Annotated in this window: 58 protein-coding genes (2 of these 58 only partly in view); 55 read left to right on the top strand and 3 right to left on the bottom strand. The window is 60.3% G+C overall.

Annotation, left to right across the window (positions count from 1 at the left end; genetic code table 11):
• From CKW21_RS20510 to flhB, 35 genes are all read left to right on the top strand, one after another.
• On the top strand, positions 1-1,489 hold the 3' portion of the coding sequence (locus CKW21_RS20510; RefSeq protein WP_095195738.1) for a sigma-54-dependent transcriptional regulator. It extends 71 nt beyond the left edge of the window; 1,489 of the gene's 1,560 nt are visible here — the last part of the coding sequence; its start codon lies off the left edge, out of view; the stop codon is at positions 1,487-1,489.
• 310 nt (positions 1,490-1,799) lie between these two features.
• Positions 1,800-2,540 (top strand): flagellar basal body rod protein FlgF, encoded by a 741-nt coding sequence (locus CKW21_RS20505; protein WP_095195737.1) that lies wholly within the window; start codon positions 1,800-1,802, stop codon positions 2,538-2,540.
• A gap of 45 nt (positions 2,541-2,585) precedes the next feature.
• The gene (flgG, locus tag CKW21_RS20500; RefSeq protein ID WP_008055493.1) at positions 2,586-3,371 is read left to right on the top strand and encodes a flagellar basal-body rod protein FlgG; all 786 of its coding nucleotides are present in this window, start codon (positions 2,586-2,588) and stop codon (positions 3,369-3,371) included.
• Positions 3,372-3,423: 52 nt separating this feature from the next.
• Positions 3,424-4,119, top strand: coding sequence for a flagellar basal body L-ring protein FlgH (gene flgH / locus CKW21_RS20495; protein WP_095195736.1), 696 nt, complete (start codon positions 3,424-3,426; stop codon positions 4,117-4,119).
• Positions 4,120-4,137: 18 nt separating this feature from the next.
• Positions 4,138-5,247, top strand: coding sequence for a flagellar basal body P-ring protein FlgI (locus CKW21_RS20490; RefSeq protein WP_095195735.1), 1,110 nt, complete (start codon positions 4,138-4,140; stop codon positions 5,245-5,247).
• 11 nt (positions 5,248-5,258) lie between these two features.
• On the top strand, positions 5,259-6,551 hold the full coding sequence (flgJ, locus tag CKW21_RS20485) for a flagellar assembly peptidoglycan hydrolase FlgJ (RefSeq protein WP_095195734.1): 1,293 nt from the start codon (positions 5,259-5,261) through the stop codon (positions 6,549-6,551).
• A gap of 23 nt (positions 6,552-6,574) precedes the next feature.
• Entirely contained in the window at positions 6,575-8,584 is a 2,010-nt protein-coding gene (gene flgK / locus CKW21_RS20480) for a flagellar hook-associated protein FlgK (RefSeq protein ID WP_095195733.1), read from the top strand.
• Positions 8,585-8,597: 13 nt separating this feature from the next.
• Positions 8,598-10,190 (top strand): flagellar hook-associated protein 3, encoded by a 1,593-nt coding sequence (locus CKW21_RS20475; protein WP_095195732.1) that lies wholly within the window; start codon positions 8,598-8,600, stop codon positions 10,188-10,190.
• A gap of 313 nt (positions 10,191-10,503) precedes the next feature.
• Entirely contained in the window at positions 10,504-11,433 is a 930-nt protein-coding gene (locus CKW21_RS20470; RefSeq protein ID WP_095195731.1) for a ketoacyl-ACP synthase III, read from the top strand.
• A gap of 243 nt (positions 11,434-11,676) precedes the next feature.
• Entirely contained in the window at positions 11,677-13,122 is a 1,446-nt protein-coding gene (locus CKW21_RS20465) for a flagellin (protein ID WP_095195730.1), read from the top strand.
• Between the two features lie 74 nt (positions 13,123-13,196).
• A complete protein-coding gene (locus tag CKW21_RS20460) occupies positions 13,197-13,547 on the top strand; it encodes a flagellar protein FlaG (protein ID WP_095195729.1) in 351 nt (116 codons plus the stop codon).
• A gap of 81 nt (positions 13,548-13,628) precedes the next feature.
• Positions 13,629-15,014, top strand: a complete 1,386-nt coding sequence (gene fliD, locus CKW21_RS20455) for a flagellar filament capping protein FliD (protein WP_095195728.1) — start codon at positions 13,629-13,631, stop codon at positions 15,012-15,014.
• Positions 15,015-15,169: 155 nt separating this feature from the next.
• The gene (gene fliS / locus CKW21_RS20450; protein WP_095195727.1) at positions 15,170-15,565 is read left to right on the top strand and encodes a flagellar export chaperone FliS; all 396 of its coding nucleotides are present in this window, start codon (positions 15,170-15,172) and stop codon (positions 15,563-15,565) included.
• Positions 15,566-15,582: 17 nt separating this feature from the next.
• Positions 15,583-15,879, top strand: a complete 297-nt coding sequence (gene fliT, locus CKW21_RS20445) for a flagellar protein FliT (RefSeq protein ID WP_095195815.1) — start codon at positions 15,583-15,585, stop codon at positions 15,877-15,879.
• Between the two features lie 172 nt (positions 15,880-16,051).
• Entirely contained in the window at positions 16,052-17,527 is a 1,476-nt protein-coding gene (locus CKW21_RS20440) for a sigma-54 dependent transcriptional regulator (RefSeq protein WP_077045767.1), read from the top strand.
• 128 nt (positions 17,528-17,655) lie between these two features.
• Positions 17,656-18,861 carry an ATP-binding protein gene (locus tag CKW21_RS20435; RefSeq protein ID WP_218274052.1) on the top strand — a complete coding sequence of 402 codons (1,206 nt, stop codon included), beginning with the start codon at positions 17,656-17,658 and terminating at the stop codon, positions 18,859-18,861.
• 5 nt (positions 18,862-18,866) lie between these two features.
• Complete coding sequence (fleR, locus tag CKW21_RS20430; protein ID WP_095195725.1) at positions 18,867-20,258, top strand: sigma-54-dependent response regulator transcription factor FleR; 1,392 nt, start codon at positions 18,867-18,869, stop codon at positions 20,256-20,258.
• A 272-nt stretch (positions 20,259-20,530) separates the two neighbouring features.
• Complete coding sequence (gene fliE / locus CKW21_RS20425; RefSeq protein WP_075948896.1) at positions 20,531-20,860, top strand: flagellar hook-basal body complex protein FliE; 330 nt, start codon at positions 20,531-20,533, stop codon at positions 20,858-20,860.
• Positions 20,861-20,875: 15 nt separating this feature from the next.
• Entirely contained in the window at positions 20,876-22,663 is a 1,788-nt protein-coding gene (fliF, locus tag CKW21_RS20420; RefSeq protein WP_095195724.1) for a flagellar basal-body MS-ring/collar protein FliF, read from the top strand.
• Positions 22,656-23,675, top strand: a complete 1,020-nt coding sequence (fliG, locus tag CKW21_RS20415) for a flagellar motor switch protein FliG (protein ID WP_095195723.1) — start codon at positions 22,656-22,658, stop codon at positions 23,673-23,675. The genes fliF and fliG overlap by 8 nt, the downstream gene beginning before the upstream one ends.
• Before the next feature lie 4 nt (positions 23,676-23,679).
• Positions 23,680-24,465 carry a flagellar assembly protein FliH gene (gene fliH, locus CKW21_RS20410; protein WP_095195722.1) on the top strand — a complete coding sequence of 262 codons (786 nt, stop codon included), beginning with the start codon at positions 23,680-23,682 and terminating at the stop codon, positions 24,463-24,465.
• Positions 24,455-25,813, top strand: coding sequence for a flagellar protein export ATPase FliI (fliI, locus tag CKW21_RS20405; protein WP_095195721.1), 1,359 nt, complete (start codon positions 24,455-24,457; stop codon positions 25,811-25,813). The genes fliH and fliI overlap by 11 nt, the downstream gene beginning before the upstream one ends.
• Before the next feature lie 6 nt (positions 25,814-25,819).
• Complete coding sequence (fliJ, locus tag CKW21_RS20400) at positions 25,820-26,269, top strand: flagellar export protein FliJ (protein ID WP_095195720.1); 450 nt, start codon at positions 25,820-25,822, stop codon at positions 26,267-26,269.
• Between the two features lie 207 nt (positions 26,270-26,476).
• Positions 26,477-26,776 (top strand): STAS domain-containing protein, encoded by a 300-nt coding sequence (locus CKW21_RS20395; RefSeq protein ID WP_095195719.1) that lies wholly within the window; start codon positions 26,477-26,479, stop codon positions 26,774-26,776.
• Between the two features lie 5 nt (positions 26,777-26,781).
• The gene (locus tag CKW21_RS20390) at positions 26,782-28,488 is read left to right on the top strand and encodes a fused response regulator/phosphatase (RefSeq protein ID WP_095195814.1); all 1,707 of its coding nucleotides are present in this window, start codon (positions 26,782-26,784) and stop codon (positions 28,486-28,488) included.
• 30 nt (positions 28,489-28,518) lie between these two features.
• Positions 28,519-28,887, top strand: coding sequence for an Hpt domain-containing protein (locus CKW21_RS20385; RefSeq protein ID WP_095195718.1), 369 nt, complete (start codon positions 28,519-28,521; stop codon positions 28,885-28,887).
• 83 nt (positions 28,888-28,970) lie between these two features.
• Positions 28,971-30,332: a flagellar hook-length control protein FliK gene (locus CKW21_RS20380; protein ID WP_095195717.1), complete on the top strand. Its 1,362-nt coding sequence runs from the start codon at positions 28,971-28,973 to the stop codon at positions 30,330-30,332.
• A 234-nt stretch (positions 30,333-30,566) separates the two neighbouring features.
• Positions 30,567-31,067 (top strand): flagellar basal body-associated protein FliL, encoded by a 501-nt coding sequence (gene fliL / locus CKW21_RS20375; protein ID WP_095195716.1) that lies wholly within the window; start codon positions 30,567-30,569, stop codon positions 31,065-31,067.
• Positions 31,068-31,076: 9 nt separating this feature from the next.
• A complete protein-coding gene (gene fliM / locus CKW21_RS20370) occupies positions 31,077-32,045 on the top strand; it encodes a flagellar motor switch protein FliM (protein WP_056853014.1) in 969 nt (322 codons plus the stop codon).
• A gap of 66 nt (positions 32,046-32,111) precedes the next feature.
• Complete coding sequence (fliN, locus tag CKW21_RS20365) at positions 32,112-32,570, top strand: flagellar motor switch protein FliN (RefSeq protein ID WP_095195715.1); 459 nt, start codon at positions 32,112-32,114, stop codon at positions 32,568-32,570.
• A complete protein-coding gene (fliO, locus tag CKW21_RS20360) occupies positions 32,571-33,020 on the top strand; it encodes a flagellar biosynthetic protein FliO (RefSeq protein ID WP_095195714.1) in 450 nt (149 codons plus the stop codon).
• On the top strand, positions 33,020-33,778 hold the full coding sequence (gene fliP / locus CKW21_RS20355) for a flagellar type III secretion system pore protein FliP (protein ID WP_095195713.1): 759 nt from the start codon (positions 33,020-33,022) through the stop codon (positions 33,776-33,778). The genes fliO and fliP overlap by 1 nt, the downstream gene beginning before the upstream one ends.
• A complete protein-coding gene (gene fliQ / locus CKW21_RS20350) occupies positions 33,775-34,044 on the top strand; it encodes a flagellar biosynthesis protein FliQ (protein WP_095195712.1) in 270 nt (89 codons plus the stop codon). Before fliP ends, fliQ begins: the two co-directional genes overlap by 4 nt.
• Before the next feature lie 3 nt (positions 34,045-34,047).
• Positions 34,048-34,833, top strand: coding sequence for a flagellar biosynthetic protein FliR (gene fliR / locus CKW21_RS20345; protein WP_095195711.1), 786 nt, complete (start codon positions 34,048-34,050; stop codon positions 34,831-34,833).
• Positions 34,834-34,836: 3 nt separating this feature from the next.
• A complete protein-coding gene (gene flhB, locus CKW21_RS20340) occupies positions 34,837-35,976 on the top strand; it encodes a flagellar biosynthesis protein FlhB (protein ID WP_095195710.1) in 1,140 nt (379 codons plus the stop codon).
• A 128-nt stretch (positions 35,977-36,104) separates the two neighbouring features.
• Here flhB and CKW21_RS20335 read toward each other — a convergent pair whose 3' ends face one another.
• Positions 36,105-37,076 (bottom strand): RHS repeat-associated core domain-containing protein, encoded by a 972-nt coding sequence (locus CKW21_RS20335; protein ID WP_095195709.1) that lies wholly within the window; start codon positions 37,074-37,076, stop codon positions 36,105-36,107.
• A 537-nt stretch (positions 37,077-37,613) separates the two neighbouring features.
• On the opposite strand from CKW21_RS20335, the gene flhA reads away from it, so the two are divergent.
• The 14 genes from flhA (at position 37,614) to CKW21_RS20265 (ending at position 52,125) form a co-directional block, all read left to right on the top strand.
• Positions 37,614-39,743 carry a flagellar biosynthesis protein FlhA gene (gene flhA, locus CKW21_RS20330; protein WP_095195708.1) on the top strand — a complete coding sequence of 710 codons (2,130 nt, stop codon included), beginning with the start codon at positions 37,614-37,616 and terminating at the stop codon, positions 39,741-39,743.
• An 11-nt stretch (positions 39,744-39,754) separates the two neighbouring features.
• Entirely contained in the window at positions 39,755-41,080 is a 1,326-nt protein-coding gene (flhF, locus tag CKW21_RS20325; protein WP_095195707.1) for a flagellar biosynthesis protein FlhF, read from the top strand.
• A 116-nt stretch (positions 41,081-41,196) separates the two neighbouring features.
• Complete coding sequence (gene fleN, locus CKW21_RS20320) at positions 41,197-42,027, top strand: flagellar synthesis regulator FleN (RefSeq protein WP_008001746.1); 831 nt, start codon at positions 41,197-41,199, stop codon at positions 42,025-42,027.
• Positions 42,024-42,764: an RNA polymerase sigma factor FliA gene (gene fliA / locus CKW21_RS20315; RefSeq protein ID WP_007894214.1), complete on the top strand. Its 741-nt coding sequence runs from the start codon at positions 42,024-42,026 to the stop codon at positions 42,762-42,764. Before fleN ends, fliA begins: the two co-directional genes overlap by 4 nt.
• Positions 42,765-42,930: 166 nt before the next feature.
• On the top strand, positions 42,931-43,302 hold the full coding sequence (locus CKW21_RS20310) for a chemotaxis response regulator CheY (protein ID WP_008006721.1): 372 nt from the start codon (positions 42,931-42,933) through the stop codon (positions 43,300-43,302).
• A 19-nt stretch (positions 43,303-43,321) separates the two neighbouring features.
• On the top strand, positions 43,322-44,110 hold the full coding sequence (locus CKW21_RS20305) for a protein phosphatase CheZ (protein WP_095195706.1): 789 nt from the start codon (positions 43,322-43,324) through the stop codon (positions 44,108-44,110).
• Positions 44,111-44,181: 71 nt separating this feature from the next.
• On the top strand, positions 44,182-46,449 hold the full coding sequence (locus tag CKW21_RS20300; RefSeq protein ID WP_095195705.1) for a chemotaxis protein CheA: 2,268 nt from the start codon (positions 44,182-44,184) through the stop codon (positions 46,447-46,449).
• A 50-nt stretch (positions 46,450-46,499) separates the two neighbouring features.
• Entirely contained in the window at positions 46,500-47,630 is a 1,131-nt protein-coding gene (locus tag CKW21_RS20295; RefSeq protein WP_095195704.1) for a chemotaxis response regulator protein-glutamate methylesterase, read from the top strand.
• On the top strand, positions 47,630-48,370 hold the full coding sequence (locus CKW21_RS20290) for a flagellar motor protein (RefSeq protein ID WP_095195703.1): 741 nt from the start codon (positions 47,630-47,632) through the stop codon (positions 48,368-48,370). Before CKW21_RS20295 ends, CKW21_RS20290 begins: the two co-directional genes overlap by 1 nt.
• A gap of 12 nt (positions 48,371-48,382) precedes the next feature.
• Complete coding sequence (gene motD, locus CKW21_RS20285; RefSeq protein ID WP_095195702.1) at positions 48,383-49,273, top strand: flagellar motor protein MotD; 891 nt, start codon at positions 48,383-48,385, stop codon at positions 49,271-49,273.
• A gap of 40 nt (positions 49,274-49,313) precedes the next feature.
• The gene (locus CKW21_RS20280; protein WP_095195701.1) at positions 49,314-50,102 is read left to right on the top strand and encodes a ParA family protein; all 789 of its coding nucleotides are present in this window, start codon (positions 49,314-49,316) and stop codon (positions 50,100-50,102) included.
• 126 nt (positions 50,103-50,228) lie between these two features.
• Entirely contained in the window at positions 50,229-51,161 is a 933-nt protein-coding gene (locus tag CKW21_RS20275) for a CheW domain-containing protein (RefSeq protein ID WP_095195700.1), read from the top strand.
• 85 nt (positions 51,162-51,246) lie between these two features.
• Positions 51,247-51,732 carry a chemotaxis protein CheW gene (locus tag CKW21_RS20270; RefSeq protein ID WP_007980742.1) on the top strand — a complete coding sequence of 162 codons (486 nt, stop codon included), beginning with the start codon at positions 51,247-51,249 and terminating at the stop codon, positions 51,730-51,732.
• Positions 51,733-52,125, top strand: coding sequence for a DUF2802 domain-containing protein (locus CKW21_RS20265; RefSeq protein WP_095195699.1), 393 nt, complete (start codon positions 51,733-51,735; stop codon positions 52,123-52,125).
• Positions 52,126-52,258: 133 nt separating this feature from the next.
• Here the strand turns inward: CKW21_RS20265 and CKW21_RS20260 are convergent, their stop codons facing one another.
• Both CKW21_RS20260 and CKW21_RS20255 read right to left on the bottom strand, forming a co-directional pair.
• Positions 52,259-52,588 (bottom strand): EscU/YscU/HrcU family type III secretion system export apparatus switch protein, encoded by a 330-nt coding sequence (locus tag CKW21_RS20260; RefSeq protein ID WP_095195698.1) that lies wholly within the window; start codon positions 52,586-52,588, stop codon positions 52,259-52,261.
• Positions 52,585-54,159 (bottom strand): flagellar hook-length control protein FliK, encoded by a 1,575-nt coding sequence (locus CKW21_RS20255; protein WP_095195697.1) that lies wholly within the window; start codon positions 54,157-54,159, stop codon positions 52,585-52,587. Before CKW21_RS20255 ends, CKW21_RS20260 begins: the two co-directional genes overlap by 4 nt.
• Positions 54,160-54,357: 198 nt before the next feature.
• On the opposite strand from CKW21_RS20255, the gene ccmA reads away from it, so the two are divergent.
• The 6 genes from ccmA to CKW21_RS20225 all read left to right on the top strand — a co-directional run.
• Positions 54,358-54,993 (top strand): cytochrome c biogenesis heme-transporting ATPase CcmA, encoded by a 636-nt coding sequence (ccmA, locus tag CKW21_RS20250; protein WP_095195696.1) that lies wholly within the window; start codon positions 54,358-54,360, stop codon positions 54,991-54,993.
• Positions 54,990-55,658 carry a heme exporter protein CcmB gene (gene ccmB, locus CKW21_RS20245; RefSeq protein WP_007983326.1) on the top strand — a complete coding sequence of 223 codons (669 nt, stop codon included), beginning with the start codon at positions 54,990-54,992 and terminating at the stop codon, positions 55,656-55,658. The genes ccmA and ccmB overlap by 4 nt, the downstream gene beginning before the upstream one ends.
• Positions 55,659-55,754: 96 nt before the next feature.
• Positions 55,755-56,510 (top strand): heme ABC transporter permease, encoded by a 756-nt coding sequence (locus CKW21_RS20240; protein WP_095195695.1) that lies wholly within the window; start codon positions 55,755-55,757, stop codon positions 56,508-56,510.
• A complete protein-coding gene (gene ccmD / locus CKW21_RS20235; RefSeq protein WP_057398391.1) occupies positions 56,507-56,683 on the top strand; it encodes a heme exporter protein CcmD in 177 nt (58 codons plus the stop codon). The genes CKW21_RS20240 and ccmD overlap by 4 nt, the downstream gene beginning before the upstream one ends.
• Complete coding sequence (gene ccmE / locus CKW21_RS20230; protein ID WP_095195694.1) at positions 56,680-57,135, top strand: cytochrome c maturation protein CcmE; 456 nt, start codon at positions 56,680-56,682, stop codon at positions 57,133-57,135. The genes ccmD and ccmE overlap by 4 nt, the downstream gene beginning before the upstream one ends.
• 2 nt (positions 57,136-57,137) lie before the next feature.
• A protein-coding gene (locus tag CKW21_RS20225; RefSeq protein WP_095195813.1) for a heme lyase CcmF/NrfE family subunit crosses the window boundary here: on the top strand, positions 57,138-57,386 show its beginning. Its footprint extends 1,755 nt past the window's final position; 249 of the gene's 2,004 nt are visible here — the first part of the coding sequence; its start codon is at positions 57,138-57,140; its stop codon lies beyond the right edge, outside the window.

The following is a 57,386-nucleotide window of genomic DNA, read 5'->3' as shown; positions in this document are numbered from 1 at the left end:
CGGCATCAACGTCGCCCGCGGTGAGGTGGGCGGTGAGCACGGCAATGCGATCTACCTGCACTGTCCGAACCTGATCAACATTCAATTCCAGGCATTGCGTCCGAAATTCGAGGCGATTGCCGGAGTCTTCGGTGTCAAGCGTGTAGGCCTGATGCCCAGCGAGCGTCGGCACATGGAACTCAATGCGTTGCTGGGGGCCCTGGAGTTTCCGGTGCTGTCGATCGACATGGGCGGTTCCATCGTTGCCGCCAACCGGGCGGCGGCGCAGCTGCTGGGTGTGCGCGTCGATGAAGTGCCGGGGATTCCGTTGTCGCGGTATGCCGAAGACTTTGATTTGCCGGAACTGGTGCGCGCCAATAAATCACGGATCAACGGACTGCGGGTCAAGGTCAAGGGTGACGTGTTTCTGGCCGACATCGCGCCGCTGCAATCGGAACATGACGACAGCGAAGCCATGGCCGGTGCCGTGCTGACGCTGCATCGCGCCGACCGGGTTGGGGAGCGCATCTACAACGTGCGCAAGCAGGAGTTGCGCGGTTTCGACAGCATCTTTCAGAGCTCGAAAGTGATGGCGGCGGTGGTGCGGGAAGCCCGGCGCATGGCCCCGCTCGACGCGCCACTATTAATAGAAGGGGAAACCGGGACCGGCAAAGAGTTGTTGGCGCGCGCCTGCCATTTGGCCAGCCCGCGCGGGCAATCGCCGTTGATGGCGCTCAACTGCGCCGGCCTGCCGGAATCCATGGCCGAGACCGAACTGTTCGGCTACGGCCCCGGTGCCTTCGAAGGGGCGCGGGCCGAAGGCAAGCTCGGGCTGCTGGAACTGACGGCGGGCGGTACGCTGTTTCTCGACGGTGTCGGAGAAATGAGTCCTCGCTTGCAGGTGAAGTTGCTGCGCTTCCTGCAGGATGGCTGCTTCCGGCGTGTCGGCAGCGATGAAGAGGTTTATCTCGATGTGCGGGTGATCTGCGCGACCCAGGTCGATCTGTCCGAGTTGTGCGCCCGCGGTGAGTTTCGTCAGGACCTGTATCACCGGTTGAACGTGTTGTCGCTGCACATCCCGCCGCTGCGTGAATGCCTCGACGGTTTACCGCCGCTGGTGGAACACTTCCTCGACCAGGCCAGCCGACAGATCGGTTGCCCCTTGCCCAAACTGGCCCCGGCGGCCATGGATCGGCTTACGCATTACCATTGGCCGGGCAATGTCCGGCAGTTGGAAAACGTGCTGTTCCAGGCGGTTTCCCTGTGCGACGGCGGGACGGTCAAGGCTGAGCACATTCGGTTGCCGGACTATGGCGTGCGTCAGCCGCTGGGTGATTTTTCCCTGGAAGGCGGGCTGGACGAGATTGTCGGGCGCTTTGAGAAAGCGGTGCTGGAGCGGTTGTATTCCGAGCATCCGAGCAGTCGGCAATTGGGTAAGCGGCTGGGGGTTTCCCATACCACCATCGCCAACAAGTTGCGCGAGTATGAGGTCGGTAAGACCGAGTCATAACCGATAGTTGTTTCGCCTGTGATGGCCTCTTCGCGAGCAGGCTCGCTCCCACATTTGAATCGATAACCCTGTGGGAGCGAGCCTGCTCGCGAAGGCGGAGTTGGCCACTGCCCAAGGCCAAGCCTTGCCACCTTCCGGCATGCCACCGCCGGTTTTTCGTCTCTGACACATTCCTCCTGATCCCCTCAAATTCCCTCAAGTCCTTTGTTTGCCGGGCCTCGCGCTGCAAAAAACAAGTTGGTCTGCAAATTGCTTATGGCTCATCAGTACAGCAGTGGGCGGCAAACGTCCGGCAGGCAGAGGATAGATTGTGGACAAGTACCTTTATGTGGCAATGACCGGCGCCAGCCAGAATGCACTGGCGCAAAAGGCTCATGCCAACAACCTGGCGAACATCTCTACCAACGGCTTCCAGAAAGACCTGGAGCAGGCGCGTTCGATGCCGGTGTTCGGTGACAGCTTTCCGGCGCGTGCCTTTGCGATGTCCGAACGCCCGGCCACCGACTTCTCTCCGGGTGCCTTGGTGGAAACCGGCCGCGACCTCGATGTCGCCGTGCAAGGCAACGGCTGGCTGGCGGTGCAGAACCCTGACGGCGGTGAAAGCTACGTGCGCACCGGCAGCCTGGTGGTTGACGCCCTGGGGGTTTTGCGCGCCGGCAATGGCATGCCGGTGATCGGCAATGGCGGTCCGATTGCCGTGCCGCCCGAGCAGCAGATCGAAGTAGGCGAGGACGGCACCATCAGCATTCGTGCGATGGGGGAAGGTCCCCGCGTCATGGCGGAAGTCGACCGCATCAAGCTGGTCAACCCGGACATCAAGAACATGACCAAGGGCCTGGACGGTTCGATCCACACCAAGGATGGCGCGCCTGCGCAAGCCGATGCCAACGTCAAACTGGTGTCGGGTTTCCTTGAGTCGAGCAACGTCAATGCCGTGGACGAGATGACCTCGGTGCTGGCCTTGTCCAAGCAGTTCGAGCTGCACATCAAGATGATGAACACCGCCAAAGAAGACGACCAGGCCATGGCTCGGGTCTTGCAGATCAGCTAATTATCAGAACGTCGCGCCGTAAAACAGGCGCACGAGGAGAATCGAATGCTTCCGGCTCTATGGGTTGCCAAAACCGGTCTGTCCGCCCAGGACACCAACCTGACCACCATTTCCAACAACCTGGCCAACGTGTCGACCACGGGTTTCAAACGTGACCGCGCCGAGTTCCAGGACCTGCTCTACCAGATCAAGCGTCAGCCAGGCGCCCAGTCGACCCAGGACAGCGAACTGCCGTCGGGTCTGCAACTGGGTACCGGTGTGCGCATCGTCGGCACCCAGAAAAACTTCAACGCCGGTAGCCTGCAAACCACCGAGCAGCCGCTGGACATGGCCATCGACGGTCGCGGTTTCTTCCAGATCCTGCAACCGGACGGCACCACGTCCTACACCCGCGACGGTACGTTCCACCTGGACTCCAACGGCCAGATCGTCAACGCCAGCGGCTTCGCCCTGGAGCCGGCGATTGTCATTCCGAACGACGCCCAGACCTTCACCGTGGGTAAAGACGGCACCGTGTCCATCACCGTGGCCGGCAACCCGGCTTCCCAGGTGATCGGCAACCTGCAAACCGCCGACTTCATCAACCCGGCCGGCTTGCAAGCGGTGGGTAACAACCTGTTCCTGGAAACCGCTGCCAGTGGTGCGCCACAAGTCGGCACACCGGGCCTGGCGGGTTTCGGTACCACGCTGCAGAACACCCTGGAAACCTCCAACGTCAGTACCGTTGAGGAGATGGTCAACATGATCACCACTCAGCGCGCGTACGAGATGAACTCCAAGGTGATCTCCACCGCCGACCAGATGCTCTCGTTCGTAACGCAGAATCTGTAATCAAGTCTATGAGGCGGCCATGAGGTCGCCTGCAACACCGTGAGGTAGGGTCATGAAACGCTTCGTCTCTGTTCTGGCACTGAGTGGGATCACCGCGCTCGCAGGCTGCGTACCTGTGACGCCCAAGCCCAATGACCCTTACTACGCCCCGGTGTTGCCGCGCACGCCGCTGCCGGCTGCGGCGAACAACGGCTCGATCTATCAGGCCGGGTTCGAACAGAATCTTTACACAGACCGCAAGGCGTTCCGGGTCGGTGACATCATCACCATCACCCTGAACGAGAAGACCCAGGCCAGCAAAAACGCCAACTCGCAAATCGACAAGACCAGCAAGACCGGCATCGGCCTGACCTCGCTGTTCGGTAGCAGCGCCACCACCAACAACCCGTTCGGTAGCAACGACCTGAGCCTGAGTGCCAGTTATGAAGGCGACCGCGCGACCAAGGGTGACAGCAAGGCCGGGCAGGGCAACAGCCTGACCGGTTCGATCACCGTGACCGTCGCCGATGTCTTGCCCAACGGCATCATTGCCGTGCGCGGCGAGAAGTGGCTGACGCTCAATACCGGTGATGAGCTGGTACGGATTGCCGGCCTGGTTCGCGCCGATGACATCGCCACCGACAACACCGTGTCGTCGACCCGCGTCGCCGATGCACGCATCACCTATTCGGGCACCGGTTCGTTTGCCGATGCGAGTCAGCCAGGCTGGTTCGACCGTTTCTTTCTCAGCCCGCTGTTCCCTTTCTAGGTGGCTTTCCAGTTGAGCATGTTGAACTTCAGAAGTCTCATCGTTGCTGCCCTGATGATGTCGGCAGCCTTCAACGTTCAAGCCGAGCGCCTGAAGGACATCGCCAGCATTTCCGGCGTGCGCTCCAACCAATTGATCGGTTACGGCCTGGTGGTCGGGCTTAACGGCACCGGCGACCAGACGACCCAGACGCCATTCACCCTGCAGACCTTCAACAACATGCTCTCGCAGTTCGGCATCAAGGTGCCGCCGGGTTCGGGCAACGTGCAGTTGAAGAACGTCGCCGCGGTGTCGATCAGTGCCGATCTGCCGCCGTTCGCCAAGCCGGGGCAGCAGGTCGACATTACCGTTTCGTCCATCGGTAACTCCAAGAGCCTGCGCGGCGGTACGTTGTTGTTGACGCCGCTCAAGGGTATCGACGGCAACGTCTACGCCGTGGCTCAGGGCAACCTGGTGGTCGGCGGTTTCGATGCCGAAGGCCGCGACGGTTCGAAGATCACTGTCAACGTTCCGTCGGCCGGTCGCATCCCTGGCGGTGCGTCGGTCGAGCGGGCGGTGCCGAGCGGTTTCAACCAGGGCAACAGCCTGACCCTGAACCTCAACCGTTCCGACTTCACCACGGCCAAGCGCATCGTCGACAAGATCAATGACATGCTCGGCCCTGGCGTGGCCCAGGCCATCGACGGCGGTTCGATTCGTGTCACCGCGCCACTGGACCCGAGCCAGCGTGTCGACTACCTGTCGATCCTCGAAAACCTCGAGATCGATCCGGGCCAGGCGGTGGCGAAAGTCATCATCAACTCCCGTACCGGCACCATCGTGATCGGGCAGAACGTCAAGGTTTCCCCAGCCGCTGTCACCCACGGCAGCCTGACCGTGACCATCACCGAAGACCCGATCGTCAGCCAGCCCGGCCCGTTGTCCAATGGTCAGACGGCGGTCGTGCCGCGCTCGCGGGTCAACGCCCAGCAGGAAGCCAAGCCGATGTTCAAGTTCGGCCCGGGCACCACCCTCGACGAAATCGTCCGTGCGGTGAACCAGGTCGGCGCGGCGCCGGGTGACTTGATGGCCATCCTCGAAGCCTTGAAACAGGCCGGCGCCTTGCAAGCCGACCTGATCGTGATCTGAGGACGGCGACCATGGACATGTACAAGAGCGGTCGTGTGAGCAGTAGCGATTCGGGCGCCTTTTCCGACCTGAACCGCCTGAATCAGCTCAAGGTCGGCGACAAGAACAGTGACGCGAACATGCGCAAGGTCGCGCAGGAATTCGAATCGCTGTTCCTCGGCGAGATGCTCAAGTCCATGCGCTCGGCCACCGAAGCGCTGGGCAAGGACAATCCGATGAACACCGCGGAGGCCAAGCAATACCAGGAAATGTACGACCAGCAATTGGCCGTTTCCATGTCCCGTGAAGGCGGTGGTATCGGGTTGGCGGACGTGCTGATGCGCCAGATGTCGAAGAACAAACCGCTGGCGCCGGGCGAAGCGGCAACGCTGTCCGCCGCCAAGCAAGAGGCCGCCAAGGCCGCCGCGCAAACGCCGGTGGCCGCCGGTACGGTGGCGATCAACGGGCCGTTGTCGCGGGTCAATGGCGAACGTCCGTTGTGGGCTTCGCGTTCGGTCAGTGCGCCGAGCGGCGAGGGCGCGCATCGCAATGACATGGCACTGATCAATCAGCGTCGCCTGGCTTTGCCGCCGAAACTGGCCGATCGCTTGCTGGCAGGCCTGGTGCCTTCCGCCACGACGACTGCCGCCGCGACTGTCGCGACAGCCAGCAAAACTCAATTGCCAGAGCGCGCCACGCCTACCGGTGCGGGTCCGCTGTTCAACGGCGACTGGCTGGCGAATGCACAAGCCTCTGCCAACGGCGGCCTGCAGATTCATGGACGCGCCATTGCCCAGATTCCTTTGGCGCCGGCGAAGAAAGCTTTCAGCTCCGCCGACGCATTCGTCAACACCATGCTGCCGATGGCCAAGGAAGCCGCCGACCGCATCGGCGTCGATCCGCGTTACCTGGTGGCTCAGGCCGCACTGGAAACCGGTTGGGGCAAATCGGTCATGCGCGCCCAGGATGGCAGCAGCAGTCACAACCTGTTCGGCATCAAGACAGGCAGCAGCTGGAAGGGCGATTCGGCGCGGGCGATCACCAGCGAGTTCAGGAATGGCGAGATGGTCAAGGAGACGGCCGAGTTCCGTTCCTACGCCTCTTACAAAGACAGCTTCCACGACCTCGTGACGTTGTTGCAATCCAACAATCGCTATCAAGATGTCGTGAAGTCGGCCGATAACCCGGAACAGTTTGTACGTGAGCTGCAAAAGGCCGGTTACGCAACCGACCCGAACTACGCAAGCAAGATTTCGCAGATAGCCCGGCAAATGACGAGCTACCAGAACTACGCCGCGGCGGGCGCTTCCACGACGCCTCTATAGACACAAGGTATAAGGTCTGAACCATGAGTTTACTCAACATCGGAATGTCGGGTTTGGCCGCTAGCCACGCATCGTTGGTGACTACCGGTAATAACATTTCCAACGTCGATACCGTCGGGTACTCGCGCCAGCAAACTGTGCAGAACAGCAAAAGTTCTATTCAGTACGGCAATGTGTTCATCGGCACCGGCACCACGCTGGCCGATGTGCGTCGGGTGTACAACAGCTACCTCGATGCACAGTTGCAGACCACGACTTCGCTCAACAGTGATGCGCAGGCCTATCTCGGCCAGGCCACCCAGGTCGACAAGCTGTTGTCCGACAGCGGCACCGGCGTGACCAAGTCATTGCAGGCGTTTTTCACGTCCTTGCAAACCCTGGCCGGCAACTCCAATGACAATGCCGCGCGTCAGGCGTTGCTGACCAATGCCCAGGGCTTGAGCAGCCGCTTCAATGCCATCTCCCAGCAATTGACGCAGCAAAACACCTACATCAACGATCAGTTGGGTTCGATGGCCGACCAGGTCAACAAACTGGCGTCCACCGTTGCTGCGTACAACAAGAAAATCGCCGAAGTCAGCGGTTCGGGCGGTACGCCCAACGAGCTGCTGGACCAGCGCAACGAAACCGTGCGCCAGCTCAACGAGCTGATCGGCACGCAGGTCACCGAAACCGAAGGCCGGCTCGATATCTATCTGGGCAGTGGCCAGCCGCTGGTGGTCGGCGATGTCGTCAATAAATTGCGCGTGGCCCCGGACGCCACCGACCCGACCCGTTCCTCGATCATCATGGATCGCAACGGTTCGTCGGTCGACATCACCAGCGTGATGAGCGGCGGCGAGATGGGCGGCTTGATACGTTATCGCAATGAAGTGCTGACACCGGCGGTCAATGGCCTGGGGCGCATCGCCATGGTCGTGGCCGATCAGGTCAACAAACAGTTGGGCCAGGGCCTGGACCAGAACGGCAATTTCGGCGCGGCACTGTTTAATAACATCAACAGCCTGGCCGCCATCAGCCAGCGCAGTATTGCCAGCGCCAATAACAACCCGGCGTCCGGCAACCTGAACGTGACCATCAAGGACACCAGCAAGCTGGCGGCCAGCGATTATCAGGTGACCTTCACCAGCGCCACGGGCTACAGCGTGCGTCGCCTGTCGGATAACACCGACATGGGCAGTTTCACCCTGGGCGCGACGCCGGAACCGGTCATCGACGGTTTCACTTTGAGCCTGAACGCCGGTCCGGTCGCCGCCGGCGACACGTTCAAGATCACCCCGACCCGCAGTTCTGCCGCGGACATGGCCACGGTCATGACTGACACCAAGACCCTGGCCACGGCGGCGCCGTTGACCTCGACCAAGGCCTCGGGCAATGACGGCACCGGTGCTGTCAGTCAGCCGACCCTCAGCACCCTTCTGGATATCTACGATCCGGTCCAGCGTCTTGAAGTGCAAACGGCAGTCAAGGCTGCGATGCCGGTCCGGATGCTGATGACCAGTGCCACTGCCTATGAAGTATTCGATGCCAAAGGCACCAGTCTTGGCACCGGCAGCATCGTGCCTGGGCAGAACAACGATCTGAATATTGCGGTGCCTTACACCGATGCCGGCGGCAACGCCAAGACTTTCAATGTGGCGATGACTGTCAGCGGCAGCCCGGCGGCGGGTGACAGCTTCAACATCGGCATGACGTCGGCCAGCAGTACCGACAACCGCAACGCCCAGGCACTGCTCGGGCTGCAATCGAAGGCCACGGTCGGCGCCAGTGCCACCAGCCCGGGCGTGAGTTTTACCGACGCGTACGGTGGCCTGGTCACGACCGTGGGTTCCTTGACCAGGCAGGGGCAGCTGGATGCCACGGCCACGGACACCATCATGACCGGTGCACGAAACGCCCGTGACTCGCTGTCGGGTGTCGACCTCGATGAAGAGGCGGGCAACCTGACCAAGTACCAGCAGTACTACACGGCCTCTTCGCAGATCATCAAGACTGCGCAGGAAATTTTCAGCACTCTGATCAATGCCCTTTAAGGAGCCGTAGAACATGCGCATTTCTACAGCACAGTATTACGCGACCACGGCTGCCAACTATTCTCGCAACCTCAACAATGTGATGAAGACCGCCGAGCAGGCCAGCAGCAACCTTAAGCTCACGACGGCCGCGGATGATCCGGTCGGAGCCGCACGGCTGCTGCAACTGGAACAGCAAAAAGCCATGTTGGGCCAGTACACCAGCAACATCAACGCGTTGAACACGGCTCAGGCGCAGGAAGAAAGCGTGCTGGACAGCATCAACAACGTGCTGCAGAAAGTCAGCGAGTTGGCAGTGCGCGCCGGTGGCGGTTCGTTGAACGACGATGACCGTAAATCCATTGCGGCGGAGCTCAAGCAATCCGAAGAACAATTGCTGACCTTGATGAACAGCAAGGACGCCAACGGCAAGTACATCTTCTCCGGTGCCAGCAACAACACCCAGCCTTTTGTGCGCAACAGCGACGGCACCTACAGTTATCAGGGTGACCAGACCCAACTGGAGTTGAAGATCGGTGACTCGATGTCGCTGGGCTTGAACGATACCGGTTGGGAGGTATTCCAGCAGGCAATCAACGCGGCCCGCAGTTCGACCACCATGACTGCGCCGGCGGTGGATGACGGGCGTGTGGCCTTGTCGCCCGGGCTGGTCAACTCCGGTCCGGCCTTCGATGCGAGCTTCCGCCAGGGCCAGCCTTACACCCTGTCGTTCACCAGCAGCACCCAGTATGTGATCACTGATGCGCTGGGCAATGACGTGACGGCTGAATCGACGCAGTCCGGCAAGTTCGACCCGAATGCCAAGGGCGGTTCCGATATCAACTTCCGTGGCGTGACGTTCAAGCTGGATATCACCTTCCAGCCGGGCGACAACCCAGCTGACTCCGCCAGTGCCGACGCGGTGATCGCCGGTCACAGCTTCCAGCTCACGGCCAAGCCCGACAGCTTCGTCAGCAACCGCGCCCCGAGCAACACCTCGACGGCGATCATCAGCCAGACGGCGGTGACCAACGCCGCCGACTACCAGAGCTTTTTCCCCGAAGGCGGAGCGGTTCTGAAGTTCACCGGTCCCGGTACTTTCGAACTCTACGCCCGTCCATTGACCAGCGGCAGCACGCCGGTAACCACCGGGACCGTGGTGGCTGGCGTGGCGACAGCGGCGGGTGTCAGCTTTACCCTCGGTGGCACGCCCCCGACTCCGGCGGCAGGTGATCAGTTCGACATCGCGGTCAACACCCACCAGACCCAGAACGTGCTCGACACCATCAGCCAGCTGCGTACGGCGCTCGACGCGCCGACCCAGGGCAATCCCGCTGCCCAACGTTTTCTGGAAGACACGGTCGCTTCGTCCATTGCCAACCTGAACAACTCCAAGAACCAGGTCGACCTGGCGCGTGGTGCGATCGGTGCCCGGGGCAATGTGATGGACATGCAGCGAGATCAGAATACGAGTACCGGCTTGATCAACGAATCGACATCGAGTGGTATCAGGGATATCGACCCGGCGGAAGTGCTGACGCGCCTGACACTGCAGCAGACCATGCTGCAGGCCGCGCAACTGGCGTTCGCCAAGGTTTCCCAGTTGAGCCTGTTCAACAAGCTTTGAGTCGGTCTTGACCGCTCGCGGCCAGTCCCTGTAATAGGGGGCTGGCTTTTTTTTGCCTTTTTTTTGAATGAAGTGAAGCCGGGCGGGGGGCGATCCTGGCCACAAAATCAAATAAAGCACCGATCTCTGAGTGACCCGTCAGTCAAAACGCGCATCTTCACTGTATCCTGTCTGCGGGCGGTGAAGGTGGGAGGGTTGTTCAAGGTGATACCTTGAGTCCCGACGTTGCTTCTTCTGGGGGCCTGGCCCCGACTGTAGACGCCCTCGATTCAGCGAGCGGCGATGTTCAGCTGTTTATTATTGGGAAGCCATAATGATTGGCATAAAAAATATAGCGAGTTACGTGCCGACAGCCGGGGTTGATAACTACGCCCAGGGTGCAAAGTTCGACAAGGACGAAACCTTCATCCTTGGCAAGATCGGTTCGGCATTTTTGCCGCGCATGGATGCCGATCAGGAAACTTCCGACCTGTGTGTCGAAGCAGCCAATGCGCTGTTCGCCGCCAGTCCCGAACTCAAGCGTGAAGCCATCGACTGCCTGATCGTCGTCACCCAGAACGGTGATGAAGAAGGTTTGCCGCACACCGCCGCAATCGTTCAGGACAAGCTGGGTCTGCCGACCCATGTCGCCGCTTTCGATATTTCCCTGGGCTGCTCCGGTTATGTCTACGGCATCTACGCGATCAAAGGCTTCATGGAAGCGGCGGGGCTGAAAAACGGCCTGCTGATCACCGCCGATCCTTATTCGAAGATCGTCGACCCGGAAGACCGCAACACCACCATGCTGTTCGGCGATGCCGCGACCGCAACCTGGATGGGTGAAGACCCGATCTGGCAACTGGGCAAATCGAAGTTCGGCACCGACGGTTCCGGCGCGCCGCACCTGAAGGTCACCGACGGGGTGTTCTTCATGAACGGCCGCCAGGTGTTCAACTTTGCCTTGCTCAAAGTCCCGGCGCATTTGCATGAGCTGCTGGACGAATCGCACTTGCAGGCCAGCGATATCGACGCCTTCTGCATTCACCAGGGCAGCGCGGCCATTGTCGATGCCGTGGCGCGCCGCTTCGAAGAAGGTGAGCCGGAGAAGTTCGTCAAGGACATGCTCGAAACCGGTAACACGGTCTCGTCGAGTATCCCGCTGCTGTTGCAGAACCATGTGTTCGATTCGAAGTGGACACGTGTGGCCATCAGTGGCTTCGGTGTAGGCCTGTCGTGGGGATCGGCGATTCTTTATCGCGGCTGATCGAATCCTTGCAATAAAAAACGCCCGGAAACGCAAGCTTCCGGGCGTTTTGCGTTTTCTGGCGCCGATTTTCTGGCTCCAAGGCCTTGAAAATAAAGGGCTGGCACCCTGCCACTAAAAAAATCAAAAAAAGCCCTCAAGCAAACCAGTGCCACGACGATAACTATTACGTAGGTTCTCTAGGCCACACCCGACGGATGTCAGGGCCGGAAGCCGCAGTATCCATCCAACGAGGATTTCGTCATGGCTTTAACTGTAAACACTAACATTGCATCTTTGAGCGTTCAGAAGAACCTGACCCGCTCGTCCGACGCCCTGCAAACTTCGATGCAACGTCTGTCTTCCGGCCTGCGTATCAACAGCGCTAAAGACGATGCGGCCGGCCTGCAAATTTCCAACCGTCTGACCAGCCAGATCAACGGCCTGCAGACTGCCATCAAGAACGCCGGTGACGGTATCTCCATCGCGCAAACTGCTGAAGGCGCGATGCAAGAATCCACCAACATCCTGCAGAAAATGCGTACCCTGGCTCTGGCTTCCGCGAACGGCTCGCCAAGCGCTGAAGACCGTAAGTCGAACAACGCTGAATACGCAGCTCTGACTTCCGAGCTGACCCGTATCGCTACCACCACTACTTTCGGTGGTCGTAACCTGCTGGACGGTTCTTTCGGTACTACCGCTTTCCAAGTCGGCGCCAACGCCAACCAGACCATCAACATGACTCTGGGCGACGTATCGGCTAACAACATCGGTTCCCAGCAGCTGAAATCCGTGGCCATCGCGCCAAGCGCAGCCGGTGTGACTGGTGGTGCAATCGCAATCACCGGTGGCGGCCAAACCGCTACTATCACTACCGTTACCGGTCAGTCGGCCAAAGCTACCGCTGCTCAGATGAACGGCGCTATCGGCGGCCTGTCGGCTACTGCCAGCACTGAAGTGAAATTCGGCGTCAACACCGCAGCCATCACCGGTGCTGCTCCAGGCACCGCGAACTTCTCCATCCAGGTAGGTTCGGGTACTGCGGTCAACCTGGTTGGTGTAACCGACACCGCTGGTCTGGCTGACCAACTGAAGTCCAACGCTGCCAAACTGGGCATCAGCGTTAACTTCAACGCCACTACCAACAACCTGGAAATCAAATCCGACACCGGTGAGAACATCATCTTCGCCGGCGCTGACGCCAGTGCACAGGCTGGTATCACTGTTGCTGCAAAAGATGGTGCTGGTAACTTCGGTGCCGGTGTTGCCGCTACCGCCGCTGCTCTGCAAGTGACGGGTGCTGTTTCCCTGAACTCCACCAACAGCTACTCGCTGAACGGCGCTGGTGCTACCGGTCTGTTCGTGGCTGCCGGTACTACCGTCAGCTCGGCCAAAACCGTTGTCAGCAACACTGACGTGACCACTGCTACCAACGCGCAAAACGCTGTTGACGTGATCACCCAGGCCATTGCCAACATCGACTCCCAGCGTGCTGACCTCGGTGCGGTACAAAACCGTTTCGACAGCACCGTGTCGAACCTGCGCAGCATCTCGGACAACTCCACTGCTGCTCGTGGCGTGATCCAGGACGTTGACTTCGCGGCCGAAACTGCTCAGCTGACCAAGCAACAAACCCTGCAACAGGCTTCCACCGCGATCCTGTCCCAGGCCAACCAGCTGCCATCGGCTGTACTGAAGCTGCTGGGTTAATCCTGCGCTTTGATGACTGACGGAAGGGCGCGTTTACGCGCCCTTTTGTCTTTTTCATGATGAGGAGATCAGGCATGGACATGAGCGTCAAGTTGAACCAGTCCTATCCCGCCGTTGCCCCTCAGGGCGCGACGCCGAATGTCACTGACAAGCAGGAGCAGTCCAGGGCCGAAGTCGTATCGGTCTCGAAATCCGAGCCCAAGCGCGACGACCTGGAAAAAGCTGTCACCGATATTCAGGAGTTTGTCCAGGCTGCGCAGCGCAATCTGGATTTTTCGATTGATGATTCCACCGGCCGGGTCGTGGTCAAGGTCATTGCCACCGATACCGGTGACGTGATTCGCCAGATCCCTTCGGAAACCGCGTTGAAACTGGCGCAAAGCCTGTCGGACGCCAGTAGTTTGTTGTTTGACGACAAAGTCTGAACTGGCATGAATTTTGTTGCTGTCACCGATTAAGACGCACTTAGTCAAGAAGTCGGCAGCCACTGGATAAGGAGAGAGATGATGGCGGGTACAACGGTTAGCGGTATTGGTTCGAACATCGATACCCAGTCGATCGTGAAGTCTTTGGTCGATTCCGAAAGGGCGCCGAAACAGACGCAGATCAACAACCAGACGCTGAAAGCAACCACCTCGCTGTCGTCTATCGGCAAAATCCAGGCGGCGCTGGATGCCTTCCGTGGTGCGCTGGATAACATGAAGACAGCCTCCAGTTTCAGTGGCCTGAGCGGCTCGTCCTCTGACGAAAAAGTCGCCACCGTGACCACTGGAGCCGGCGCGGCTGCAGGCAGTTTTTCGTTGCTGGTCACCCAGTTGGCGACCGCGTCGAAAATCTCGACCAAGGTCTTTGCCGGTGGCGCTTCTTCGGTGGTCAACGCGGGTTCCGTACCCAGCACGCTGACCATCAAGCAGGGCTCCGACACCTTTGACGTCAGCGTTCCTGCGGGGGCGACCTTGCAGCAGGTGCGGGACTCGATCAACTCTCAGTATGCCAATAAGGGGTTGAGTGCCAACATCCTGACCGATGCCAATGGTTCTCGGATGGTGCTGACCTCGACCACCACCGGCGTCGGTTCGGATCTGACCCTGTCCGGTAGCTCCGGCCTGGAAACCGGCACCTCGGTCCTCGCTACGCCACAGAATGCCAAGTACACCCTCGATGGCGTGGTGATGGAATCCAAGTCCAACACCATTGCTGATGCGGTCAGCGGCATTACCGTCAAGCTGACAGGGGTTTCTCCCGTGCCGTCTGGTGGTGGTGCGGCAACGCCGGCAACCATTACCGTTTCTGCGAACAGTTCGACACTGAAGTCGTCGGTAAAGGGCTTTGTCGATACGTACAACGCCCTGATCAAAGCGGCCAACACCGAGACCCAGGTGACCACCAATGCCAATGGTACGGTGACGTCGGGTGCCCTCACTGGGGATGCCTCGCTGCGTTCCCTGCTGTCGGCGGTGCGCACCGAGCTGAACGCGATGGGTGGAACCGGTCAGATGAAGTCGCTTGCTCAATTCGGCGTCAAGACCGACCAGAAGACCGGGTTGCTGTCGATCGACGACAAGTTGTTCGACGCCGCAGCGCAGACCAATGCCGCCGACATCAATGGCATTTTCAGCGGTGATACCGGCTTGCTGGCGCGCATGAAAAAAGCCACGGACAGCTTTGCCCTGAGCAAGACCGGCGTGTTTGCTGCGCGCTCGGCCAGCCTGACCGATAGCCTGAACGACCTGAAGAAGCAGCAGGATTCCCTCGATGCGCGGATGGTCAGCCTGCAAGCGAGCCTGACCGCCAAGTACACCGCCATGGACTCCCTGGTGGCCAAGCTGCGGGCGCAGAGCGACAGCATCATGACCACGCTCAATGCGTTGAACAATCCGAAGTCCGACTGATCCGGATCAGGCATAAAAAAACCCAGGCAGTCTGTCATGACAGTGCCTGGGTTTTTTCATGGGTGGCGGGTCTGCGTTAAAGTTATGTGTCGACCAGTCGACATAAAGATCAGAGCACTCCTAATTCCAGCTGTTGTCTGTCACGAGGTAGAAACATGAACCCCATGAGAGCCCTTCGCCAATATCAGAAGGTCAATTCCCATGCCCAGATCTCTGAAGCCAACCCCCATCGCCTGGTGCAACTGCTGATGGAGGGTGGGTTGGATCGCATGGCCCAGGCCAAGGGCGCCATGGAGCGGGGCGATATCGCACTCAAGGGGTTGATGATGGGCAAGGCCGTGGACATCATCATCGGCCTGCGCGACGGTTTGAACCCGGAAAAAACCGACGATCCGGCTTCGCTGCAACAGCTCGACAATTTGTACGCCTATATGATGACGCGTCTGATGGAAGCCAATCGCGACAACAAGGTCGAAATCATCGACGAAGTATCGGGTCTGCTCGAGACCCTGAAAAGCGGTTGGGATGCAATAGCCAGCCCACAGGCCTGATGGCCGAGGATGACATCATGAGTCAAGCACTGCGACGCATAGAAGAAACCCGCGAGGCCCTGGTCGACGCCCTGGCGGCGCGCAACTGGGATGCCATCGGTGAGCTGGATACGACCTGTCGCGAATGCGTCGACGAGGTGCTCAGTGAGGCACCGATCGATGAAGAAGCGCTGCGGACTAATCTGGAAGGGCTGCTGGCCGTCTATAAAGAGCTGTTGACCGCGACCATGGGCGAGCGTCAGGCGATAGTCGACGAGATGTCGCAGATCAACCAAGCGCAAAACGCGGCAAAGGTTTACCATCTGTTTGGTTAATTGACGCCAGTTAATCCAAACATAGTGCGCCATAAATTTGACTGTGCACGGTTTTTTGACTTAACTAGTGGCTGTTCCAGATTTCAGTCGTCTTCAGGCATGACCGTGCCTGCAAGCGTTTAGCTTGCCCCAGCATTTTGGGCATTGAGTTGACTAGGGAAGTTGCTATTGCATGTGGCGTGAAACCAAAATTCTGCTGATAGATGACGATAGCGTCCGCCGCCGCGACCTGGCGGTGATTTTAAATTTTCTCGGCGAAGAAAATTTACCCTGCGGTAGCCACGACTGGCAGCAGGCTGTCGGCTCTTTATCGTCTAGTCGAGAAGTAATCTGTGTCCTGATCGGGACGGTCAATGCTCCTGGTGCGCTTCTGGGCTTGCTAAAGACACTCTCGACATGGGATGAGTTCCTTCCGGTTTTGTTAATGGGCGATAATTCTTCCATTGACCTGCCGGAGGACCAGCGTCGCCGGGTGCTTTCCACGCTCGAAATGCCGCCCAGCTACAGCAAGTTGCTCGATTCGCTGCACCGTGCCCAGGTCTACCGCGAAATGTACGACCAGGCCCGCGAGCGCGGTCGTCATCGCGAACCCAATCTTTTCCGCAGCCTCGTCGGCACCAGCCGGGCGATCCAGCACGTCCGCCAGATGATGCAGCAGGTCGCCGACACCGACGCCAGCGTGCTGATCCTCGGTGAGTCGGGGACTGGCAAGGAAGTGGTTGCGCGTAACCTGCATTACCATTCCAAGCGCCGTGAAGCGCCGTTCGTACCCGTGAACTGTGGGGCGATCCCGGCCGAGCTGCTGGAAAGCGAATTGTTCGGTCACGAGAAGGGCGCCTTTACCGGGGCGATCACCAGTCGCGCCGGGCGTTTCGAACTGGCCAATGGCGGCACGCTGTTCCTCGATGAAATCGGTGACATGCCACTGCCGATGCAGGTCAAGCTGCTGCGCGTGTTGCAGGAACGCACCTTCGAGCGCGTGGGCAGCAACAAGACCCAGAGTGTCGATGTGCGCATCATTGCAGCGACGCACAAGAATCTCGAAAGCATGATCGAGATCGGCACCTTCCGCGAAGACCTGTACTACCGCTTGAACGTGTTCCCGATCGAGATGGCGCCGCTGCGCGAGCGTGTCGAGGACATTCCGTTGCTGATGAACGAGCTGATCTCGCGCATGGAGCACGAGAAACGTGGTTCGATCCGCTTCAACTCCGCGGCCATCATGTCCCTGTGCCGTCACGGCTGGCCCGGTAACGTCCGCGAGCTGGCGAACCTGGTGGAGCGCATGGCGATCATGCACCCGTACGGGGTGATCGGCGTGGTCGAACTGCCGAAGAAATTCCGCTACGTCGACGACGAAGACGAGCAAATGGTCGACAGTCTGCGCAGCGATCTTGAAGAGCGCGTGGCCATCAATGGTCATACGCCGGACTTCACTGCCAACGCCATGCTGCCGCCGGAAGGCCTGGACCTGAAGGACTACCTCGGTGGCCTGGAGCAGGGGCTGATCCAGCAGGCGCTGGATGATGCCAACGGCATCGTCGCGCGCGCAGCCGAACGGTTGCGCATCCGCCGCACCACGCTGGTGGAGAAAATGCGCAAGTACGGCATGAGCCGTCGTGATGGAGATGAACAGGCGGATGATTGACGCCTGTTTTTCAAGTTCTTCATTTATAAGCGGTTTTTTTTAGGCACGGGTATTGCTACACCCCTCGCAACGTTCCGTTTCACTGACGGTCAGCCAAGCGAGAGTGCACGATGCCCCAAGCCGCCCAGATGTCTCCTGCTCCAGAAACCCTGGGGCAACCGTCGTCCGTAGAGCAGGCAAGCCGGCTTGGCCTCGAGCAGGCTTTCGCCCTGTTCAACCAGATGTCCAGCCAGTTGACCAGTTCCTACAGCATGCTCGAAGCCCGGGTTACCGAGCTCAAGGGCGAGCTGGCGGTGGTGAGTGCACAGCGCATGCAGGAACTGGCGGAAAAAGAGCGCCTGGCCAATCGTCTGCAAAACCTTCTCGACCTGTTGCCCGGTGGCGTCATCGTCATCGACGCCCAAGGCATCGTGCGCGAAGCCAATCCGGCGGCTTGCGAGCTGCTCGGCCTGCCGCTCGAAGGCGAATTGTGGCGTCACGTCATTACGCGCTGTTTTGCCCCTCGTGAAGACGACGGTCATGAAGTCTCCCTCAAGGACGGTCGACGCCTGTCGATCGCCACGCGCTCGCTGGATGCCGAACCCGGTCAACTGGTGTTGCTCAATGACCTGACTGAAACCCGGCACCTGCAGGATCAACTGGCCCGTCACGAGCGTCTGTCTTCCCTGGGTCGCATGGTGGCGTCGCTGGCCCATCAGATTCGCACCCCCTTGTCCGCCGCGTTGCTCTATGCCAGTCATTTGACCGAGCAGCAATTGCCGGTCGAGACCCAGCAGCGTTTCGCCGGGCGCCTCAAGGAGCGCTTGCATGAGCTGGAGCATCAGGTACGTGACATGCTGGTGTTCGCCCGCGGCGAATTGCCTTTGACCGACCGCGTAACCCCCAAGCAGCTTTTGCAATCATTGCAGGCAGCCGCACTGACTCATGTGCAGGACATGCCGATTCGCTGGCAATGCGACAGTCATGCCGGTGAACTGCTGTGCAGTCGCGACACCCTGGTCGGGGCGCTGCTCAATCTCATCGAAAACGCCATACAAGCCAGCGCCGGTGACGTGCGCCTGAAGGTCCATCTGTATAGCCGCGACAGCCAATTGCGCGTGTGCGTCAGCGACAGCGGCAGCGGTATCGACCGCGCCGTGCTGGAGCGCCTCGGCGAGCCGTTTTTCACCACCAAGGCAACCGGAACCGGCCTGGGCCTGACCGTGGTCAAGGCTGTGGCCCGTGCCCATCAGGGCGAATTGCAATTGCGCTCGCGCCTGGGTCGCGGTACCTGTGCGCAGGTGATTCTGCCGCTTTTTTCTGCTGAAAAAACCAGCGCTCAGGGAGCGGAGTGAAGGTTATGAGTATCAAGGTTCTACTGGTCGAGGATGACCGTGCATTACGCGAAGCACTGGCCGATACGCTGTTGCTCGCCGGCCATGATTACAAGGCCGTGGGGTCGGCAGAAGAGGCCTTGGCTGCCGTCGACGCCGAGGCGTTCAGCCTGGTGGTCAGCGACGTCAACATGCCGGGCATGGATGGTCATCAGCTGCTTGGCCTGCTGCGCACACGTCAGCCGCAACTGCCGGTGTTGCTGATGACCGCTCACGGTGCCGTGGAGCGAGCGGTGGATGCGATGCGTCAGGGCGCGGCGGATTATCTGGTCAAGCCGTTCGAGCCCAAGGCCTTGCTCGATCTGGTCGCGCGACATGCCCTGGGCAGTCTCGGTACCACCGACAGCGAAGGGCCGGTCGCCTTCGAGCCGGCCAGTGCGCAACTGCTGGAGCTGGCCGCGCGCGTGGCGCGCAGTGATTCCACGGTGTTGATCTCCGGCGAGTCCGGGACGGGCAAGGAGGTGCTGGCGCGCTACATTCACCAGCACTCCCATCGTGCCGGCCAGCCGTTCATTGCGATCAACTGTGCGGCGATCCCGGACAACATGCTGGAAGCCACGCTGTTTGGTCACGAGAAAGGTTCGTTCACCGGTGCTATTGCAGCGCAAGCGGGCAAGTTCGAGCAAGCCGATGGCGGGACCATCCTGCTCGATGAAATTTCCGAAATGCCCCTGGGTCTGCAAGCCAAATTACTGCGTGTGCTGCAGGAGCGCGAGGTCGAGCGGGTTGGCGCGCGCAAGCCGATCACCCTGGACATTCGCGTGGTTGCAACCACCAACCGTGACCTGGCCGCAGAAGTGGCGGCGGGGCGCTTCCGTGAAGACCTTTACTATCGCCTGTCTGTGTTTCCGCTGGCGTGGCGTCCGCTGCGCGAGCGTACCGCCGACATCCTGCCGCTGGCCGAGCGCCTGCTGGCCAAGCACGTCAATAAAATGAAGCATGCCGCGGCGCGATTGTCGCCCGAAGCTCAGGCGTGCCTGATCGGTTACCCCTGGCCTGGGAATGTGCGCGAACTGGATAACGCGATTCAGCGCGCACTGATCCTGCAACAAGGTGGTTTGATCCAGCCTCAGGACTTCTGCCTGACCGGACCGGTCGCCTGCGCGCCTCTGCCAGTTTCGATGCCGACGACCACGCCGGTACGCGCCGTGGAGGTCGAGGCTGAATCCGCCGGGGCGCTGGGCGACGACCTGCGCCGGCGCGAGTTCCAGATGATCATCGATACCTTGCGCACGGAGCGTGGCCGGCGCAAGGAAGCGGCGGAAAAGCTTGGCATCAGCCCGCGTACCTTGCGCTACAAGCTGGCGCAAATGCGTGATGCGGGGATGGATGTGGAAGCCTATCTGTTCGCCACCTGAAAGTTGACGGACGCAACACCGATCTAAATGTGGGAGCGAGCCTGCTCGCGAAGGCGGTGTGACAGATATGTAGATGTTGACTGACACCACCCCTTCGCGAGCAGGCTCGCTCCCACAAAGGTTTTGCGACCATTGAAGGTTAAGGCGAGGCTGGGTAGGGCTTTTGTTCAGAGTGGTCGCCGAGCTGGCACCCTTGTTGCTAACACCTCACTACCCGCCGAGTGAGTGTCAAAAAATTGCGGGTCGCCAACGACGCGTCAAAGAGAGAAACCATGAGCCAAGGTATTGAATTCAATCGGTTGATGCTGGATATGCGCGCCATGCAAATGGACGCCATGTCTGCGCCGAAATCGACTGCCGCCGTCCCTGAACTGAATGGCAGCAGCTTTTCCGACATGCTCGGTCAGGCCGTCAATAAAGTGAACGACACCCAGCAGGCTGCCGGTCAATTGGCCAGTGCCTTCGAGATCGGCAAGAGCGGCGTCGACCTGACGGACGTAATGATTTCCTCACAGAAGGCCAGCGTGTCGTTTCAGGCGTTGACCCAAGTGCGTAACAAGTTGGTTCAGGCCTACCAAGACATCATGCAGATGCCGGTTTAAGGACGAGATTGAGTCATGGCAGAAGCAGTCGCCGATAATGTTCCGGCCAAGGCCACACCCATAGACGGCAAGCCGCCGCTGTTCGGGTTGTCCTTCCTGGAAAACCTCTCCGAGATGACCATGTTGCGTCAGGTGGGCCTGTTGGTCGGCCTGGCCGCGAGCGTGGCGATTGGTTTTGCCGTGGTGTTGTGGTCCCAGCAGCCGGACTACCGTCCGCTGTACGGCAGCCTTGCCGGTATGGACGCCAAGCAGGTCATGGATACCCTGGGTGCCGCCGATATTCCCTATACCGTTGAACCCAACTCCGGTGCCTTGCTGGTCAAGGCCGAAGACCTGTCCCGTGCGCGCCTGAAACTGGCCGGCGCTGGTGTCACTCCCAGCGACGGCAACATCGGTTTCGAAATTCTCGACAAGGACCAGGGCCTGGGTACCAGCCAGTTCATGGAGGCTACCCGCTACCGTCGTGGCCTCGAAGGCGAACTGGCCCGCACCATCTCCAGCCTGAACAACGTCAAGGGTGCCCGCGTGCACCTGGCGATTCCGAAGAGTTCGGTGTTCGTGCGCGATGAGCGCAAGCCGAGCGCGTCGGTTCTGGTTGAACTCTATTCCGGTCGCTCGCTGGAGCCGGGCCAGGTCGTGGCCATCGTCAATCTGGTGGCGACCAGCGTTCCCGAACTCAGCAAATCGCAGATCACCGTGGTCGACCAGAAGGGCAACCTGCTCTCGGATCAGGCGGAAAACTCCGAACTGACCATGGCCGGCAAGCAATTCGACTACAGCCGTCGCATGGAAAGCATGCTCACCCAGCGTGTGCACAACATCCTGCAACCGGTGCTGGGCAACGATCGCTACAAGGCTGAAGTGTCCGCGGATGTGGACTTCAGTGCAGTCGAGTCGACCTCCGAGCAGTTCAATCCGGATCAACCGGCGTTGCGCAGCGAGCAGTCGGTCAACGAACAACGTACCGCCAGCAATGGTCCGCAAGGTGTGCCGGGTGCCCTGAGCAACCAGCCACCGTCGCCGGCATCCGCGCCGCAAACCACCGGCGGCGCCACCGCAGCGGCGGGCATGGTGCAGCCAGGCCAGCCACTGATCGATGCCAATGGTCAGCAAATCATGGACCCGGCCACCGGTCAGCCGATGCTGGCGCCGTACCCGGCGGACAAGCGTCAACAATCGACCAAGAACTTCGAACTCGACCGTTCCATCAGCCACACCAAGCAGCAGCAGGGTCGATTGAATCGCCTGTCGGTGTCGGTGGTGGTGGATGACCAGGTCAAGGTCAACCCGGCCAATGGCGAAACCACCCGCGCGCCGTGGACGGCCGATGAGTTGGCGCGCTTCACACGTTTGGTCCAGGATGCGGTCGGTTTCGACGCCAGCCGTGGCGACAGTGTCAGCGTGATCAACATGCCGTTCTCCGCTGATCGCGGGGAAGTGATTGCCGACATTCCGTTCTACTCCCAGCCGTGGTTCTGGGACATCGTCAAGCAAGTGCTGGGTGTCTTGTTCATTCTGGTGCTGGTGTTCGGCGTGCTGCGTCCGGTGCTCAACAACATCACCGGTGGCGGCAAGGACAAGCAGCTGGCCGGCATTGGCAGCGACGTCGAGTTGGGTGGCATGGGCGGCCTGGACGGTGAATTGGCCAACGACCGTGTCAGCCTCGGCGGCCCGACCAGCATCCTGCTGCCGAGCCCGAGTGAAGGCTATGACGCACAGTTGAACGCAATCAAGAGTCTGGTGGCAGAAGACCCGGGTCGTGTGGCTCAGGTCGTGAAAGAGTGGATTAACGCAGATGAGTGATAACCGAGCCGTTGCCGCCAAACTGACCAAGGTCGACAAAGCCGCGATCCTGTTGCTGTCCCTGGGTTCTACCGACGCTGCCCAGGTGCTGCGCCACATGGGACCCAAGGAGGTCCAGCGTGTGGGCGTGGCCATGGCCCAGATGGGTAACGTGCACCGCGAGCAGGTCGAGCAGGTGATGAGCGAGTTCGTCGACATCGTCGGCGACCAGACCAGCCTGGGTGTCGGCTCCGACGACTACGTGCGCAAAATGCTCACCCAGGCCCTGGGCGAAGACAAGGCCAACGGCCTGATCGACCGTATCCTGCTGGGTGGCAACACCAGTGGCCTCGACAGCCTGAAGTGGATGGAACCGCGCGCGGTCGCTGACGTGATCCGCTACGAGCACCCGCAGATCCAGGCGATCGTGGTGGCGTATCTCGATCCGGACCAGGCCGGTGAAGTCCTCGGCAACTTCGATCACAAGGTCCGGCTGGACATCATTCTGCGGGTCTCTTCGCTGAACACCGTGCAGCCGGCGGCGCTCAAAGAACTCAACCAGATTCTCGAGAAGCAGTTCTCCGGCAACTCGAATGCCTCGCGCACCACCCTGGGCGGCATCAAGCGCGCGGCCGACATCATGAACTTCCTCGACAGCTCCATCGAAGGTCAGCTCATGGACTCGATCCGCGAAGTCGACGAAGACCTGTCCGGTCAGATCGAAGACCTCATGTTCGTGTTCAACAACCTGGCCGATGTCGACGACCGCGGTATCCAGGCGCTGCTCCGCGAGGTGTCCTCCGACGTGCTGGTGCTGGCCCTCAAGGGCTCGGACGAAAACGTCAAAGAGAAGATCTTCAAGAACATGTCCAAGCGTGCCGCCGAACTGTTGCGCGACGACCTCGAAGCCAAGGGCCCGGTACGCGTCAGCGACGTGGAAACCGCGCAGAAGGAAATCCTCACCATCGCCCGCCGTATGGCCGAAGCCGGAGAAATCGTTCTCGGCGGCAAGGGCGGCGAGGAAATGATCTAACACCATGGCCAAGCATGACGATTCACCCACTGACCTGATCCGGGCCAGGGATGTCAGTGGTTTCGATACCTGGGCGCTGCCCAGCTTCGACCCGCCGGAACCCGAGCCTGAGCCGGAGCCGGAACCCGAGCCGCCGGAAATGGAAGAAGTGCCGCTGGAGGAAGTCCAGCCGCTGACCCTTGAAGAACTCGAAAGCATTCGTCAGGAAGCCTACAACGAAGGCTTCGCGGTGGGTGAGCGAGAAGGTTTCCACAGCACCACGCTCAAGGTTCGCCAGGAAGCGGAAGCGGCGCTGGCACCCAAGATCGCGGGGCTGGAGCAACTGATGACGCACCTGTTCGAGCCCATCGCCGAACAGGACACGCTGATCGAAAAATCCCTGGTCGACCTCGTGCAGCACATCACCAGACAGGTGATTCAGCGCGAACTGGCCATCGACTCGACACAAATCGAACACGTCATGCGCGAAGCCCTCAAGCTGCTGCCACTGGGCGTGGGCAATGTGCGGCTGTACATCAATCCGCAGGATTTCGAACAGGTCAAAGCCCTGCGCGAACGCCACGAAGAAAGCTGGCGCATCGTCGAGGACGAATCGCTATTGCCGGGCGGTTGTCGGGTCGAGACCGAACATAGCCGTATCGACGCCACGGTCGAAACCCGCGTCAAGCAGGTCATGGACAAGTTGCTCGATCAGCTGCACGAACAGGCCTTGCACCCGGCCGCGCCGGACTTGAGCCTTGAACTGCCGATCGAAGGCAAGCCTGCGCCGGACATTTCCGATGCGCCTTGAACGCACCAGTTTCGCCAAGCGCCTGGGCAGTTATGCCGAGGCCACGCAACTGGCGGGCGCACCGATCCTCGAAGGCCGCCTGCTGCGCATGGTCGGCCTGACCCTCGAAGCCGAAGGCTTGCGTGCGGCCATGGGCAGTCGCTGCATGGTCATCAACGACGACAGCTATCATCCGGTGCAGGTCGAAGCCGAAGTCATGGGCTTCTCCGGCAGTAAGGTCTTTTTGATGCCGGTCGGTAGCGTTGCCGGTATTGCCCCCGGCGCCCGGGTCGTTCCGCTGTCGGACAGCGGTCGCTTGCCGATGGGCATGAGCATGCTCGGCCGTGTACTCGATGGCGCCGGCCGTGCGCTGGACGGCAAGGGCGGGATGAAGGCCGAAGACTGGGTGCCGATGGACGGTCCGACCATCAACCCGCTCAAACGTGAACCGATCAGCGAACCGCTGGATGTGGGCATTCGCTGCATCAACGGTATGTTGACGGTCGGTCGCGGTCAGCGGCTCGGGCTGTTTGCCGGTACCGGTGTCGGTAAATCCGTGCTGCTGGGCATGATGACCCGCTTCACCGAGGCCGACATTATCGTGGTCGGGCTGATCGGTGAGCGGGGTCGTGAAGTTAAAGAATTCATCGAGCACATCCTCGGTGAAGAAGGCCTCAAGCGCTCGGTGGTGGTGGCGTCCCCGGCGGACGATGCACCGTTGATGCGTCTGCGCGCGGCCATGTACTGCACGCGAATCGCCGAGTATTTCCGCGACAAGGGCAAGAACGTCCTGTTGCTGATGGACTCGCTGACCCGTTTCGCCCAGGCCCAGCGGGAAATCGCCCTGGCCATTGGCGAGCCGCCGGCCACCAAGGGCTATCCGCCGTCGGTGTTCGCCAAATTGCCGAAACTGGTGGAACGGGCCGGTAATGCCGAGAAGGGCGGCGGTTCGATCACCGCGTTCTATACCGTGCTGTCCGAAGGCGATGACCAGCAAGACCCGATTGCCGACTCGGCGCGAGGTGTGCTCGACGGGCACATCGTGCTGTCGCGGCGACTGGCCGAGGAAGGCCATTACCCGGCCATCGACATCGAGGCGTCCATCAGCCGGGTCATGCCGGCGGTGGTGTCGCCGGAACACATGACCCGAGCGCAGTATTTCAAGCAACTGTGGTCGCGCTATCAACAGAGCCGGGACCTGATCAGCGTGGGTGCTTACGTCGCCGGCGGTGACCGCGAGACTGACCTGGCGATTTCCCTGCAACCGCAACTGGTCAAATACTTGCGTCAGGGCCTCAACGACAGCATCAGCCTGGGCGAAAGCGAAGCGTACCTCGCGTCGATCTTCGCGCCCGCGGCGGGCGGTTAACCGACCATGGCCCAGACTCGGGCAGGGCGCCTGGCCCCCGTGGTGGAAATGGCCGAAAAGGCCGAGAAAACCGCCGTCCAGCGCCTGGGGCACTTTCAGGGTCAGGTGCGCCTGGCGGAAAGCAAACTCGCCGACCTCGAAGCCTTTCGGCTCGACTACCAGGAACAGTGGATCGTGCGCGGTAGCGGCGGCGTGTCCGGCCAATGGCTGTTGGGGTACCAGGGTTTTCTTGCGCAACTGGGCACGGCCATCGATCAGCAGCGGCAAAGCCTGGCCTGGCACCAGAACAACCTGAACAAGGCGCGGGACACCTGGCAACAGGCCTTCGCCCGGGTCGAGGGATTACGCAAGCTGGTTCAACGTTACATGGATGAAGCGCGGGCGCTGGAGGACAAGCGCGAGCAGAAACTGCTCGACGAATTGTCCCAGCGGTTGCCTCGCCAGGACCAATATTGAATCAATTGGACCGCGTTATCGTTCTTCGCGAGCAGGCTCGCTCCCACAGTAGGTCGCGTTCTTACAAGGGAATGCGTTCTACCTGTGGGAGCGAGCCTGCTCGCGAAGAGGGATTCAAGGCTCTCACAAATTTGCTGCCTTGCCCCAACCTCTACCCAATGCTAAACCTTGTACAAGCAGGTTTACCAATGACAAGGAAGCCATGACATGTCAGTCGTTACAGAAGTCTCTGCGGATGGGCAAAAACTGACGATCTCGGTCAAGGGACGATTCGATTTCGCCAAGCATCAGGAGTTTCGGGAGTCCTACGAGGACAAGGCGCTCGCCGAGGTTGTGATCGACCTCAAAGAGGCAACCTATCTCGACAGCTCCGCACTGGGCATGCTGCTCCTGTTGCGTGATCACGCCGGTGGCGACGATTCCGATATTCGCGTGGTCAACAGCAGTTCCGACGTGAGGAAAATCCTCGCCATCTCCAATTTCGACAAACTGTTCGACATCAGTTGATCGCCGTGCAGCCTGCACTCGAATCGCTGACGATTCTGATCGCTGAAGACAGCGCGGCTGATCGCATGCTGTTGTCGAGTATCGTCCGGCGACAGGGGCATCAAGTACTCACGGCTGCCAATGGCGCTGAAGCGGTCGAGGCGTTTCGCCAACAACGGCCGCAACTGGTGTTGATGGACGCAATGATGCCGGTGATGGATGGTTTCGAAGCCGCCCGACAGATCAAGGAACTGGCCGGGGAAACCCTGGTGCCGATCATCTTCCTTACCTCGCTGTCCGAGAGCGAAGCCTTGGCCCGCTGCCTGGAGGTCGGAGGTGACGATTTTCTGGCGAAGCCGTACAACCAGGTGATTCTCGCCGCCAAAATCAAGGCGATGGACCGTCTACGACGGTTGCAGACGACGGTGCTGCAGCAACGCGACCAGATCGCCCGGCATCACGACTACCTGCTCAACGAGCAGCGGGTGGCCAAGGCCGTGTTCGACAAAGTAGCCCATTCCGGCTGTTTGAAAGCGCCGAACATCCGCTATCTGCAATCGCCCTACGCACTGTTCAACGGCGATTTGCTATTGGCTGCGTTCACCCCGGCCGGCGACATGCACGTGTTGCTGGGCGATTTTACCGGCCATGGCTTGCCGGCCGCAGTGGGGGCAATGCCCCTGGCCGAAGTCTTTTACGGCATGACCGCCAAGGGCTATGGCCTGGCGGAAACCCTGCGCGAAATGAATGCCAAGCTCAAGCGCATCCTGCCGGTGGACATGTTCTGTTGCGCAACGATGCTATGCCTGAGTTTTCAGCGGCGTTCGGTCGAGGTCTGGAACGGCGGCATGCCGGACGGCTACCTGCACAGTATTGCCACGGGGGAGCGCACGCTGCTGACGGCCCGGCACTTGCCGCTTGGCGTGCTGAGCCCGCAAACCTTCGACGACCGCACCGAAGTGTTTCCGATGGCCATCGGGGATCGGGTGTTTCTGTTGTCCGACGGGGTGATCGATACCTGCGATGCCAATGAGCAGTTGTTTGGCGTGCAGCGCTTGCAGCAGGTGTTTGCGGCCAATCGACAGCCCGATGCGTTGTTCGAGGACATCAACCAGGCGTTGAGGGATTTTCGCGGTGAGGCCCGGGACGATGTCAGCATGGTCGAAGTCAGCCTGCCGGACCCGGCGCAACTGAGTCCGCCTGCGCCGGTCTATTCCGACAGCGGTCAGTCCTGTCCGCTGGACTGGTCGGTGAGTTTCGAATATCGCGCCGCCACGCTTAAACGCTTCAACCCCCTGCCGTATCTGCTGCAATTGCTGCTTGAGGTGCACGGTCTGCGGACACAGAGCGGCGCGCTGTACAGTGTTCTGGCCGAGTTGTATTCCAATGCCCTGGAGCATGGGGTGCTGGGTCTGGATTCAAACCTCAAGAGCGATGTCGCCGGTTTTGCCCGTTACTACCAGCAGCGTAATTCGCGCCTGGATGAACTGCAGGACGGTTACGTGCGAGTCCATTTGCAGGTTACGCCGCAGGGCGAGGGTGGGTGTCTGGTAATACGCGTCGAGGACAGCGGCAAGGGATTTGATGTCGAGCGAGTGATGGAACGTCCGGTCGATCCTGTCCGTTTGTCGGGACGTGGCGTCAATCTGATCCGTCAATTGGGGCATAACGCCAGTTGGTCCGACGATGGTCGAAGTGCCCGCGTGGAGTTTTTCTGGGAGGCTCTGGCATAATCCGCGCATTCTTGATCAAGGAGTGAGCAAGTGACTGACAAACATCTGGACCCGGACGTGCTCAGTGCATTGCGGGAAGTCATGGAGGATGAGTTTTCGACGTTGGTCGAAACCTTCCTCGCGGACTGCGAAGAGCGGTTGCAGCAATTGACTGTAGCTGGCGATGTCACTCGGATTCTCGAGACTGCGCATAGCTTCAAGGGCAGCAGCAGCAACATGGGCGCGATTCGCCTGGCCGAACTGTGTCATGACCTGGAGCAACAGGCCAAAGAGCGAAACTTTTCCGCCATTGAAACGCTGGTCGCTGAAATCGCCCGCGAATTCGCCTTGGTCCGGCCACTTTATGAAGACGAGCGACAGCGTTCGCTCTCTGCCATCGCGACCGTTCGGCCGTATTAATTACGATCGGACAAAACTGGCTCGACCTTTGCAGCCAACTCTCCCAACTGTACCTACGATCCCAGTGCAGCGGAGACCGTTAAATGCCCGTTACCCCCAATTTGCTTCTTCAGGCCGCCGCGCAGGCCAAGACTCAAGCCGCCTCCGCCAATTCCACGGCGCTGTCCGCTGAGCCCGGGGACAAGGCTTCCAGCTTCGCTCAGGTGTACGCCAAGCAGGCGCAGAGCAAACCTGTTGCAGCGGCTGATGGTTCGGCCAAGCCGGCCCGTGACAAAGCGGCGGACAGCACCGGCAAGAAGGATGTCGCTGACGACAAATCTGCCGCCCCGGAACCGGTCGTTGCCGATAGCGGCAAAACCTTGCCCGCCGATAAACCGGCGCAGGTTGACGATAAGACGAGCGATGAATCGGCGGACACTACGCAGACGCCGGTTGCCGATGCAGCGCCTGTCGACCCGACGCTCGACCCTGCTTTACTGCAAGTCGTGCAACCAACGGTCGCTGTGCCGGTTCCGGCAACACCGCCCGTGGTCGATGCCGCACAGCTGCAGGTTCAGGCCCCGGTGGCCGCGGCTGTCACCTTGCCAGTGTCAGCGGCCGCCGCCACCACCGAAACCGATTTCGACCCCGAAGCCGATCCGCTCGACGCGCTGCCCGCCGTGCGCATGGCCATGGAGCAGAGCGGCCACGTTTCCGCATCCAGCCAGGCACAACCCAAAGCCGCAGCGACACCTGCCCAGGCCCAGGCCGATGGTGAGCAGACCTCGGCGCAGAACTTTGCCGCCGGCATGGCCAACATGCTCGATGTGCAGGCCGGCAAGGACAGCACCAGCCAGGGTGGCGACAAGGCGTTCAGCGGCCTGATCGATGCGGGGCTCAAGGATCTCACATCGGCCAGCAGCGATACCCGGGTCGACGATTTCGCCAACCGCCTGGCGGCATTGACGCAAGCGGCCACGCCGAAAACCGCCAATGCCTTGCCGGTGAACCAGCCGATTGCCATGCATCAGAGCGGCTGGACCGAGGAAGTGGTGAATCGGGTCATGTACCTGTCCAGCGCCAACCTCAAGGCGGCTGACATCCAGTTGCAACCGGCTGAACTGGGGCGCCTCGACATTCGTGTGAACATGGTGCCGGACCAGCAGACCCAGGTGACGTTCATGAGCGCACACCCAAGCGTTCGCGAGGCGCTGGACGGCCAGGTTCATCGCCTGCGGGACATGTTCGCGCAACAGGGCATGGGCCAGGTCGACGTCAACGTCTCCGACCAGTCCCGGGGGTCGCAGCAGGGGCAGGAGCAGGCTCAGCAGAGTCAGGGCGGGCGAGCCAGTGCCAGCGGTGGCCGCCTTGATTCAATGAATGACGAGCTGACCCCAAGCGTTGCCGAAGTGGCCGCGCCGGTGACCAGCGTGATCGGCTCCAGCGCCGTTGACTACTACGCCTGATCAAACCAAACACCCAACCCTGTGGGAGCGAGCCTGCTCGCGAAGGCGCCAGATCAGACACCTTTTAGGTAACTGACAGATTGCTTTCGCGAGCAGGCTCGCTCCCACAAGGGGCTTGTGGTGTTCTTCGGATCGCTTGCGGTCCACCCATCTCCCTCCCAACACTTCTGGCATAACACTTGCTCTTGCCTATCCGTGCGACTGTGAAAACCCGAATAGTGACGGATTATTGGCATGGCGAAGAGCGACGCAGCAGTAAAAGACCCCGCAACCAAAGGCAAAATCAAGCTGATTATCGTGATCGTGCTGGCCTTGCTGCTGGCGATCGGTTTGTCCGTGGGGGCGACCTGGTACTTCATGCACAGCGCCCAGAGCAAGCCTGCCGCCGCGGCTGAAATCGCTCCGGTGGGTAAGCAACCGGCGATTTTCGAGTCCATGGCGCCTGCGTTTGTTGCCAACTACAACCAGAACGGCCGTCAGCGCTACATGCAGGTGAGCATCACCATGCTTGCGCGCAATCAGGGGGACCTGGATGCGCTCAAGATTCACATGCCGGTGATCCGCAATAACCTGGTCATGCTGTTCTCCGGGCAGGACTTCGCCACGCTCGCGTCGCCGGTCGGCCAGGAAATGCTGCGTCAGAAAGCCACGGCCAGCGTCCAGGAAGTGGCGCAGAAAGAGCTCGGCAAAGTGGTCGTCGAACAGTTGCTTTTCACTAATTTCGTACTGCAGTAGGAACACGACATGGCCGTGCAGGACCTGCTGTCCCAGGATGAAATCGACGCGCTGTTGCATGGCGTGGACGATGGTCTGGTACAGACCGATAACGCTGCCGAACCCGGCACCGTCAAAAGCTACGACCTGACCAGCCAGGATCGCATCGTCCGTGGACGCATGCCGACCCTGGAGATGATCAACGAACGTTTCGCCCGCTACACGCGCATCAGCATGTTCAACATGCTGCGCCGTTCGGCAGACGTGGCGGTCGGTGGCGTGCAGGTGATGAAGTTCGGCGAATACGTGCACTCGCTGTACGTGCCGACCAGTCTCAACCTGGTCAAGATCAAACCGCTGCGCGGCACCGCGCTGTTCATCCTCGACGCCAAGCTGGTGTTCAAGCTGGTGGACAACTTCTTCGGCGGCGACGGCCGTCACGCCAAGATCGAAGGGCGTGAATTCACCCCGACCGAACTGCGCGTGGTGCGCATGGTGCTGGAGCAGGCCTTCATTGACTTGAAGGAAGCCTGGCAGGCGATCATGGAAGTGAACTTCGAGTACATCAACTCGGAAGTGAACCCGGCCATGGCCAACATCGTCGGCCCGAGCGAAGCCATTGTGGTGTCGACCTTCCACATCGAACTCGATGGCGGTGGCGGTGACCTGCACGTGACCATGCCGTATTCGATGATCGAGCCGGTGCGCGAAATGCTCGACGCCGGCTTCCAGTCGGACCTCGACGATCAGGACGAACGCTGGGTCAATGCCCTGCGTCAGGACGTGCTGGATGTCGACGTGCCGATCGGTGCCACGGTGGCCCGTCGCCAGTTGAAGCTGCGTGACATCCTGCACATGCAGCCGGGGGACATCATCCCGGTGGAAATGCCGGAAGACATGATCATGCGCGCCAACGGCGTACCGGCCTTCAAGGTCAAGATGGGCTCGCACAAAGGCAACCTTGCGTTGCAGGTGATCGAGCCGATTGAGCGCCGCTGACCGGCGCTCCAACCCTATTTGAAATGACTGCTTCTGACTGAGCAGTTGCTCGCCGAGGACAATTTGATGGCTGACGATATGAATAACCAGGACGACCAGGCGCTGGCTGACGAGTGGGCTGCGGCCCTGGAAGAATCCGGCGACGGCGGACAGGCCGACATCGATGCACTGCTGGCAGCCGATGCTTCCGGTTCGTCTTCCAATCGCCTGGCGATGGAAGAGTTCGGCAGCGTGCCGAGAAACAACGATCCGGTCACCCTCGAAGGCCCGAATCTGGACGTGATCCTCGATATCCCGGTGTCGATCTCCATGGAAGTGGGCAGCACCGACATCAACATTCGCAACCTGTTGCAACTCAACCAGGGTTCGGTGATCGAGCTCGATCGCCTGGCCGGTGAGCCACTGGACGTGCTGGTCAACGGCACGCTGATCGCCCATGGCGAAGTGGTGGTGGTCAACGAAAAGTTCGGCATCCGCCTGACTGACGTGATTAGCCCAAGCGAACGCATCAAGAAGCTGCGCTGAGTGAAAAAGCTTCTTTGGAGCCTGTGGGCGTTGCCGTTCAGTGTGTTGGCGGTCGAGCCTGTCGCAACAACCGCTACGGCCGCCGCTGCGCCGGTGGCCAGCAGCGGAGTGGCCGGGCAATTGACGCAGCTTGTGCTGGGTTTGTTGCTGGTGCTGGGGTTGATCTTCTTCCTCGCCTGGCTGTTGCGCCGGGTCCAGCAGGCAGGTCCCGCGGGCAAGGGGCAGGTGATCGAGCTGATCGGTTCCCGTGCCCTCGGTCCGCGTGACCGGCTGATGCTGGTGCAAGTCGGCAACGAGCAGATCCTGCTCGGCCTGAGCCCTGGCACGATCACTGCGCTGCATGTGCTCAAAGAGCCCATTGAAGTGCCGACCACCGCCGACAAAGCGACTCCGGAGTTTGCCCAGCATCTGTTGAAGATACTCGGCAAGGATCAGAAGGATAAGAAGTAATGGGTGCGTTACGCATCGTCTTGACGCTGGCCCTGCTGCTGGCCGCGCCGCTGGCGTTCGCCGCCGATCCGTTGTCGATCCCGGCCATCACCCTGGGCACCAATGCCGAGGGTGCCCAGGAATACTCGGTCAGCCTGCAAATCCTGCTGATCATGACCGCGCTGAGTTTCATTCCGGCGTTCGTCATGCTGATGACCAGTTTCACCCGGATCATCATCGTCTTCTCGATCCTGCGCCAGGCCCTGGGCCTGCAACAGACACCGTCGAACCAGATCCTCACGGGCATGGCGTTGTTCCTGACCCTGTTCATCATGGCGCCGGTGTTCGATCGGGTTAACCAGGACGCCTTGCAACCGTATCTCGCGGAAAAAATGACCGCCCAGGATGCGGTGGCCAAGGCCCAGGTGCCGATCAAGGACTTCATGCTCGCCCAGACCCGCACCAGTGATCTGGAGCTGTTCATGCGCCTGTCCAAGCGCACCGATATTGCTTCGCCGGATCAGGCGCCGTTGACCATTCTGGTGCCGGCGTTCGTGACCTCGGAGCTGAAAACCGCGTTCCAGATCGGCTTCATGATCTTCATCCCGTTCCTGATCATCGACCTGGTCGTGGCCAGTGTGCTGATGGCCATGGGTATGATGATGCTGTCGCCGCTGATCATTTCCCTGCCGTTCAAAATCATGCTGTTCGTGCTGGTCGATGGCTGGGCGCTGATCATCGGTACCCTGGCGAGCAGTTTTGGCGGTGTCTCGCCATGACGCCAGAAGTCGCCGTCGACATCTTCCGCGAAGCCTTGTGGCTGACCACCCTGATGGTCGCGGTGCTGGTCATTCCGAGTCTGCTGGTCGGCCTGATCGTGGCGATGTTCCAGGCCGCGACCCAGATCAACGAACAGACCCTGAGCTTCCTCCCGCGTCTGTTGGTGATGCTGGTGACGCTGATCGTGGCCGGTCCGTGGCTGGTGCAGACCTTCATGGAATACATCCTGCAGCTGTACGGCAATATTCCGCAGGTCATCGGCTAAGCCATGTCGTCGCTACTGCAACTGACGGACACCCAGATCAGTACCTGGGTGGCGGCGTTCATGTTGCCGCTGTTTCGCATCGGCGCCTTGCTGATGGTCATGCCGGTGTTCGGCACCTCCCTGGTACCCAAGCGGATCCGCCTGTATTTCGCCCTGGCCATTACCCTGGTCATCGCCCCGAGCCTGCCGCCCATGCCCCCGGTCAATGCATTGGCCCTGAGCGGGTGGATGCTGATTGGCGAGCAGATCCTCGTCGGCGCGATCCTCGGTTTCTCCCTGCAATTGTTCTTTCAGGCGTTCGTGGTGGCAGGGCAGATCGTCGCCATCCAGATGGGCATGGGCTTCGCCTCGATGGTCGACCCCACCAACGGCGTGTCGGTGGCCGTGATCGGGCAGTTCTTCACCATGCTGGTGACGCTGATGTTCCTGGCCATGAACGGTCATCTGGTGGTGTTCGAAGTGCTCACCGAAAGTTTCACCACGCTGCCGGTGGGCAGCGGCTTGATGGTCAATCATTTCTGGGAACTGGCCGGCAAGCTCGGCTGGGTGCTTGGCGCGGCACTGCTGTTGGTGCTGCCGGCGATCACCGCGCTGCTGGTGGTCAACATCGCCTTTGGCGTGATGACCCGGGCGGCGCCGCAACTGAACATTTTCTCCATCGGCTTCCCGCTGACGCTGGTGCTCGGGCTGTTTATCGTCTGGGTCGGGCTGGCGGACATTCTCAATCAGTATCAACCGCTGGCCACCGAGGCCTTGCAGTTTTTACGCGAACTGGCAAAGGCGCGCTGAGTCATGTCTGAGAGCGAGAGCGGTCAGGACAAAACAGAAGACCCCACGGAGAAAAAGAAAAAGGACGCCCGTGAGAAGGGTGAGATTGCCCGTTCCAAGGAACTCAACACCCTGGCGATCATGCTCGCCGGCGCGGGCGCGCTGCTGATTTTCGGTGGCGCGCTGGCCCAGGACATGATGGACCTGATGCGCCTGAATTTTTCCCTGTCGCGGGACGTGGTGCTGGATCAACGGGCGATGGGTACTTACCTGCTGCACTCCGGGCAGATTGCCTTGCTGGCGGTTCAGCCGGTGATGATCACTTTGTTGCTGGCCGCGCTGATCGGCCCGATTTCCCTCGGTGGCTGGCTGTTCTCTGCCGGCACCATGGCCCCCAAATTCAGCCGCATGAACCCCGGCGCAGGCCTCAAGCGCATGTTCTCCGCCAAGGCGGTGGCCGAGCTGCTCAAGGCTCTGGCAAAGTTTTTCATCGTCCTGTTCGTGGCGCTGGTGGTGTTGTCGGCGGACATCGACGACCTGTTGCGCATCGCCCATGAACCGCTGGACCGCGCCATCACCCACAGTTTGCAAGTGGTCGGCTGGAGTACCCTGTGGATGGCGTGCGGGCTGATCATCATCGCCGCCGTCGACGTGCCGATCCAGCTCTGGGAAAGCATCAAGAAACTGAAAATGACCAAGCAGGAAGTGCGCGACGAGCACAAGGACCAGGAGGGCCGGCCAGAGGTCAAGCAACGGATTCGCCAACTGCAACGGGAAATGTCCCAGCGACGAATGATGGCGGCCATCCCCGACGCCGACGTGGTCATCACCAACCCGACCCACTACGCCGTGGCTTTGAAGTACGACGCGGACAAGAGCGGCGCGCCGATGCTGATCGCCAAGGGCAGTGACTTCCTCGCGTTGAAAATTCGAGAAATTGCGGCGGCCAACGAAATTCTGCTGCTGGAATCGCCGGCGCTGGCGCGGTCGATTTACTACTCCACGGAGTTGGAACAGGAGATTCCGGGGGGCTTGTATCTCGCCGTTGCTCAGGTGCTGGCGTACGTCTATCAGATTCGCCAGTACAAGGCGGGCAAGGGCAAGCGTCCGGACCCGTTGAAGGATGATTTGCCGATTCCGCCGGATTTGCGGCGCGATTCTTGATGTCACCGTAACTTCAGGGATAGCTGCATAGCGCCTAGAACTGGTTGGGTTTTAGAAGTTACTTTTTCAAGTTTCTCTGGATTTGCGAAAGTTAATGTCAAGCAGCATTTGTTCGGTTTTCAGTTTTTCTACTTTAGGGTCGCTATACGATTCATTTGACCTAAGTATTCTTTAGCAAGGTTCTTGTTGATTCGTGGGGTAGTGAGGACAACATGCGTGTCAGTTTGACTGGCTGCGGATATGAGAGCGCTTTCATTAAGTATTGGGCGTGAAGCGTCTCCACTATTGATGTAGTTGAATAAATTTGTCTGATCGTCCGGGAAATTGTTCGTAGTTGATGGAGACGAGGCTTCCTTAGAACTTAAAATGGTATTGGTGGAGCTTTTAGGGAAATCTTTACGGAATTTGGCTTGCATGGGGTCTTTTTTCAGGATTTTTTTATCTAATTTTATTATTTTATCGTTGGTTTTCAGGGCTTCCTCGGGAGATAAGTTGGAGTATCTGTAAAGTTTGCCGTTACGCGTTACTTTTCCACTGATTCGAGTTGCCTCGATAAGAAGTTTTGAATATTTCCCGTTTGGATCACTCCTGTTTACCGGATCTCCCAAGCAATAAGCATATGGATTTATCCCCCCTCTCCCAAATGGACTCAAGCGGTCCGGGCTGATAAAACGCATCAAACCCGGATTAAATACCCGATGCCCATTGCCCAAAAAATAGTATCCGGTCACCGGATCCGCTCGCTCGCCATTGAAACCGAGCAGGCTGAGCAATCCGCTGGCACCAGATCGGTGGCCGTAAGGTGAATAGGCGATCGAGTGTCGTGGATGATTGGCCTTGAGCGTCTGCAACACCGAGCGTTGTCGATCGGTTGCCAATAGCGTGGTGTCGCGGGTATTACCGTCGTCCCGTTGTTGCGCCAACAACTGGTTGAGGTGTTGGACAATGGAGGAGTGCGCTGCGGCGGTTATCACGGTCGTCAGTTGGCTTTCGCAGTAGAAACACTGCAGCTCTGGCGCGTTTGCCGACGCATTTGCGATCAGGCGGTCCAGGGCATCGTAGTGATATTGGCAGAGCAGGGTGACGGGCAGCGATGGCATGCGTGAGTGCTCCGAAGGTCCGAAGTGCTGGCGCTCAGTATCGGTGGGATTGCATGGGGAGGGTACTAGCAGAACTGATAGGTTCGGTCGCGGCTCAATCTCCTGAAGCACCCAATACCTGTGGCGAGGGAGCTTGCTCCCGCTCGGCTGCGCAGCAGCCGTAAACCCGTTAGATGCGGTCCGTCTGAATGATCGCGGTCACAGGTTTTGGGTCCGCTGCGCGCCCCAACGGGAGCAAGCTCCCTCGCCACGCGGGGATTTGATTCGAGTGCCTGGATTGCGGGTAGGTAGTTCCGGCCTCTTCGCGAGCAGGCTCGCTCCCACAGGGGGTCTGTGTCGAACGCTGGATTCACGGTCGGCTTCGAACATATTGTGGGAGCGAGCCTGCTCGCGAAGAGGCCAGAGCAGGCAATACAAATTTCCTCTGACAAACCCCTCTATTTCAACCCCCCGCAAAAGTTGGAAAGCTTCTTGCAGTAGCCCCGCTGCGCCCGCTTCAGGCGTCAAAAGTTTGCTTTAAAGGCACGGGGATTACCGGTGGATCGCTCTCAGTTACTCAGCAGTACACGCACGCACATGGCAGACCTCAGTCGAGGCAATCTGGGCGTGCCGTTGTTGCTGCTGGTCATGTTGGCGATGATGATGTTGCCGATGCCGCCGTTCCTGCTCGACGTGTTTTTCACCTTCAACATTGCCTTGTCGATTGTCGTGCTGCTGGTCTGCGTCTACGCCTTGCGGCCGCTGGACTTCGCAGTGTTCCCGACCATTCTGCTGGTGGCGACGCTGTTGCGGCTGGCGTTGAACGTGGCCTCCACGCGGGTGGTGATGCTCCACGGCCAGGATGGTCACGCCGCCGCCGGTAAGGTGATCCAGGCCTTCGGCGAGGTGGTGATCGGCGGTAACTATGTGGTCGGTATCGTGGTGTTCGCGATTCTGATGATCATCAACTTCGTCGTGGTCACCAAGGGTGCCGGGCGGATTTCCGAGGTGAGCGCGCGTTTCACCCTCGATGCGATGCCCGGCAAGCAAATGGCGATCGACGCTGACCTCAACGCCGGCCTGATCGACCAGGCCCAGGCCAAGGCCCGTCGTTCGGAAGTGGCCCAGGAGGCCGAGTTCTACGGCTCCATGGACGGTGCCAGCAAGTTCGTGCGCGGTGACGCCATCGCCGGTTTGCTGATTCTGTTCATCAACCTGATCGGCGGCATGGCGGTCGGTATCTTCCAGCACAACATGACGTTCGCCGATGCCGGCAAGGTTTACGCACTGTTGACCATCGGTGACGGTTTGGTGGCGCAATTGCCATCACTGCTGTTGTCCACCGCGGCGGCGATCATGGTGACCCGTGCTTCCGGTTCGGAAGACATGGGCAAGCAGATCAATCGCCAGATGTTCGCCTCGCCCAAGGCCCTGGCCGTGTCGGCTGGCCTGATGGCGGTGATGGGCCTGGTGCCCGGCATGCCGCATTTTTCCTTCCTGAGCATGGCCGCCCTGGCGGCGGGTGGCGCGTACCTGTTCTGGCGCAAGCAGAACATCGTCAAGGTCCAGGCTCTGCAAGAGGTCAAGCGTCAACAGGAGCTGCTGCCGTCGCCGGCCCGCGCCCAGGAAACCAAGGAGTTGGGCTGGGATGACGTGACGCCGATCGACATGATCGGCCTGGAAGTGGGCTATCGCCTGATTCCGCTGGTGGACCGCAATCAGGGTGGTCAATTGCTGGCGCGGATCAAGGGCGTGCGCAAGAAGCTGTCCCAGGACCTGGGTTTCCTGATGCCGACCGTGCACATCCGCGACAACCTCGATCTGGCACCGAGTGCCTATCGCCTGACCCTGATGGGGGTGATCCTGGCGGAAGCGGAGATCTACCCGGACCGCGAACTGGCGATCAACCCGGGGCAGGTCTACGGCTCGCTCAACGGCATCACCGCCAAAGATCCGGCTTTCGGGCTGGAGGCGGTGTGGATCGAAATCAGCCAGCGTGCCCAGGCGCAATCGCTGGGCTACACCGTGGTCGATGCCAGTACCGTGGTGGCAACCCACTTGAACCAGATTCTGTACAAGCACTCCAGCGAGCTGATCGGTCACGAGGAAGTGCAGCAGCTCATGCAATTGCTGGCGAAAAACTCGCCGAAACTGGCCGAAGAACTGGTACCGGGCGTGCTGTCGCTGTCGCAATTGCTCAAGGTCCTGCAGGCGCTGCTGGCCGAGCAGGTGCCGGTGCGCGATATTCGCAGCATTGCCGAAGCCATCGCCAACAACGCGTCCAAGAGTCAAGATACTGCCGCATTGGTGGCCGCGGTGCGCGTCGGCGTTTCCCGCGCTATCGTCCAAAGCATTGTAGGCACTGACTCCGAGCTGCCAGTTATCACGCTGGAGCCAAGGTTGGAACAAATATTGCTCAATAGTCTGCAGAAGGCAGGACAAGGCTCGGAAGAGGGCGTTCTGTTGGAGCCAAGCATGGCTGAGAAGCTGCAACGTTCGTTGATCGATGCGGCGCAACGCCAGGAGATGCAAGGTCAACCGGTGATTCTGCTGGTAGCCGGCCCGGTTCGCGCGATGCTCTCGCGGTTTGGCCGACTGGCAGTGCCGGGTTTGCACGTTCTGGCTTACCAGGAAATTCCTGACAACAAGCAAGTGACCATCGTTGCGACAGTAGGGCCCAACGGCTGAGGTAGTGGGTTATGCAAGTTAAGCGTTTTTTCGCCGCCGATATGCGTCAGGCCATGAAACTGGTTCGTGATGAGCTGGGCGCCGATGCCGCCATCATTGGCAACCGCCGCATCGCCGGTGGTGTCGAGCTGACGGCTGCCCTGGATTACAAGCTGTCGGCGCTGGCACCGCGTGTTCCGAACATGGAACTTGAAGACGAGCTGCGCAAGACGCAATCGCGGATCGTCACCGCCCAGGCCGAATTGAGCCTGCGCAGCGAGGGCGAGAGCGATAACGCCACCAATCGCCAGTTGTTCGCCGGCCTGCCGCTCACGGCCGCCGAGCCACTGATCGAACCCACTTACGCCGAGCCCCGTCGCCCGGCGCCGGCACCTGCTGCTGCGCCTGCGGTCGATCAGCGGGTATTCGACTCGATGCGCTTCGAACTCAACGGTCTGCGCGAATTGCTTGAAGTACAACTTGGCTCTTTGGCGTGGAATCAGCTGCAAGGCAGCCGCCCGGACCAGGCTAACCTCTGGCGCCGCTTGCAGCGCATCGGCCTGTCCGGCCCGTTGTCGCGGGACTTGCTGGCGCTGATCACCGATATCGAAGAACCTCGCCAGGCCTGGCGCATGTTGCTGGCGCACTTGGCACGGATGATTGCCACGCCGGAAGTCGAACCGCTGGAAGAGGGCGGTGTGATTGCCATGGTCGGCCCTGCCGGCATGGGCAAGACCACCACCCTGGCCAAGCTGGCTGCCCGTTACGTGCTCAAATACGGCGCGCAAAACATCGCGCTGGTGAGCATGGACAGCTATCGTATTGGTGCCCAGGAGCAACTCAAGACCCTGGGCCGGATTCTCAACGTGTCGGTAACTCACGTCGATCCGGGGCAATCGCTGGTGCAGGCGCTGGATCCACTGTTGCGCAAACGCGTCGTGCTGATCGATACCGCCGGCCTGCAAGCCAGCGATCCGGCGCTGCGCATGCAGCTTGAAAGCCTGGCCGGGCGTGGCATCAAGTCAAAAAATTACCTGGTCCTGGCAACCACCAGCCAGAAACAGGTTCTAACCGCCGCTTATCACAGTTACAAGCGCTGCGGGCTCGCTGGCTGCATCCTGACTAAACTGGATGAAACGGCGAGTCTGGGCGAGGTGTTGAGCCTTGCCATCAGCCATGAGTTGCCGGTGGCGTACCTGACCGATGGCCCGCGGATTCCGGATGATTTGCATCTGCCGCGTCGTCATCAACTGGTCAGTCGCGCCGTTAGCGTGCAAATGCAGGAAGAGCCCAGCGAAGAAGCCATGGCTGACATGTTCGCTGATATCTACCACAGCCCGACCAAGCAGGTAGGCTGAGGTGACAATGAATCGTTTTTGTACCTACATCGATGGTCTGCCATGCATTGTTCCAGTTGCGAACGCGCAGCCAGTAATGTGGCCTCCGTCTATGCAAGACAAGGTAAAGAAATAACATGGGCAGCATGCATCCCGTACAGGTGATCGCGGTGACCGGCGGCAAAGGTGGCGTCGGGAAAACTAACGTGTCAGTGAACTTGTCCCTGGCTTTGGCTGAGCTTGGCCGGCGCGTCATGCTGCTGGACGCCGATCTGGGGCTGGCGAACGTCGACGTTCTGCTGGGCCTGACACCCAAACGTACCCTGGCCGACGTGATTGAAGGCCGCTGCGAGCTGCGCGACGTCCTGTTGCAGGGGCCAGGCGGCATCCGCATCGTTCCGGCCGCGTCCGGCACCCAGAGCATGGTGCATTTGAGCCCGGCGCAACACGCCGGCCTGATCCAGGCGTTCAGCGACATCGGCGACAATCTCGACGTACTGGTGATCGACACCGCTGCGGGTATCGGTGACTCGGTAGTCAGTTTTGTGCGCGCCGCGCAGGAAGTGTTGCTGGTGGTCTGCGACGAGCCGACCTCGATCACCGACGCCTACGCATTGATCAAATTGCTTAACCGCGATTACGGCATGAATCGCTTCCGCGTCCTGGCCAACATGGCGCAGAGCCCGCAGGAAGGCCGCAACCTGTTCGCCAAGTTGACCAAGGTGACCGACCGCTTCCTCGACGTCGCCCTGCAATACGTTGGCGCCGTGCCGTACGACGAAAGCGTGCGCAAGGCCGTGCAGAAGCAGCGTGCGGTCTACGAAGCGTTCCCGCGTTCCAAGTGCTCGCTGGCGTTCAAGGCCATCGCACAGAAGGTCGATACCTGGCCGCTGCCCGCCAACCCGCGCGGGCACCTGGAGTTTTTCGTCGAGCGCCTCGTGCAACAAACGGCAGGACCTGTGCTATGACAGCCAGCGGTTACAACCTCTACAAGAAGTCGGCGCGGGACGCGCAGTACGAGCTGATCGAGCGTTACGCGCCACTGGTCAAACGCATTGCCTACCACCTGCTGGCGCGTCTGCCGGCCAGCGTCCAGGTCGAAGACCTGATCCAGGCCGGGATGATCGGCCTGCTTGAAGTGTCGACCAAATACGACGCCAGCAAAGGCGCGAGTTTCGAGACGTACGCGGGCATCCGCATCCGCGGCGCCATGCTCGATGAAGTACGCAAGGGGGATTGGGCGCCACGTTCGGTCCACCGCAATACCCGGATGGTCAGCGACGCCATTCGCTCGATTGAAGCTAAAACAGGCCGTGACGCTAAAGATCACGAAGTTGCGGCCGAACTCCAATTGAGTCTCGACGATTACTACGGGATTTTGAACGACACCCTGGGCAGCCGCTTGTTCAGCTTCGACGATCTGTTGCAGGACGGCGAACACGAAGGGCTGCACGAGGATGGCGCGAGTGCTCATCTCGAACCGTCACGCGATCTGGAAGATGAACGCTTCCAGGCGGCGCTGGCGGACGCGATTGCCAATTTGCCGGAGCGTGAGCGACTGGTGTTGGCGCTGTACTACGACGAAGAGCTGAATCTCAAGGAAATCGGTGAGGTCCTGGGGGTCAGCGAATCTCGGGTCAGCCAGTTACACAGCCAGTGCGCGGCCCGTTTGCGGGGGCGTTTGGGAGAGTGGCGAGCGCGCTGAAGGCAGTGTGGGGGCACTGCGACGTGGCTGGTGGGGTGATGAACCGCGCCGGTCTCGATCCGCTGTACTCCAGACAGTCATCAAGTGTTTTGCCAGATTGATTGAAATGGCGCGTCCAGGTGCTGGGCGCGTTTTAGTCTGCTTGGAGGTCGAATTGGACAAGAACATGAAAATCCTCATCGTTGATGACTTCTCAACGATGCGGCGGATCATAAAAAACCTGTTGCGTGACCTTGGGTTCACCAACACGGTCGAGGCCGACGATGGCATTACCGCCATTCCGGTACTCAACAGCGGGAGCATCGACTTTCTGGTAACGGACTGGAACATGCCTGGCATGACCGGTATCGATCTGCTGCGCCACGTGCGTGCCGATGAAAAGCTCAAGCACCTGCCGGTGCTGATGGTGACCGCTGAAGCCAAGCGCGAACAGATCATCGAAGCGGCCCAGGCCGGTGTAAACGGCTATGTGGTCAAACCCTTCACGGCCCAGGCGTTGAAAGAAAAAATCGAGAAGATTTTCGAACGCATCGGTTGAACTGCGCCACGGGGGAGCTATGGGGCATAACGAATCTTCGCAGGGTGATTTTGAATCGACCCTGAAAAAACACGCCGTCGAACTGGTCGCGAGCCTTGAAAAGGGCAAGTTCGGCGATGCTGTGCAATTGATCCATGAGCTCAACCAGACCCGTGACCGCGGCCTGTATCAGGAAGTGGGCAAGCTCACCCGCGAGCTGCATAGCGCGATCGTCAATTTCCAGATTGACCCGCACATGCCGCAAGCCGAGGAAGTGTCACAGATCACGGATGCGACCGAGCGCCTGTCCTATGTGGTCAAGCTGACCGAGGCCGCGGCCAACCGCACCATGGACCTGGTGGAAAGCGCCACGCCGGTGGTCAACCGCCTGAGCGATGAAGCCCAGGCCTTGAGCACGGACTGGGGACGGTTCATGCGTCGCGAAGTCGGGGCTGAAGAGTTCCGCGAACTGGCCCGGCGGGTCGACGGTTTCCTGGCGCGCAGCGCCGAAGACGGCCGCGCGGTGTCGAGCAACCTCAACGACATCCTGCTTGCCCAGGACTACCAGGACCTCACCGGTCAAGTGATCAAGCGCGTGACCCAACTGGTCACCGAAGTTGAAAGCAACCTGCTCAAGCTCGTGCTCATGGCCAGTCAGGTGGACCGCTTTGCGGGCATCGAACATGACCGTGAAGCGATGCTTGCCGAAAAAGATCCACAAAAACATCTCTCTCAGGGTGAAGGTCCGCAGATTCATGCCGATAAAAGAGAAGACGTTGTGTCCGGTCAGGACGATGTGGACGATTTGCTATCCAGCCTGGGATTTTAGAATTTTAGTTTTCTAGAGTTTTGGAATTTTAGGTTTTTTGGGTTTTTAGACCTGTTAGGAGCACACCATTAATGAGCTTCGGCGCCGATGAAGAGATCCTTCAGGATTTCCTGGTTGAGGCCGGCGAGATTCTAGAGCAACTGTCCGAGCAACTGGTCGAGCTGGAAAGCCGGCCGGATGATGCGGACTTGCTCAATGCAATTTTTCGCGGTTTTCACACTGTAAAAGGGGGCGCCGGCTTCCTCCAGCTCAACGAGCTGGTGGAGTGCTGTCACATCGCCGAAAACGTGTTCGACATCCTGCGCAAGGGCGAACGTCGCGTCGACTCGGAATTGATGGACGTGGTTCTCGAAGCACTGGACGCGGTGAACAGCATGTTCAGCGAAGTCCGCGAGCGCAGCCCGATCACGGCTGCCACGCCTGAATTGCTCGCGGCCCTGGCCCGTCTGGCCGAGCCGCAAACGGCTGACGAGGCCGCACCGGCACCCGTTGCCGACGTGGTTGAAGAGCCTGTCGCTGAAAGCGAATCGGGCGATATTACCGACAATGAATTCGAACAACTGCTGGACTCGCTGAACGCCGTGAAGGCACAGGCCGAGGCGCCGGCGGCTGCTCCGGCACCGGCCGGCGACGGCGCTGCCAGTGACGAAATCACCGATGCCGAGTTCGAGTCGTTGCTCGACCAGTTGCACGGTAAAGGCCAGTTTGCCGTTGATGCGGTGGTGGCGCCTGCCGCGCCTGCCGCGCCGGAAGCTCCGAAAGCCGCTGGCGACAGCTCCGATATTACGGATGACGAATTCGAAGCACTGCTCGACCAGTTGCACGGCAAGGGCAACTTTGCGGTGGATGCGCTGGAATCGGCCATCGCTTCGGTGCCAACCCCGGCAGCACCTGTCGCCGCTGCGGCCGGTAGCGACCTGATCACCGATCACGAATTCGAATCGCTGCTCGACGAATTGCACGGCAAAGGCAAGTTCACCGAAGTTGGCACTGCCTCTGGAACCGCTTCGGGCACCAGTGCTCCGGTGGCGGCACCTGTCGCCAAGGCTGCGGCACCGAAACCCGTGGCCAAGGCACCAGAGCCGAAAGCCGAAACTCCAGCGGCTGCTGCCGCTCCGGCTCCGGCCCGTGCCCCGGCATCGGCGCCAGCGGAAAAACCGGCCAGCGAAGCCGAGACGACCGTGCGGGTCGATACCGCGCGTCTCGACGAAATCATGAACATGGTCGGCGAACTCGTGCTGGTGCGTAACCGCCTGGTCCGCCTCGGCGCCAACAGCGCCGATGAAGCCATGTCCAAGGCCGTGTCGAACCTCGACGTGGTCACGGCCGACCTGCAGACCGCGGTCATGAAGACCCGGATGCAACCGATCAAGAAAGTCTTCGGGCGCTTCCCACGCCTGGTTCGCGACCTGGCTCGCCAGCTCAAGAAAGAGATCAACCTGGAGCTGGTCGGCGAAGAAACCGACCTCGACAAGAACCTCGTCGAGGCCCTGGCCGACCCGCTGGTCCACTTGGTGCGCAACGCAGTCGACCACGGCATCGAGTCGCCGGAAGAACGCGAAGCGTCGGGCAAGGCCCGTGGCGGCAAGGTCATCCTGGCCGCGGAGCAGGAGGGTGACCACATCCTGCTATCGATCTCCGATGACGGTAAAGGCATGGACCCGAACGTCCTGCGTTCCATCGCGGTGAAACGCGGTGTGATGGACAAGGATGCGGCCGATCGGCTGAGCGACACCGAGTGCTACAACCTGATTTTCGCCCCGGGCTTCTCGACCAAGACTGAGATTTCCGACGTGTCGGGTCGTGGCGTGGGCATGGACGTGGTGAAAACCAAGATTTCCCAGCTCAACGGCTCGATCAACATCTACTCGGCCAAGGGCCAGGGTTCGAAGATCGTCATCAAGGTGCCGTTGACCCTGGCGATCATGCCGACGCTGATGGTCATGCTCGGCAACCAGGCGTTCGCGTTCCCGCTGGTGAACGTCAACGAGATCTTCCACCTCGACCTGTCGACCACCAACGTGGTGGATGGCCAGGAAGTGGTGATCGTGCGGGACAAGGCGCTGCCGTTGTTCTACCTCAAGCGCTGGCTGGTCAGCTCCGCCGCTCACGAAGAGCAGCGCGAAGGCCATGTGGTGATCCTTTCGGTGGGCACCCAGCGGATCGGCTTCGTCGTCGATCAACTGGTGGGTCAGGAAGAAGTGGTCATCAAGCCATTGGGCAAAATGCTCCAGGGAACCCCGGGCATGTCGGGCGCCACCATTACCGGTGACGGTCGCATTGCGCTGATTCTCGATGTTCCGAGCATGCTCAAGCGTTACGCCACGCGGCGTATTTGATTCTGGCGAAGCGGGGCGTCTGAGGTCCCGCGGCGTCTAACGGAGTGTTTATGGCAGTCAAAGTCCTGGTGGTGGACGATTCGGGTTTTTTCCGCCGCCGCGTCTCGGAAATTCTTTCAGCGGATTTGAATATCCAGGTCGTCGGCACGGCGACCAACGGAAAAGAGGCGATCGATCAGGCACTGGCCCTCAAGCCGGACGTGATCACCATGGACTATGAGATGCCGATGATGGACGGCATCACGGCGGTGCGGCACATCATGCAGCGCTGCCCGACTCCGGTCTTGATGTTTTCCTCGCTGACCCACGAAGGCGCCCGGGTAACCCTCGATGCGCTGGACGCCGGCGCGGTGGACTTCCTGCCGAAGAATTTCGAAGACATCTCGCGCAACCCCGAGAAGGTCAAGCAACTGCTGTGCGAGAAGATTCTGAGCATCTCGCGCAGCAACCGTCGCGTCAGCGCCTACAGTGCTCCGGCACCGGTAGCCACACCTGCACCAGCGCCTGCGCCTTCCAGCCTCGGCAGTTATGGCGGCAGCGCGCCTGCGCGCCCGGCTCCGGCCCCGATCCCTGCACGTGCCCATGCGGCCACGCCGTCGTCGCCCGCGCCGAAACGCAAAGCCTACAAACTGGTGGCCATCGGTACCTCCACCGGTGGGCCGGTTGCCCTGCAGCGGGTATTGACCCAGTTGCCGGCCAACTTCCCGGCGCCGATCGTGTTGATCCAGCACATGCCAGCAGCGTTCACCAAGGCTTTCGCGGAGCGTCTGGACAAGCTCTGCCGCATCAGCGTCAAGGAAGCCGAGGATGGCGACATCCTGCGTCCGGGCCTGGCGCTGCTGGCACCGGGTGGCAAGCAAATGATGATCGATGGCCGTGGCGCGGTGAAAATCCTGCCGGGCGACGAGCGTCTGAACTACAAGCCGTGCGTGGACATTACCTTCGGCTCCGCGGCCAAATCCTACGGTGACAAAGTTCTGGCGGTGGTATTGACCGGCATGGGTGCCGACGGTCGCGAAGGCGCGCGCCTGCTCAAGCAGGGCGGCAGTTCGATCTGGGCCCAGGATGAAGCCAGCTGCGTGATCTACGGCATGCCGATGGCCATCGTCAAAGCCGAGCTCGCCGACGCGGTCTACAGCCTGGACGACATCGGCAAGCACCTGGTCGAGGCCTGCATCTGATGGATGTTCTGAGCCTTATCGGCATCATCATGGCGTTCGTCGCCATCATCGGCGGCAACTACCTTGAGGGCGGACATCTCGGTGCGCTGGCCAACGGCCCGGCGGCACTGATCGTACTGGGCGGGACCATTGGCGCGGCATTGCTGCAATCACCGATGAGCGCTTTCAAGCGGGCCATGCAGATCCTGGCGTGGATTCTGTTCCCGCCACGCGTCGACCTGGCCGGTGGCATCGATCGTGTCGTCAACTGGAGCCTGACCGCGCGCAAGGAAGGCTTGCTCGGCCTGGAAGGCGTAGCCGACACCGAACCCGACAGCTACTCGCGCAAAGGCTTGCAACTGCTGGTGGACGGCGCCGAACCCGAGGCGATCCGCAGCATTCTGGAAGTGGATTTCTATACCCAGGAAAGCCGCGACATCGAGGCCGCCAAAGTCTTTGAAAGCATGGGTGGCTACGCGCCGACCATCGGCATCATCGGTGCGGTGATGGGCCTGATTCACGTCATGGGCAACCTGGGTGATCCGTCGCAACTGGGTAACGGCATTGCCGTGGCCTTCGTCGCCACCATCTACGGCGTGGCCAGTGCCAACCTGGTGCTGCTGCCGATTGCCGCCAAACTCAAATCCGTTGCATTGCGCCAGTCGCGTTATCGCGAAATGTTGCTCGAAGGCATCCTGTCGATTGCCGAAGGTGAAAACCCTCGCTCCATTGAGTTGAAGCTCCAGGGCTTCATGGACTAAGGGAATAACCTCATGGCACGTCGCCGTCAGCATGATGAACACGTTAATCACGAGCGCTGGCTGGTGTCCTACGCGGACTTCATCACCTTGCTCTTCGCGTTTTTCGTGGTGATGTACTCGATCTCTTCGGTCAACGAAGGCAAGTACAAGGTCATTTCCCAAGCGCTGATCGGCGTCTTCAACGATGCCGACCGTTCCCTCCAGCCGATACCCATTGGTGAAGAGCGCCCGAAGACCGTGACCCCGGCCAAGCCGCTGGTCAAGGATGCCGAACAGGTTGACGCCGGTATCGCCGGGGCCAGCGATCCGCTGAAAAGCATCGCCGACGACATCAGCGCCGCCTTTGGCGACCTGATCAAATCCAACCAGATGACCGTGCGCGGCAATGAGCTGTGGGTCGAGATCGAACTCAATTCCAGCCTGTTGTTCGGCAGCGGCGACGCCATGCCCAGCGACTTGGCCTTCAACATCATCGACAAGGTCGCGGTCATTTTGAAGCCGTTCGACAACCCGATTCACGTCGAAGGTTTTACCGACGATCAACCCATACGTACCGCGCAGTACCCGACCAACTGGGAACTGTCGTCGGCCCGTTCGGCGAGCATCGTGCGCATGCTGGCGATGCAGGGGGTGAACCCCGGTCGTCTGGCATCGGTGGGCTACGGCGAATTCCAGCCCGTGGCCAACAACGCCACGGTCGAGGGCCGGGCGCGCAACCGTCGTGTCGTGCTGGTGGTGTCACGCAATCTTGACGTGCGCCGCAGCCTGACCGGGACCGGAGCCGCTCATACCACACCGGATGCCGCTTTGAAGCGTGCTGGCACACAAACTGCACCGACCCCGGTCAAGTCGCCGGTACGAGAGAGCGCCGTCAATTCTCCGTCACCCGCATTAACACGTTGAGCTATTTCCCGGTCGATTCGACCGGGAGGAACCAAACCAAATGAGAGTCTGGGCAGTCGCCAATCAAAAGGGTGGTGTCGGTAAAACCACTTCCTCCATCGCTTTAGCCGGTTTGCTGGCCGAGGCGGGCAAGCGCGTGGTCGTGGTTGACCTCGACCCCCACGGCTCGATGACCAGTTATTTCGGCTATGACCCCGACAGCCTGGAACACAGCAACTACGACCTGTTCCTGCACAAGGGCAGCGTGCCTCAGGGCTTGCCCGGACAATTGCTGCTGTCCACCAGCGACGAACGTATTTCCCTGTTGCCATCGAGTACCGCCCTGGCCACCCTTGAGCGCCAGTCGCCGGGCCAGAGTGGCCTGGGCCTGGTGATCGCCAAGAGCCTGGCACAGTTGTGGCAAGACTTCGATTACGCGGTGATCGACAGCCCGCCGTTGCTCGGCGTGCTGATGGTCAATGCCTTGGCGGCGAGCCAGCAACTGGTGATCCCGGTGCAAACCGAACACCTGGCGGTCAAAGGTCTGGAGCGCATGATCAACACCCTGGCGATGATCAATCGCTCGCGCAAGCAGGCCTTGCCGTTCACCATCGTGCCGACCCTGTTCGACCGGCGTACGCAAGCGTCCCTTGGCACGCTGCGGGTGTTGCGCGACAAGTTTCCGGAGGAAATCTGGCAGGGCTACATTCCCGTGGACACCCGCTTGCGCGATGCCAGCCGTGCCGGTCTGACACCTTCGCAATTCGACGGCAAGAGCCGTGGCGTTCTTGCCTACCGTGCGCTGCTCAAGCATCTGCTGACAGCACAACTTGTTCCGCAGGTGGCCTGACATGACCCCGATCCCTGTAGGAGCGAGCTCGCTCGCGATGGACGTCAACGATGACGCGGGAAACCTGACACGCCGTGGCGTTCTCAGGTTCATCGCGAGCATGCTCGCTCCTACAGGTGAGCGTTCATGAACCGGCCGTTGAAGACCACTTCTCGTCCGCAACTGGCGTTGCAGTCCTATCTGGATAATCTGCTGCAGGACATCACCGAGGAATTCACGCCAGAAATCGAAGCGCTTCCGGTGATGGTCGAGGTTGAAGCCGCGCTGGATGAGTTCCAGGCCGCAGTACTTGAAGAACAGGCGCGCGATGCGCAGAAAGTCGTAGCCGCGACGGCCCCGGTGGTAGCGCCGGTAACGAAGACGCCGGTTGCCGTGGTCGAAGCGCCGACACCCGTTCTGGCGCCGGTCTCGACTATCGCCCCCTTGCTGCAAGCCTTGGTGCCACCGGCCGTCGAAGAACAACAGGTTTTGGTTCCTGCCCCGGTCGAAGTGCAACAGGTGCTGGTACCACCCGTGGTCAAAGTCCACCTGCCACCCGCCAACCCACCGCCGCCGGTGGAAACCGACGGTCGTCCGGTGTGGGCAGCCGAGCCCTTCGAATGTCTGTTGTTCGATGTCGCCGGGTTGACCCTGGCGGTGCCGCTGGTGTGCCTGGGCTCGATCTACTCACTGGCCGGCCACGAACTGACGCCGCTGTTCGGCCAGCCGGAGTGGTTCCTCGGCATCCTGCCGAGCCAGGCGGGCAACCTGAAGGTTCTGGACACCGCGCGTTGGGTCATGCCCGACCGTTATCGCGATGATTTCCGTCAGGGCCTGCAATACGTCATCTCGGTTCAGGGCTACGAGTGGGGGCTGGCGGTGCATCAGGTGAGCCGCTCGTTGCGCCTGGACCCGAACGAAATCAAGTGGCGCAGCCACCGTGGTCAACGGCCATGGCTGGCGGGCACGGTGATTGAACACATGTGTGCATTGCTTGACGTTTCCGCGCTGGCCGAGTTGATCGCCAGCGGCGGGGCAAAGCACATGAGCGGCAGCAAGCCGGTCCAAAAGTTGAAATGAAAACTGCACAACAAACAGGCGACGGCATCCAAATGCCGCAGCACCGAACACACACCGCCAGGGCGGTTTTTCGAGGGGTCAGGGTATGAATGATAAGGCGACGGCGGCAAAAGGGTCCGAAGATCCGATCCTGCAATGGGTAACCTTCAAGCTGGACAACGAAACCTACGGCATCAACGTGATGCGCGTTCAGGAAGTCCTGCGCTACACCGAAATCGCCCCGGTGCCCGGTGCCCCGAGCTACGTGCTGGGCATCATCAACCTGCGCGGTAACGTGGTCACCGTGATCGACACCCGTCAGCGCTTCGGCCTGATGAATGCCGAAATCAGCGACAACACCCGTATCGTCATCATCGAAGCCGACAAGCAGGTTGTCGGGATCATGGTCGACAGCGTGGCCGAAGTGGTTTACCTGCGTCAGTCGGAAATCGAAACCGCGCCGAACGTCGGTAACGAAGAATCCGCCAAGTTCATTCAAGGCGTGTGCAACAAGAACAACGAACTGCTGATCCTGGTCGAACTGGACAAGATGATGAGCGAAGAAGAATGGTCGGAACTGGAGAGTATCTGATTGATTCTCGAGGTTGCGGTCATTGTCCTGTTCCTGTTCTGGGCAGGCACGCTGGCGATGTTTCTGGCGTACATTCGCGATCAACGGAAGATCGCCGCGCAACAGGCCCAGGGCGATGCGCTGCGTGATCAGCGCATCAAGGACCTGGCCAAAAGCGTGGATGACTATCAGAACGGCAACGTGCGCATGGGTGAAGACCTGCACGAACTGCGCGCGATCGTCGCGCCGTTGCCGGACCGGCTCACCCGCGTGGAACAACGCGATCCTACCAGCCTCTCGTTCGCCCAGGCGGCGCGACTGGTGGGGATGGGCGCGAGCGTCGACGAGCTGACCCAGTCCTGCGGCTTGACCCAGGCTGAGGCGGAGTTGATGAGTAAGCTGCACAAGAACTGATTTTTTGCGATTTGGCTGAGGCCGCTTTCGCGAGCAGGCTCGCTCCCACAATGAATCGGGGTGGACACAAGACGTGTGAACACCGCCAATCACCTGTGGGAGCGGGCTTGCCCGCGATGGCGTCGTCGAACCCTCAGTAATCATCCCCGCGATCGGTGATGTCCTTCTCAACCATCGGCGCCCCCGGATCCTGCCCCGCCGGAAACTTGCCCTTCAGACTCCACGCAAACGCAATAATCTCCGCGATCGTGCGATACAGCTCTTCCGGAATACTGTCCCCCAGTTCCATGCGCGCCAGCAGCCTCACCAACTCGGCGTTTTCGTAGATCGGCACTTCATAGTCGCGGGCGATCCGCAGGATTTCTTCAGCCAGTTCTTCATCACCCTTGGCGGTGAGGGTAGGGGCGTGGGTGCCGTCGTATTTGAGGGCGATGGCCTGGCGGGGTGCGTTGGGGTTTTTCATGCGGTTTCGTCGACCCAGCGTTGTTCGAGACGGGTTTGCGGGCCTTGAGGCGGCTTGCCCTGATGGCAATCCAGATCGCCGACGTTCAGCCCCGAGGCCAGCAGACGTTGACGCAGTGCGGCCAGGTTGTTTTCGATCAGGCTGGCGGTGTACGGCCGTTCGGCCCAGAGCTGGCTGGAGAGACTGCCCTTGATCAGCTGTGCCTGAATCTGCATCGGCCCCAGCGGCTCCATTTCGAACGCCAGCTCGACGCGCCACAGTTGTTGCTTGGGCTCTCGCTCTTCACGGCGTTCATGGGGTTGTTCCCTGTCTGGCGCTTCTTCACGCTGGAACTTGATCTGCAACGGCACGATGTCCTGCAGGTTGCGCATCGGAACTTCCAGTTGCCAGGTGCTCATCAAGCGGCCGTCGCTGGTAACACCGGTCTGCTCCAGGCTGGACAGTTGATGGCTCTGCAGGCGTGAAACCGCCGCCGCTGCCAGGCGCAGCAGGTGTTCAAGATCATCTTCGCCTTCAGCGTTCTGCAACAGGCGCTCGGGCAGCGGGAAGCTGGTGGGCGACGGTTTGGCACTGACCTGCCCGAGCATACCCAGGGCATTGCGCACGAAGCTCGGCATGGCCTGGGCCAGGGTGTTGGCGGCGATGATCGCGCTGAGGTTGGTGCTGGCGGGCAGCCCTGGCGTCAGTTGCGCGATCAGTTTGAGCAGGTCGGCCTTCATGTCGGGCGCGAGCGCCGGGTTCTGCCCGGTCAGCAGTTTCGATTCGAGGAACGCGCCGCTGCCGGCCAGTGCCATTGCCAGGCCTTTGGGGGTACTCAGTTGCTGAGCGTCGGGCAGGCCGGCGAGCAATTTGTCCACGGCCACGCGCAAGTCGCTTGAGGTCTGATTCGAGGGTGGCAGGTTTTGCAGCAGCTTGAGCAAACCATCCAGCGAGCCCTGGCGGCTTTGTTGGCCGACCAGTTGCTGGGTCACCGCCAATTGCTCCTGGCGGCTGCTCAAGGGCACGAACTTCAAGCTCTGGGTGTCCTGCACCTGGGCGCTGAGCAAGGTGCCGATGCGCAATGGCTGTGGGCTGTCGATGCTCAAGGTGCTGCCGCTCAAGGCCGTATTGAGCAGGATGACCATCGAGCGAAATACCGTCGGTTGCCCCGGCACTTGCGGCAACACCTGGGAGGTCAGCACTTTGCCCTGCAACAGGGTGCCGACCGGCAGTTGCGTGGTGTCGAGGCGGGTGAGGGTGGCGACGCTGGAGGCGATGGCCTGTTGCACCGTGACGGCCAGGTTCCCCGCTGAAGGCTGGGTGACCGCGATGCTTGTGCCTTGGGCCAACGGCAGGTTACTGGTGGCCTGGACCGTGGTCTGGCGGCCGCTTTCCAGGGTGACCTTGAGCAGCAGCTGAAAAGTCTGATCCGCCTGCTTGAGCGACAACACCTCGGCCTTGGCCGTCTGACCGGCAGTGATCAGGCCCTCGATGGGTGTCAGCAGCTTGAGCAATTCGCCACTGACCGCCAGTGGACGCGTGGTCGCCGAGGTGGTCTGGGGTAGCGGGAGGATGTTCATTTCGCCTGTCATACGCGGTCACAACCTTGGGAAAATGCACTCTTTAGAGTAGGAAATGGCATGTATAATGCCGCCGCGTTGTATACAGAGTGCCGGAAACATTGCAATTATTTGACGCAGCTCGCTAGTTCGGGCCGCCAATAGATCTATTCTGCATCTCTTTAACGGCCGCGCCAGAGCCGACTTGAACCGTATAAGGCCCGTGAACCCTTGACCAGTCCTGTCCTGCAAACCGTTGCCCTTGCCTGTGAGCGAGACCTTCGGCTGCTCTTCGAAAATCTCGATTTGAGACTGGCCAGTGGCGAAATGGTGCAAATCAGTGGCCCAAACGGCAGTGGCAAGACCAGCCTGTTACGCCTGCTTTCGGGGCTGATGCACCCGACGGCCGGTCAAGTGCTGCTCAATGGCCAACCGCTCAACGAACAACGCACGGAACTGGCGCGCAACCTGCTGTGGATCGGTCATGCGGCGGGGATCAAGGATCTGCTGACGCCGGAAGAGAACCTCAGCTGGCTGTGTGCCCTGCATCAACCGGCCTCCCACGAAGCCATCTGGCAAGCCCTGGCAGCGGTCGGATTGCGCGGTTTCGAAGATGTTCCCTGCCACACGCTATCCGCTGGGCAGCAGCGTCGTGTCGCGCTGGCACGGCTGTATCTGGACAGCCCGCCGCTGTGGATTCTCGATGAGCCGTTCACTGCGCTCGACAAGCAAGGCGTCGCACAGCTGGAAGAACACCTGGCCGGCCACTGCGAACGTGGCGGCATGGTGGTGTTGACCACTCACCACACACTGAGCCGCATGCCGGCCAGCTATCGCGACATTGATCTGGGGAAATGGGCGGTATGAGTGTTTTTGGCCTGTTGGTCGCCCGTGAGGCCCGTCTGCTGTTCCGCCGTCCTGCGGAGCTGGCCAATCCGCTGGTGTTTTTCGCCATCGTCGTTTCCCTGTTTCCCTTGGCGGTCGGTCCCGAGTCTCAATTGTTGCAAACCTTGTCCCCGGGACTGGTCTGGGTGGCGGCCCTTTTATCGGTTTTGCTCTCGCTGGACGGGCTTTTCCGCAGTGATTTCGAAGACGGCTCGCTGGAACAGTGGGTCCTTTCGCCGCACCCCCTGCCTCTTCTGGTTTTGGCCAAGGTGCTGGCACACTGGGCGTTTTCCGGCCTGGCACTGGTTTTGCTCGCTCCCTTGCTGGCGTTGATGCTCGGTTTGCCTGCCGCCTGTCTGCCGGTGTTGCTGCTTTCTTTATTGCTGGGTACACCGGTGCTGAGCCTACTCGGTGCGGTGGGCGCGGCGCTGACGGTCGGTTTGAAGCGCGGTGGCCTGTTGCTGGCGTTGCTGATTCTGCCGTTGTACATCCCGGTGTTGATTCTCGGCAGTGGCGCCTTGCAGGCAGCCCTGCAGGGCATGCCGGCGACCGGTTATCTCTTGTGGCTTGGTAGCCTGACCGCCCTGGCGATAACCCTGACACCTTTTGCAATAGCCGCTGGCCTGAAGATCAGCGTCGGCGAATAATAATGAGGTCTGGTTAATTTTTAACCACTCTTTTTAAAAAAAGCAGACCCTTTGACTGCTTCGTGAAAACGAACGGCAACCGTGATGGAAACAGTAATGAACTGGACCTGGTTTCATAAGCTCGGCTCACCCAAGTGGTTCTACGGCATCAGCGGCAAGATGCTGCCGTGGTTGAGCATCGCAGCCTTACTGCTGATCACCATCGGCGTAGTCTGGGGCCTGGCCTTCGCGCCACCGGACTATCAGCAAGGCAACAGCTTTCGCATCATTTATATCCACGTTCCGTCCGCCATGCTGGCGCAGTCCATCTATGTGATGCTGGCCGTGTGCGGCGTCGTCGGGCTGGTGTGGAAAATGAAACTGGCCGATGTCGCCCTGCAATGCGCGGCGCCCATCGGTGCCTGGATGACCGCCGTGGCGCTGGTCACCGGGGCCATCTGGGGCAAGCCGACCTGGGGGTCGTGGTGGGTCTGGGATGCACGCCTTACGTCCATGTTGATTCTGCTTTTTCTGTACTTCGGTCTCATTGCGCTGGGCAACGCTATCAGCAATCGTGACAGTGCGGCCAAGGCCTGTGCGGTGCTGGCGATTGTCGGCGTGATCAACATCCCGATCATCAAGTACTCGGTGGAGTGGTGGAACACCCTGCATCAGGGCGCGACCTTTACCCTTACCGAAAAACCGGCGATGCCGGCTGAAATGTGGCTGCCGCTGCTGCTGACGGCACTCGGGTTCTACTGTTTCTTCGGCGCCGTGTTGCTGCTGCGCATGCGCCTTGAAGTGCTCAAGCGCGAGGCACGGGCCAGTTGGGTGAAAGCCGAAGTTCAGAACAGCCTGGAGGTCGCTCGATGAGTTTTGCTTCATTCGGCGACTTCATCGCCATGGGCCATCACGGCCTGTATGTCTGGTCGGCCTACGGCATCTGCCTGGTGGTACTGGCCCTCAACGTGGCGGCGCCGATCCTGGCCCGCAAGCGGTATCTGCAACAAGAGGCGCGTCGTCTGCGCCGGGAGAACGGCAAGTGAATCCGCTGCGTAAAAAGCGTCTTACCCTCATTCTCGCGATTCTGGTCGGGGTCGGCGCTGCCGTCGGCCTGGCCCTGAGCGCCCTGCAGCAAAACATCAATCTGTTCTACACCCCGACCCAGATCGCCAACGGCGAAGCGCCCCATGACACGCGCATTCGCGCCGGCGGCATGGTCGAGGCCGGTTCGTTGCAGCGCTCCGGCGATTCCCTGGATGTGAAATTCATCGTCACCGACTTCAACAAGTCCGTGACCATCACCTATCGCGGCATCCTGCCGGACCTGTTCCGCGAAGGGCAGGGCATCGTCGCCCTGGGTAAACTCAATGCCGATGGCGTGGTGGTGGCCGATGAAGTGCTGGCCAAGCACGACGAGAAGTACATGCCGCCGGAAGTGACCAAGGCCTTGAAAGACAGTGGCCAATCCGCACCCACACCCGCCAAGGAGGGTTGATGATGACTTCCGGCATTTTTATTCCAGTGCTTTTCATACCAGAACTGGGCCACCTGGCCATGATCCTGGCGCTGTGTTTTGCCCTGGTACAGGCCGTGGTGCCCTTGCTCGGCGCCTGGCGTGGCGACCGTTTGTGGATGAGCCTGGCCCAGCCGGCCGCGTGGGGCCAGTTCGCCTTTCTGCTGTTCGCCTTTGGTTGCCTGACCTACGCGTTCATGGCTGACGACTTCTCTGTCGCCTATGTGGCCAGC

Source organism: Pseudomonas sp. Irchel 3A7 (assembly GCF_900187565.1).
Classification (GTDB): Bacteria; Pseudomonadota; Gammaproteobacteria; order Pseudomonadales; family Pseudomonadaceae; genus Aquipseudomonas.
Note: the sequence above shows the minus strand (reverse complement) of the source record. Positions and strands in the feature narration are given on the sequence as shown.

Bases quoted from the DNA above. Each gene is read 5' to 3' on its own strand.
- flgG (WP_008055493.1), top strand. From the start codon at position 2,586: ATGCTTCCGGCTCTATGGGTTGCCAAAACCGGTCTGTCCGCCCAGGAC.
- flgH (WP_095195736.1), top strand. From the start codon at position 3,424: ATGAAACGCTTCGTCTCTGTTCTGGCACTGAGTGGGATCACCGCGCTC.
- CKW21_RS20490 (WP_095195735.1), top strand. From the start codon at position 4,138: ATGTTGAACTTCAGAAGTCTCATCGTTGCTGCCCTGATGATGTCGGCA.
- flgJ (WP_095195734.1), top strand. From the start codon at position 5,259: ATGGACATGTACAAGAGCGGTCGTGTGAGCAGTAGCGATTCGGGCGCC.
- flgK (WP_095195733.1), top strand. From the start codon at position 6,575: ATGAGTTTACTCAACATCGGAATGTCGGGTTTGGCCGCTAGCCACGCA.
- CKW21_RS20475 (WP_095195732.1), top strand. From the start codon at position 8,598: ATGCGCATTTCTACAGCACAGTATTACGCGACCACGGCTGCCAACTAT.
- CKW21_RS20470 (WP_095195731.1), top strand. From the start codon at position 10,504: ATGATTGGCATAAAAAATATAGCGAGTTACGTGCCGACAGCCGGGGTT.
- CKW21_RS20465 (WP_095195730.1), top strand. From the start codon at position 11,677: ATGGCTTTAACTGTAAACACTAACATTGCATCTTTGAGCGTTCAGAAG.
- CKW21_RS20460 (WP_095195729.1), top strand. From the start codon at position 13,197: ATGGACATGAGCGTCAAGTTGAACCAGTCCTATCCCGCCGTTGCCCCT.
- fliD (WP_095195728.1), top strand. From the start codon at position 13,629: ATGGCGGGTACAACGGTTAGCGGTATTGGTTCGAACATCGATACCCAG.
- fliS (WP_095195727.1), top strand. From the start codon at position 15,170: ATGAACCCCATGAGAGCCCTTCGCCAATATCAGAAGGTCAATTCCCAT.
- fliT (WP_095195815.1), top strand. From the start codon at position 15,583: ATGAGTCAAGCACTGCGACGCATAGAAGAAACCCGCGAGGCCCTGGTC.
- CKW21_RS20440 (WP_077045767.1), top strand. From the start codon at position 16,052: ATGTGGCGTGAAACCAAAATTCTGCTGATAGATGACGATAGCGTCCGC.
- CKW21_RS20435 (WP_218274052.1), top strand. From the start codon at position 17,656: ATGTCTCCTGCTCCAGAAACCCTGGGGCAACCGTCGTCCGTAGAGCAG.
- fleR (WP_095195725.1), top strand. From the start codon at position 18,867: ATGAGTATCAAGGTTCTACTGGTCGAGGATGACCGTGCATTACGCGAA.
- fliE (WP_075948896.1), top strand. From the start codon at position 20,531: ATGAGCCAAGGTATTGAATTCAATCGGTTGATGCTGGATATGCGCGCC.
- fliF (WP_095195724.1), top strand. From the start codon at position 20,876: ATGGCAGAAGCAGTCGCCGATAATGTTCCGGCCAAGGCCACACCCATA.
- fliG (WP_095195723.1), top strand. From the start codon at position 22,656: ATGAGTGATAACCGAGCCGTTGCCGCCAAACTGACCAAGGTCGACAAA.
- fliH (WP_095195722.1), top strand. From the start codon at position 23,680: ATGGCCAAGCATGACGATTCACCCACTGACCTGATCCGGGCCAGGGAT.
- fliI (WP_095195721.1), top strand. From the start codon at position 24,455: ATGCGCCTTGAACGCACCAGTTTCGCCAAGCGCCTGGGCAGTTATGCC.
- fliJ (WP_095195720.1), top strand. From the start codon at position 25,820: ATGGCCCAGACTCGGGCAGGGCGCCTGGCCCCCGTGGTGGAAATGGCC.
- CKW21_RS20395 (WP_095195719.1), top strand. From the start codon at position 26,477: ATGTCAGTCGTTACAGAAGTCTCTGCGGATGGGCAAAAACTGACGATC.
- CKW21_RS20380 (WP_095195717.1), top strand. From the start codon at position 28,971: ATGCCCGTTACCCCCAATTTGCTTCTTCAGGCCGCCGCGCAGGCCAAG.
- fliL (WP_095195716.1), top strand. From the start codon at position 30,567: ATGGCGAAGAGCGACGCAGCAGTAAAAGACCCCGCAACCAAAGGCAAA.
- fliM (WP_056853014.1), top strand. From the start codon at position 31,077: ATGGCCGTGCAGGACCTGCTGTCCCAGGATGAAATCGACGCGCTGTTG.
- fliN (WP_095195715.1), top strand. From the start codon at position 32,112: ATGGCTGACGATATGAATAACCAGGACGACCAGGCGCTGGCTGACGAG.
- fliP (WP_095195713.1), top strand. From the start codon at position 33,020: ATGGGTGCGTTACGCATCGTCTTGACGCTGGCCCTGCTGCTGGCCGCG.
- fliQ (WP_095195712.1), top strand. From the start codon at position 33,775: ATGACGCCAGAAGTCGCCGTCGACATCTTCCGCGAAGCCTTGTGGCTG.
- fliR (WP_095195711.1), top strand. From the start codon at position 34,048: ATGTCGTCGCTACTGCAACTGACGGACACCCAGATCAGTACCTGGGTG.
- flhB (WP_095195710.1), top strand. From the start codon at position 34,837: ATGTCTGAGAGCGAGAGCGGTCAGGACAAAACAGAAGACCCCACGGAG.
- CKW21_RS20335 (WP_095195709.1), bottom strand. From the start codon at position 37,076: ATGCCATCGCTGCCCGTCACCCTGCTCTGCCAATATCACTACGATGCC.
- flhF (WP_095195707.1), top strand. From the start codon at position 39,755: ATGCAAGTTAAGCGTTTTTTCGCCGCCGATATGCGTCAGGCCATGAAA.
- fleN (WP_008001746.1), top strand. From the start codon at position 41,197: ATGGGCAGCATGCATCCCGTACAGGTGATCGCGGTGACCGGCGGCAAA.
- fliA (WP_007894214.1), top strand. From the start codon at position 42,024: ATGACAGCCAGCGGTTACAACCTCTACAAGAAGTCGGCGCGGGACGCG.
- CKW21_RS20310 (WP_008006721.1), top strand. From the start codon at position 42,931: ATGAAAATCCTCATCGTTGATGACTTCTCAACGATGCGGCGGATCATA.
- CKW21_RS20305 (WP_095195706.1), top strand. From the start codon at position 43,322: ATGGGGCATAACGAATCTTCGCAGGGTGATTTTGAATCGACCCTGAAA.
- CKW21_RS20300 (WP_095195705.1), top strand. From the start codon at position 44,182: ATGAGCTTCGGCGCCGATGAAGAGATCCTTCAGGATTTCCTGGTTGAG.
- CKW21_RS20295 (WP_095195704.1), top strand. From the start codon at position 46,500: ATGGCAGTCAAAGTCCTGGTGGTGGACGATTCGGGTTTTTTCCGCCGC.
- CKW21_RS20290 (WP_095195703.1), top strand. From the start codon at position 47,630: ATGGATGTTCTGAGCCTTATCGGCATCATCATGGCGTTCGTCGCCATC.
- motD (WP_095195702.1), top strand. From the start codon at position 48,383: ATGGCACGTCGCCGTCAGCATGATGAACACGTTAATCACGAGCGCTGG.
- CKW21_RS20280 (WP_095195701.1), top strand. From the start codon at position 49,314: ATGAGAGTCTGGGCAGTCGCCAATCAAAAGGGTGGTGTCGGTAAAACC.
- CKW21_RS20275 (WP_095195700.1), top strand. From the start codon at position 50,229: ATGAACCGGCCGTTGAAGACCACTTCTCGTCCGCAACTGGCGTTGCAG.
- CKW21_RS20270 (WP_007980742.1), top strand. From the start codon at position 51,247: ATGAATGATAAGGCGACGGCGGCAAAAGGGTCCGAAGATCCGATCCTG.
- CKW21_RS20260 (WP_095195698.1), bottom strand. From the start codon at position 52,588: ATGAAAAACCCCAACGCACCCCGCCAGGCCATCGCCCTCAAATACGAC.
- CKW21_RS20255 (WP_095195697.1), bottom strand. From the start codon at position 54,159: ATGACAGGCGAAATGAACATCCTCCCGCTACCCCAGACCACCTCGGCG.
- ccmB (WP_007983326.1), top strand. From the start codon at position 54,990: ATGAGTGTTTTTGGCCTGTTGGTCGCCCGTGAGGCCCGTCTGCTGTTC.
- CKW21_RS20240 (WP_095195695.1), top strand. From the start codon at position 55,755: ATGAACTGGACCTGGTTTCATAAGCTCGGCTCACCCAAGTGGTTCTAC.
- ccmD (WP_057398391.1), top strand. From the start codon at position 56,507: ATGAGTTTTGCTTCATTCGGCGACTTCATCGCCATGGGCCATCACGGC.